This window comes from Pseudomonas sp. CJQ_9 (assembly GCF_043106615.1).
Taxonomy (GTDB): domain Bacteria; phylum Pseudomonadota; class Gammaproteobacteria; order Pseudomonadales; family Pseudomonadaceae; genus Aquipseudomonas; species Aquipseudomonas juntendi.
On the sequence record NZ_JBICMS010000057.1, the window covers coordinates 1 to 53,795 of the forward strand.

The window sequence follows — 53,795 nt, forward strand, 5'->3', positions numbered from 1 at the left end:
CTGCATCCACAGCAGGCGGTTAACGACCCCGGCATGCTCGTTCATCACGCCTTTCGGCAACCCGGTCGAACCGGAGGTGTAGATCACGTAGGCCAGGTGCCGGGCATTCAGCCCTGCCACCACAGGGTTCGTCGCCGGCAAAGAAGCCCAGCTCGGCTGGTCCAGATCAATGAGCAGACCCGCTTCCGGCACGTGCCGGGTAGCCGCATGCACCAGCACCGCCACCGGCGCGCTGTCGCTGAGCATGTGCCGCACGCGCTCGGCCGGGTAGTCCGGGTCCACCGGCACATAAGCGCCACCGGCCTTGAGAATGGCCAGCAGCCCCACCACCATCGACAGGCTTCGTTCGACGCAGATGGCCACGCGATCGTCCGGTTTTACCCCCAAATCGATCAAATGGTGCGCCAGGCGGTTGGCCTGCTGGTTGAGCTGGCCGTAGCTCAGCTCGCCCTCCTCGGCCCTGACCGCCACAGCTTCGGGGGTGCGCCGAACCTGCGCTTCGATCAGGCCGTGCAAGGTCTGCCCGAGGTCGTAGGCGACGGCCGTGTCGTTGAACCCGGCCAGCACCCGCTGGCGTTCCTCGGCCTGCAGCACCGGCAAGCGCTGCAACGCCAGCCCCGGTTCATGCTCCAGGGCCTGCACCATGGCCTGCAACACCTGCTCCATTTGCCCGCAGATACGCGCAGCGCCAACGCCGGCAGTGGTCATGGCCACCAGGCGGAAGCCTTCGCCCAGGTCATCCACGTTCAAGCTCAATGGGTAGTTGGTACGCTCCTGTCCCTGCAGCACCTCGATGCCGTCCCAGCCCTGGCGCTGCGCCGTGTCGGGCTCGGCGCCGTGGCGGTAGTTGAGCATGGCGCTGAACAGCGGCAGCGGCGCGGCGACGCCACTGCAACGTTGCGCCAGGGCCAGCGAGGCATGCTCGTGGGCAAGCAGGCCACTGAGCGACTGGTGGGTGGCATGGGCCGCCTCGCGCAGGCTGACGCCGGCGAGGTCGATGCGCAGTGGCAGGGTGTTGATGAACATCCCAAGCGCGCGCTCGGCACCCTCGCCGCCCTGTAGACGCCCCAGCAACACGGTACCGAACACCACGCTGGGCTTGCCACTGGCGGCGGCCAGCAAACGCGCCCAGGCCAGGTGGAACAGGCTGGCAACGCTGATGCCCAACTGCCGCGCCTGGTGGCGCAAGCGGCCGGCCAGGTCGGCAGAAAGGGGCAACTTGGCCTCGTGCATGTCGCGGCCATCGCCTTGCACGTCACTCAGGCCGAACGGCAGGGTTGGCTCGTCGATAGCCGCCAGTTGCCCGCGGAAGAACGCCTCGTGCCCGGCCTGGCTGATGCCCAGGCGCGCCTGGGCTACGTAGTTGCGGTACGGCACAGGGGCATGGGCCGGGGCCGCAGCGCCCAGCAGGTGGGCACTGAGCTCTTCGCCAACCACGTCGAGCGCCGTGTGGTCGAGCACGATGTGGTGGAACTGCAAGGTGGCCTCGACCGGGCCGTCGGCGTCGGTGTACAGCAGGCGCAGCAGCGGCGCCTGGCTCAGGTCGAATGCAGTGCTGGATGGGCTGTTGTCGCCGCCTGCCTGCGCAACCGGTGCAACGGCCCGCAAGACCACTTGCACCGGTTGCGGCAGGCCCTCCCAAAGAATGGCCGTGCGCAGCACATCGTGCCGGGCGATGACCGCGTCCAGTGCGCTGGCGAACGCCTGCAAGCGTTCGCGGCTGGCGAAGCGCAGCCTGGAGTACAGCACGTAGGGGTCGTGCTCGGCACTCAGGTGATGATAGAGAATCCCCTCCTGCAACGGCGCCAACGGGTAGATGTCCTGCACATTGGCGGCGCCGCCTGGCACCTTGGCGACGATAGCGTCGATGGCGGGCTGGTCAAGGTCGATCAGGCTGAGCAACTGCGGGGTGATCTGCGTGCAACCCGATGGAATTCGGTTTTCCGGCACTTCCACACCTTGCTCGGCCCCGAGCGTGGAGGCCAGTGCGGCAATGGTCGGCTGGCCGAACAAGGTCCGCACATCGACCTGCAAACCTTCCAGGCGCAAGCGCGCGGTCAGGCTGACGGCCAGCAGCGAGTGCCCACCCAGCTCGAAGAAGTTGTCGTGCCGCCCCACCTGCTCAACCCCCAGCAGTTCGCGCCACAACCGCGCCAGCAAGGCCTCGGTGGAGCCCACAGGGGCCTCGTAAGGTCGCCCGTGCAAGGCCGTATCCGCCGCTGGCAGTGCCTTGCGGTCAAGCTTGCCGTTGGGGGTCAGGGGTAGCTGTTCAAGGTGGATGTACTGGGCAGGCACCATGTACTCGGGCAGCCGGGCCAGCAATGCCTGGCGCAGGTCATCGGCCGGCTGTGCCCTACCTGTGTAGTAGGCGACCAGGCGCACGTCGTCCACCGCGAGCACAACCGCTTCGCGCACGTCGGCGAGCAGTGCAAGGCAGGCTTCGATCTCGCCCGGCTCGATGCGCAACCCACGCAGCTTGATCTGCTCGTCGCAACGGCCAAGGAATACCAGGTTGCCGTCCTGGTTCAGGCGCACCAGGTCACCACTGCGGTACAGGCGCTCATCTTCGACGAACGGGCTGGCGATGAAGCGCTGCGCCTGCTGCTCAGGCAGCCCCAGGTAACCCCGCGTTACCCCGGCGCCGCCAATGTGCAGCTGCCCGGCCACACCATACGGCACCAGTTGGTCGTCGCTGTCGAGCACGCAGAGCCAGGTATTGTCGATCGCCTGGCCGATGGGCAGGCTGCCTTGAGGGAGCGCGGCGTCTGGCTGCAAGGTCCAGGCGCTGCAGTCCACCGTGGTTTCGGTAGGGCCGTAGACGTTGTGCAGGCGCACCTGCGGCAAGCGCTGGCGCACCTGGGCCGCCAGCGCTGCGCTCAGCTCACCGCCGCCACACACGATGTCGGTCAGGCTGTTGCAATGGCGGCTCTCGGGCTGCTCGATGAACTGTTGCAGCAAGGCCGGCACGAACTGGACCACCGCCACCGCCTGCGCCTGCACCCACTGCACCAGGTAAGCCGGGTCGCGCTGGCCATCCGGGCGCGCCAGCACCAGGCGCAAACCGCTGCACAGCGGCCAGAACAGCTCCCAGACCGAAGCATCGAAGCTTACCGGGGTCTTGTGCAGCACACCGCCCTCGCCCACGTGTGGGCACAAACGGCGGCTCCAGTTCACCAGGTTGACCACGTTGCGGTGCTCGACCATCACCCCCTTGGGCACGCCAGTGGAGCCCGAGGTGTAGATCACATAGGCCAGGTGCCGGGCGCCCAGCCCGGGGATGCGCGGGTTGCTGATCGGTTGCTGCTGCCAGCACGGCTGGTCCAGGTCGACCCATGGCAGGTCCAGGGTGCCGGCGATGTCGCGCGTGGCACCGTGTACCAGCACGGCCAGCGGTGCGCTGTCGGCCAGCATATGGCGAATACGCTCGGCTGGGTAACCTGGGTCGACCGGCACATAGGCAGCGCCGGCTTTGAGAATGGCCAGCAGGCCAACCACCATGTTCAACCCACGCTCGACGCAGATCGCCACCCTGGCATCGGGTTGGGCCCCCAGCCCGATCAGGTGGTGGGCCAGGCGGTTGGCCTGTTCGTCGAGCTGGCGGTAACTGATTTGGCCTTCTTCGGCCACCAGCGCAACGGCATCGGGGGTGCGGCGGACCTGGGCTTCGAACAGGTGGTGCAGCGGCTGCTCAAGGTCATGCGGCCGTGGCGCAGGGCGTTGTAGCAGCTGTGCGCGCTCCGCCGGGCTGAGCACGCCGAGCTGTTGCACCGGCGTGCCCGGCGCGTGCTCCAGCGCGTCCAGCAGGCCGACCAGCACCTGTTGCATCTGTTCGCACAGGCGTTGCGCACCGACCTGCGCGGTGACCTGCGCACTGATGCGCAGGCCGTCACCCAGGTCATCGATGTTCATGCTGATCGGGTAGTTGCCATGACCGCGCGGGGGCAATACCTCCACGCCTTCCAGCGCTTGCTCATGTGCCTGCAGCTCGCTGGCCGTGGCGCCATGGCGGTAGTTGAGCATGGCGCTGAACAGCGGTGTGGGCGCGGCCACGCCGCTGCAACGCTGGGCCAACGCCAGCGCCGCGTGCTCATGCACCAGCAGTGCCGCCAGCCGTTGGTGGGCCTGGCGCACCCCTTCGCGCACATCCAGGCCCAGCAGGTCGAGGCGCAGGGGCAAGGTGTTGATGAACATGCCAAGGCCGCGATCGGCGCCGGCCCCACCTTGCAGGCGGCCGAGCAGGACGGTGCCGAACACCACGCTGGACTTGCCACTGGTGCCCGCCACCAGCCGTGCCCAGGCCAGGTGCAACAGGCTTGCAGCGCTGACACCCAGCTGGCGCGCCTGGCTGCGCAGGCGCTGGTACGCAGCCGGTTGCAGGGCCACGCTGGCCTGTTCGAACTGGCTGGCCTGGAGCTGCAAGTCGGTCAGCCCATAGGGCAAGGTAGGTTCGTCGATATCGGCCAGTTGCGCGCGGAAGAACGCCTCGTGGTCAGCCTCGCTGACGGCCAGGCGTGCCTGGGCCACGTAGTTGCGGTAAGGCACCGGGGCCTGCGTGGGTTGCAGGCCGTGCAGGTGGTCGCGAATTTCAGCCAGCACCGCTTTCATGGCGGTGTGGTCGAGGGCGATATGGTGGAACAGCAAGGTGGCTTCGATGGGGCCCTCTGCGCCGTGGTAGCGCAGGCGGATCAGCGGGGCCTGGCTCAGGTCAAAGGCCATGCGGGTGGCCGCGCCTGTGGCAACTGGGGCGACCGTGCGCAGCACGACCTGGACCGGCTGTGCCAGGCTGTCCCAGAGCACGGCGGTGCGCAGCACATCGTGCCGGGCGATGACTTTGTCCAGGGCGCCGGCAAAGGCTTGCAGGCGGGCCAGGCTGTCAAAGCGGATCGGCCATTGCAGCAGGTAGGGGTCTTCGCCGGTCGCACTCAGGTGGTGGTAGAGAATACCTTCCTGCAACGGCGCCAATGGGTAGATGTCCTGCACATTGGCGGCGCCGCCAGGTACCGCTGCCACAATGCGCTCCAGCGACGCCTGGTCCAGGGTCAACAACGGCAGCATGTCCGGGGTGAGCTGTGTGCAGCCAGGCGCAATACGGTTTTCCGGCACGATCACTTGCCGGTTCTGGCCTATGGCGGCTGCCAGCGAGGCGACCGTGGGCTGGCCAAACAGCACCCGCACATCGGTTGGCAGGCCCTGTTGGCGCAAGCGCTCGATCAGGCTGACCGCCAACAGCGAGTGGCCACCTAGCTCGAAGAAGTTATCGTGGCGCCCTACCCGGTCGACACCCAGCACATGCGCCCATATGGCCGCCATGGCGATTTCGGTCTCGCCCACAGGGGCTTCGTAGCCGTGCCCGACCAGGTCGGTAGTGTCCGGGTCGGGCAGCGCGCGGCGGTCGAGCTTGCCATGGGGGGTGAGCGGCAGTGTTTCCAGGCGCATCAGCGCCTGCGGCACCATGTACGCCGGCAGGCAGGCTTGCAAGGCCTGGCGCAGGTGGTCGACCGTCACAGCGGCGCTTGCGGTGAACCAGGCCAGCAGGCGTTCGTCGCGGACCAGCACCACCGCATCACGCACGCCCGGCTGGGCAGCCAGCGCGGCCTCGATCTCGCCCAGTTCCACGCGCACACCGCGGACCTTCACCTGGTCGTCATTGCGGCCCAGGTAGTCCAGCGTCCCGTCGGTATTCCACCGCACCAGGTCACCGCTTCGGTACATCCGCGCGCCCGGCAGGCGGCTGAACGGGTCGGCCAGGAAGCGCTGTTGGGTCAGCTCAGGGCGGTTGAAATAGCCCCGTGCAACCTGCGCGCCGCCGATGTACAGCTCGCCAACCACACCGGCAGGCACCGGCTGCCGGCGCTCATCCAGCACATACACCCGGGTATTGGCGATGGGGTAGCCGATGTGCAGCGCCGCACCGGGCTGCAAGGCCCCCGAAGTCGCGACCACGGTGGTTTCGGTGGGGCCGTAGTTGTTGACCACGGCAAAGCCTGGGTCGCGGTCGAACTGGCGCAGGCGGTCGCCACCCACCAGCAGGGTACGCAGGGTCGGGTGCTGTACCGGGCGACGCAATGCCTGCTCGGCCACAGGGGTGGGCAGGAAGCTCACCGCCAAGGGCTGTTGCTGCCACCAGTCCAGCAGTTCCTCCACGTGCTCATTGCCGACAGCTGCCGGCGGCAGGTGCAGGGTGGCCCCAGCGCACAAGGCCGGCCAGACCTCCCAGGCCATGGCGTCGAAACCGAAGCCAGCCACGCTCGAGGTACGGGTACCGGCCTGCACGGCAAATGCCTGGCAGTGCCAATGCACCAGGTTGAGCAGGGTGTGGTGCTCGACCATCACGCCTTTGGGTTGGCCGGTGGAGCCCGAGGTGTAGACCAGATAGGCCAGTTGCTGGGCACCCAGGCCAGGTACTTGTGGGTTGTCGCTGAGGCTGTGGTAAGCCGCTGGCGAATCCAGGTCGAGCCGAGCAATAGCGGTCGGCAGCCCGGTGGTTTGCGTGTCGGCCAGTACCAACCGTGGGGCACTGTCGGTCATCAGGTAGGCGATGCGCTCGGCCGGGTACCCCGGGTCTACCGGCACGTACGCCGCGCCGGCCTTGAGCACCGCCAACAGGCCGACAATGCGTTCGCAGTGGCGCCCAAGGCACAGTGCAACGCGGTCACCACACTGCACGCCCATGGCGATCAGCTGGTGCGCCAGCTGGTTGGCACGCCGGTTCAGCTCGCCGTAACTGAGCGTTTCCTCACCCTGGCTTACTGCGCTGGCGTCTGGCGTGCTGGCGGCCTGGGCCTCGATCAACCCATGCACCGTGGTCGCCGGGGGGAAGGCTTGCGCGGTGGCGTTGAAGCGGCCGAGCAACTGCTGACGGGCGTCTTCGTCGAGGATGGACAGGGCGTTCAGTGGGGTGCCCTGGCTGAGCGCCAGGGCCTGGACCAGTTCGGCGACGGCGTTGCACATCCAGGCCGCCACCCGCGCCGCGCCAATGCCAGGCACAGCCAGAACGCTGAACGTGAACCCTTGGCCCAGGTCGTTGACGCTGAGGGTCAAGGGGTAATTGCTGCGCTCTTCGCCACCCAGCAGCCGCACCCCCTCCCATATGCCCTCGCCTTCATGCGGCGCATCGTCGGCACTGTGCCGATAATTAAGCAAGGCGCTGAACAACGGCGCCGAAGCGGGCACGCCGCTGCAGCGCTGGGCCAGGGCCAGCGGTGCGTGCTCATGGGCCAGCAGCGCTGCCAGGCTGCGGTGGGCGGCGCGCACGGCGCTGGCGACTGGCTGCCGCGTGTCGACCCGCAGCGGCAAGGTATTGATGAACATGCCCAAGGCGCGGTCGGCGCCCTCGCCCCCTTGCAGGCGGCCCATCAGCACGGTGCCGAAGACCACGTCGTCGCGGTTGGCCAGCACGCCGAGCACACGGGCCCAGGCCAGGTGCATCAGGCTTGCGGCGCTGACCCCCAGCTGCCGGGCCTGGCTGCGCAGACGCCCGGCCAGCCCCGCGTCCAGGGCTTGCGTGGCACTCTGCACAGCACGGCCGTCGCCCTGCACGTCGGCATGGCCCAACGGCAAGGTCGGCTCCTCGACGTCGGCCAGCATGTCGCGGAAGAACGCTTCATGCCCGCCCTGGTCGCCCAGGCAGGCCTGGGCCACATAGTTACGGTACGGCACCGCCGGCGGCAGGCTGTGGCCCTGGCCGAACAGCAGCGCACGCATTTCACGGGCCACCACGTCCATGGCGGTATGGTCGAGGGTGAGGTGATGGAACAGCAGCACCGCCACCACTTGCTGGTTGGCCGGGTCGAGGCTGTAGTACAAGCGGGTCAGCGGGGCCTGGCCCAGGTCCATGCGGTGGTGGCGGGCGTCGAAGCGCGCGTGCAACTGGTCGATACGGGCCACGCCGGGCTGCTCGGGCAGGTCATCGACTTCATGAACACCCAGCAGTGCCTCCCGCCATACCACTTGCAGGGGCTGCGGCAGGGCCTGCCAGAGCACGGCCGTGCGCAGGATGTCGTGGCGGTCGATCACCTGTTGCAACGCCCCGGCCCAGGCCAGCAAGCGCTCCACGCTGTCGAATGCCAGGCGCGTCTGCAGCAGGTAGGGGTCGCCTTGCTCCGCGCTCAGGTGGTGGTACAGCACCCCCTGCTGCAGCGGTGCCAGGGGGTAGATTTCCTGCACGTTGGCGGCGCCGCCCGGCACACTGGCAACCACCTGGTCGATGACCGTCTGCTCCAGCTCGACCAGGCTGAGCATGCCCGGGGTGATGCGCTCGGCGCCCGGCGGGACGCGATTGGCGGGCACGGCGATTTCCGCACCGGCCCCCACTACAGCGGCCAACGCCAGCACGGTCGGTTGGGCAAACAGCACCCGTACATCAATGACCATACCTGCGCTACGCAACCGCTCGACCAGCGTAACGGCCAGCAGCGAATGGCCGCCAAGTTCGAAGAAGTTGTCCTGCCGCCCCACCCGTTCGACACCCAGCACCTCGGCCCAGACCTGCGCCATGGCCGTTTCGGTAGCGCCTTGCGGCGCCTCGTACTGCTGGCCGAACAGTTCGCCAGTGGCCGGTTCCGGGAGCGCGCGGCGGTCGAGCTTGCCGTGGCTGGTCAACGGCAGTTCGGCCAGGCGGGTGAACGCCACCGGCAACATGTGTGCAGGCAGGCAGGCGCGCAGCGCCTCGCGCAGGGTATGCGGGTTCAACGGGGTAGTTTCGGTGTACCAGGCCAGCAGCCGTTCGCCGCGGACCAACACCACGGCCGCGCCGACGCCCGGTTGCGCCGCGAGGGCGGCTTCGACTTCACCCAGTTCGACCCGCACGCCGCGGATCTTCACCTGGTCGTCGTTGCGCCCGAGGTAGTCAAGGGTGCCATCGCTGTTCCAGCGCACCAGGTCGCCGCTGCGGTACATGCGGGCATTGGCCTGGGAGCTGAACGGGTCGGCCAGGAAGCGCTCTTCGGTCAATGCTGGGCGGTTGAAGTAGCCACGCGCCACTTGCGCACCGCCGATGTACAGCTCGCCGGCAACGCCCACGGGTACAGGTTGCAGGCCCTGGTCGAGCACATAGAGCCGAGTGTTGGCAGTCGGTCGGCCGATGTGCAGTGCATTACCTGGGCTGAGCAGCCCCGAGGTGGCCACGACGGTAGTCTCGGTCGGGCCGTAGTTGTTGACCACGGCAAAGCCTGGGTCGCGGTCGAACTGGCGCAGGCGGTCACCACCGACCAGCAGGGTGCGCAAGGTCGGGTGCTGATGCTCACGGCGCAAGGCCTGCTCGGCCACCGGCGTAGGCAGGAAGCTGACCGTCAGCGGCTGCTGCAGCCACCAGTCGAGCAGTTCGTCGACATGCTCGTTGCCGATGTGTGCCGGTGGCAGGTGCAAGGTGGCCCCGGCGCTCAGGCTTGGCCACACTTCCCAGGCCATCGCATCGAAACCGAAACCGGCCAGGCTGGAAGCCTGGCTGGCGTTGTCCACGGCAAACGCCTGGCAATGCCAGTGCACCAGGTTGGCCAGGGCATGGTGCTCGACCATCACCCCTTTGGGTTGCCCGGTGGACCCGGAGGTGTACACCAGGTAGGCCAGCTGCTGGGCATCCAGCCCCGGCACCTGGGGGTTGCTGTTGTCGGTGGCATAGGCCTCGGCCTGGTCCAGGTCCAGCCGCGGCACAGCGCCGGGCAAGCCGTTGACGGTGGTTTGCGCCAGCAACAGCAGCGGCGCGCTGTCGTCGAGCAGGTAGGCAATGCGGGCGGCCGGGTAACCCGGGTCAATCGGAACGTAGGCCGCACCGGCCTTGAGCACGCCAAGCATGCCCACCAGCCGCCTGGCGTTGCGCGGCAGGCACAAGGCGACCCGGTCACCCAGTTGCACACCCCGCGCGCGCAACTGGTGGGCCAGCTGGTTGGCCTGGCGATTGAGTTCACCGTAGCTCAGCGCCTGGCCGGCCTGCAGCAGCGCCGGCGCGTCGGGTATATGGGCAGCCTGGGCCTCGACCAGCGCATGTACGGTGCTGCCCTGCGGGTAGTGCCGGGCGCTGTCGTTGAACCGTTGCAGCACCTGCTCGCGCTCCTCGGCCGGCAACACCGCCAGCGCTTGCAACGGCGTGCCCGGTGCCTGTTCCAAGGCCTCCACCAGGCTGGCCAGCACCTGTTCGAACTGCGCGCACAGGCGCGGCGCATGCCATTGGGGCAGGCTCTGCACCGTCAGGCGCAGGTCCTCACCCAGGTCATCGACACTGACGGTCAGCGGATAATCGGTACGTTCTTCGGCGCCGACAATATCGATGCCGGGGGCAACCGGTATGATCTCGGCCGCGTCGCCCGCGTCACTGTGGCGGTAATTGAGCATGCTGTTGAACAGCGGCGCCGGTGCGGCCACGCCGCTGCAACGCTGGGCCAGCGCCAACGATGCCTGCTCATGGCCGAGCAAGGCGCTGAGCCGGCGATGGGTGGCCAGCAGCCCGTCGCGCACGCTGTGCTGGCCCAGGTCGATGCGCAGCGGCAAGGTATTGATGAACATACCCAGCGCCTGCTCGCCGCCAACTCCGGTGGTCATGCGGCCCAGCAACACGCTGCCGAACACCACGGCCTGGCGTGCCGAGAGCTGGCCGATCAACCGGGCGAAACCCAGGTGCAGTACGCTGGCCGGGCTCACCCCCAACTGCCGGGCCTGGGCACGCAGGCGCTGGCTGAGCGCCGGCGCCAGGGTCAGGCGTGCCTGCTGCAGGGGCTGGTCGACCTTGTCCTGCTGGCCGAAGGCGAGCGTGGGCTCATCGATGTCACCCAGCATTTCACCGAAGAAACGTTCATGGGCCTGTTCGTCGAGGGCCTGGCGCGCTGCCGCCAGCACATTGCGAAACGGCATGGGTGGCGGTAGCTGCGCACAGGTGCCGGCAAGGTGGGCCTGCAGTTCGCGGCGCACGATGTCCAGCGCGGTGTGGTCCATGATCACGTGGTGGAACATCAGCAGCGCGACCCATTGCTCGCCCTCGCCCTGGGCATGCACCAGTTGCATCAACGGCGCCTGGCGCAGGTCGAGCCGGTAGTGACGCGGGTCGAAGCGCTGGCACAGGCTGGCCAGTGCGTGGCTGCCGGCCAGCGGCAAGGCCTCGCGGACCAGTGCAGCTTCACGCCAGACCACCTGTACCGGGTTGTCCAGGTACTCCCAGTGCACGGCGGTACGCAGAATGTCGTGCCGCTGGATGACCCATTGCAGCGCCTGGGCAAAGGCCCCCAGGTGCTCCTTGCTGGCAAAATGCAGTTGCACCTGCGACAGGTACGGGTCGCCCTCGCTGGCGGCCAGGTGGTGGTAAAGCATGCCCTGCTGCAACGGTGCCAGCGGGTAGATGTCCTGCACGTTGGCGGCACCGCCCGGCACCTGCTCGACAATGCGGTCGATGGCGGCCTGGTCCAGGGTTACCAGTGGCAGCATGTCGGGGGTGATGCGAAAGGCCGGGCTGAGCCAGTCGTCATCCTGTTCGGCAAGCATCTCCAGCAAGGCCGGCTTGTGCCGTGACAGCGCCTCCCACAAATGATCGTCCAGGGTTTCGTCGTCACCGAGGACGATCAGGTCCTGGTCTTCACGCTGGAGTCGAATTGCACGGGTGGAAAGAGCTGCCATCAGTTCGCTGAAGTGCATCGGTAAGCATCCTGCTTTGCCTGGAAATAAGGTTGGGGGACACGCTAATGGATCGTGACCGGGCGGTCTGACATGGAGAGTGGGGACAATTCGAGCCTGCGCGGTGCATGGCACCGCCCTGGGCTGATGGCAGGAAGGGTGAAGCAGCCCTGCGCGATGCAAGGCTGCGTTCATGGCAAGCGCCGGTCAGAGGCGCCGGCGCTTGCCCAGGCCAGGGATGGTGGTTTGTGGCACCACCACGGCAAGCTGCTCGCGCTGGGTGCTGGCCGCCAGCCCCGCCAATGTCGGCTGGCTGAACAAGGTTCTGGCGTCCACATGCAACCCGGCCTGGCGCATGCGCGCCACCAGGCTGACCGCCAGCAGCGAATGCCCGCCCAACTCGAAGAAGTTGTCGTCGCGGCCCACCTGTTCGATCTTCAGCACCTCGGTCCAGATCGCGGCCAGCGCTGTTTCCAGTTCGCCCTGCGGGGCCTGGTATGCACGGCTGATCACGGCCTCGGCATCCGGCGCCGGCAGCGCGCTGCGGTCAACCTTGCCATTGCGGCTCAGTGGCAACGCCGCCAGGCGCACGAAGGCCTGCGGCACCATGTATTCGGGCATGCGCGCCAGCAGGTGGCTGCGCAGCGCCTCCAGCGCCGGCGCCGGCTGGCCATCGTCGCAGGTGAAGTACGCCACCAGGCGCTCTTCTCGCATCAGGACCACCGCCTGCCCCACCGCCGGGTAGGCGGCCAGCAACGCTTCGATTTCCCCCAGTTCAACGCGCAGACCCCGCAACTTGACCTGGAAGTCGTTGCGCCCCACGAAGTCCAGTTCGCCGTCGGCGCGGTAGCGCACCAGGTCACCAGTACGGTACAGGCGGTCGCCTTCGACGAACGGGCTGGCAATGAAACGCTCGGCCTGCAAGTGCGGCAAACCCAGGTAACCGCGCGCTACGCCGACACCGCCGATGTGCAACTGGCCCACCGCCCCCAGGGGCACCGGCCGGTCGTGCGCGTCCAGCACATACAGCCGGGTGTTGCTGATCGGCCGACCAATCGGTGGTGCCTGCGTGGGTAAGGGTTGCTGCGCTTGCAAGGTCCACGCGGTGCTGTCCACCGTCGCCTCGGTGGGGCCGTAGACATTGTGCAGGCGCACGCCGGGCAAGCGTTGCCGCACGCTGTGCACCAGCGCCAGGGTCAGCTCGCCGCCGCCGCAGAAAATATCGGTCAGGCTGGTGCAGCGCTCCACGCCCGGCTGCTCGAGGAACTGATGCAGCAGGGCCGGTACGAACTTCACGACGCTGACCTGCCGGGCCTGAATCAGCTGCACCATGTACGCCGGGTCACGGTGGCCGTCCGGCCGCGCCAGGACCAGGCGCAGGCCGGCAGTCAAGGGCCAGAACAGCTCCCACACCGAGCCATCGAATGTGAACGGCGCACGTTGCAGCAACGCATCCCCAGGGCGCGGCGGGCAGATTTGCGACCCCCAGTGCATCAGGTTGCACAGCCCACGGTGCTCCACCATGACCCCCTTGGGCGTGCCCGTGGACCCCGAGGTGTACATCACATAGGCCAGTTGTGACGGCCCCAGCCCCTCGACCTGCGGGTTATCGGCCGGGTTGGCCTGCCAGCTGTGCGCGTCCAGGTCGAGCCAGCGACAGGCCAGGCCAGCGAACAGGCCCTGGGTAGCGCCGTGCACCAGCACCAGCGTTGGCGTGCAGTCCTGCAACATGAAGCGCAGGCGTTCCTGCGGGTAGCCGGGGTCCAGCGGCACATAGGCACCGCCGGCCTTGAGCACGCCAAGCAAAGCCACCATTAGCGAAATGCCGCGCTCCACGCACACAGCCACCCGGCTGTCCGGGCCGACCCCTTGGGCAATCAACTGGTGCGCCAGGCGGTTGGCCTGGGCATTCAGCGTTTGGTAGTCCAGGCTCTCGTCGCCCGCCTGCAGGGCGATGGCCTGTGGCGTGCGCCGAACCTGGGCCTCGAGTAACGCAGGCAGGGTCTGCCAGGTTGGGCTGTGCGGGTCTTCGGTGCGGTTCAAGCCCTGCAACAAACGCTGCAACTCGGTGTGTGGCACTGCACACAGGGCCTGCAGGCCTTCACTGCTGCCGCGGGCAAGCGCATCGGCCAATTGCTGCAGGGCGTTGAGCACGAAGTCCATGACCCGTTGCGCCCCGATCGCAAGCGGCGCACGCACGGCCAGTTGCAGCGTATCTGCCTGCTCATCCACGGTCAGCACCAGCCCGTGGCTCTCGACCTCGCTGGCCTCGACCAGCGCTACACCGGGCAGCACCTGGCCGAACGGGAGGCTGCCCTGGCGGTAATTCACCAGACTGTCGAACAGTGCGCTGCCTGCGGGCAGGCCGCTGCAACGCTGGGCCAGGATCAGCGGCGCATCTTCATGCGCCAGCAAGGCGGCCAGCCCGGCATGGGTTTCACGCAGCGCCTGGCCGGGTGCACGTTGGGCCAGCGGGACACGCAACGGCAGGCTGTTGATGAACATGCCCATCGCGCTGCCGGCACCGGGGCCGGCCATGCTGCGCCCCAGCAGTACGGTGCCCAGCACCACCTCGTCACGCCCGCCGAGGTGGCCCAGCACCTGTGCCCACGCCAGGTGCAGCAGGCTGGCCAGGCTGGCGCCCTGGTGCCGTGCCTGCTGGCGTAACGCGGCAACCTGTTCGCCGGCCAGGCGATGGTCGCAGCGCTCCAACTGCTGCTCATCGACTGGCGCCCCGCCATAACCGGGGATCGGTGCTTGCGGCTCGATACCGGCCAGTTGCGCGCTGAAGAAGGCGGCGTGACCGGCCTGGCGCTCGGCCTGGTTGCTGGCGGCGACATAGTCGCGGTAAGCCACTGGCGTGGCCAAGCCCTCGCCCTGCCCGGCCATGCAGGCTGCCAGCTCACCCAGCAGCACCTGCAGCGATACCGCATCGTTGACCAGGTGATGGAAGCGCAACAGGCCCAGCCAACGGCCCTGGTCGGTATCCTCGCTGCACACCAGCGCCATCATCGGCGCCCGGCGCAGGTCCAGGGGCTGGCGTTGCGGGTCGAAGTGGCTGCGCAACTGCGCAGCGGGGCCGTGCCACTGCTCGACCGGCAGGCGCGCCTGGCGCCAGACCACCTGCTGCGGGTGCTCCAGGCCTTCCCAGCACAGGCTGGTGCGCAGAATATCGTGGCGCTCGATCACCTGCTGCAAGGCAACGGCAAAGGCTTGCAGTTGTGCATGGCTGGCGAAGGCGAACAACGCTTGCTGCTGGTAGGGGTCGCGGGCGTCGGCAACATGGTGGTAAAGCAGCCCCTGCTGCAGAGGGGCCAGTGGGTAGATTTCCTGCACATTGGCGGCCCCACCTGGCACCGTGGCCACGATGCGATCGATGGCAGCCTGGTCCAGTTCGGTGAGTGCCAGCATGCCCGGGGTAATGCGCTGGCAACCCGGGGGTACCTGGTTGCCCGGCAGTACTGGCTGTTCGACCCGAGTCACGCTGGCAGCCAGGCTGGCCAGGGTCGATTGCCCGAACAGCACCTGTACGTCCGCCTGCCAGCCTTGCTGGCGCATGCGTTCGATCAATTGCACGGCCAGCAGTGAATGGCCACCGAGTTCGAAGAAGTGGTCCTGGCGCCCTACCCGTTCAACCTGCAGCAACTCGCCCCACAGCTGCGCCAGCTGCTGTTCGACTGCGCCTTGCGGCGCTTCGTGCTCACGGCGCACCTGGCTGTTTTCGTCGGCGTGCGGCAACGCCCGGCGGTCGAGCTTGCCATTGGCGGTCAGCGGCCAGCGCTCAAGGCGCACGAAGGCCCCCGGCAACAAGGCGACCGACAGCCGTTCACGCAGGTGCTCATGCAACGCCCGCGGCGTCACCGGCAGGTCGGCGATGAACCAGGCTTGCAGCTGGCCATCGCGCAACATGACCACGCTTTCGCGCACAGCCGCATGGCGGGTGAGCGCGGCCTCGATCTCGGCCAACTCAACCCGCACGCCACGGACCTTGACCTGATCGTCGTTACGCCCAAGGTACTCCAGCGTACCGTCGGCTAGCCAACGCACCAGGTCCCCGGTGCGGTACAGGCGGGCGCCCGGCTCGCGGCTGAAAGGGTCGGCAATGAAGCGTTCGGCTGTCATCTGCGGGCGGTTCAGGTAGCCACGGGCTACCCCCTGGCCGCCCACATACAGCTCGCCCGCCACACCGGGCGGCAGCAACTGGCGCTGAGCATCGAGCACATAGAGCCGGGTATTGGCCACCGGCCCGCCGATATGCAGCGGCCTGCCCGGCAGTACTTCGCCCGAGGTGGCCACCACCGTGGTTTCCGTGGGGCCGTAGTTGTTGACCACGCGGTAGCGCTGCTCGCGGGCCAGGCGGCGCAGGCGGTCGCCGCCGACCAGCAGGGTGTGCAAGGTGGGGTGCAGCTCGCCCTGGGCGAAGGCGTGCTCGGCCACGGGGGTGGGCAGAAAGCTGACGTCCAGCGGCTGCGCGCGCCACCAGGCGAGCAAGGCGTCGATGTCTTCAGCCCCGTCGCGCACCGGTGCCAGGTGCAAGGTCGCGCCGCTGCACAGCGCCGGCCAGATCTCCCAGGCCATGGCATCGAAGCCGAAACCTGCCAGGCTCGATTGCTGCCGCCCAGGGCCGAGGCCGAAGTTGCTGCAGTGCCAGTCGACCAGGTTGGCCAGCATGCGCTGCTCGACCATCACCCCTTTGGGCAAGCCGGTAGAGCCGGAGGTATAGATGACGTAGGCAAGGTCTGTGGGCGCTTGCGCGGCGAACTCGAACGCCCTGGCGGGCGCTGCGGCCCAGTCGAAGCGGTCCAGTTCGATCTGCGCCAGGGTGTGGGCCGGCAGCCGATCCACCAGCCGGGACAGGGTCAGCAGCACCTCCGGGGCGCTGTCCTGAAGCAGATAGGCAAGCCGCTCACGGGGGTGCGCAGGGTCTATGGGCACATAGGCAGCGCCGGCCTTGAGCACGGCCAGCAACCCTACCAAAGTATCCAGCCCGCGCTGGGCGATCAGCGCTACCCGGCGTTCGGGCCCAACGCCCAGGCCCGCCAAGTGCTGCGCCAGCAGCTCCGCGCGCCGCTCAAGTTCGCCATAGGTCAGCGCCTGGTCATGGAAGCGCGCCGCCACTGCGGCCGGCCGGGCCTTGGCCTGGGCCTGGATGCGCTGTTGAATCAGGCCCGCAGCCGCCACCGGCATTTGCGTGGCATTCCACCGTTCGAGCGCAGCGTGCTCAGGCGCGGTGAGCAGGTCGAAGTCGCCGGCTGTCGCCTGCGGCTGTTGCAGCCCTTGCTCCAGCACGTGCAGCAGGCGCTGCGCCAGGGCCTGGGCTTCATCGTCGGTAAACCAGGCGCGGTCATGCACCACGTGCAGCATGGCGGCGTCGCTGTAGCTGTTGCAGCGCAGGTGGACACTCAGTGGCGTGGGTTCGTGGCCGTTGCAGATCATCACCGTATGGCCAGGCGCGTCGGTGATGTGCAGTGCGTTGCTGTCGTCCTCGAACGAGACCATCAACTCGAACAGCTGCGGCCGTTCTTCGCGCAGTGCGCCAAGGCTGCGGTTGAGCTCACTGAGGGCGAAACGCTGATGGCGAAAATCCTGCTTGAGCGCATCGCGGATGCCCTGCACCAGCGTGGCGAACGAGCACTCGCGGGCAAAACCCAGGCGCAGCGCGCTGACTTGGGTGAACAACCCCAGGGTCGCCTTGAAGCGCGCGTTGCTGCGGTTGCGGACCGGCACTCCGACCACCCACTCATCGCGCTGCCAGGTACGTGTCACGCAGACGTGCAAGGCGGCCAGCAGCACGTGCAGCGGCGAGGCTTGCAGGTCGGCAGCGAAGCCGCGCAGGCGGGCCAGCAGTGGGCGGTCGAACGGCTGGCGCTGCGCGCCACTGGGCGTGGCGGTTGCCGCGCTCGCGCGTTCGCGCGGGGCCAGCAGGGCATCGGGCAACTGCTGGTACTTGGCCAGCCAGTAGTCGCGATCGCGGGTTTGGCGCACGGATGCCTGGTACTGGGCGTCGTCCTCGATAAAGGCTGTGTAGGACGCTGCCCCGTGCGGCAGGGGCAGGCCTTGCAGCAACAGGCGGTAATGGTCTGCAAGCTGCTTGAACCACTGATCCACACCCCAGCCATCGAGGATCAGATGGTGGGCTTGCAGCGCCAGCAGGTAACGCTGTTCGCCAATGCGGATCAAGGTGGCCGCCCATAGCGGGCTGGCGGCATCCAGCTGATAAGGGGTGCGCATTTGCGCCTCTAGCAAGCCTGATGCAGCTGCGAAAGGCTCGCTGGCCTGGCGCAAGTCATGCCGGGCCAGCGTTACCGCCATCTGCGTGGCGAAGTACTGGCGGGCAAGCCCGCCCTGCGTGACCAGCACCGTTCGCAGCCCATCATGCTCAGCCACCAGGTGCTGCAGCGCTTGCTGCAACAGCCCGGCGTCCACGTTGCCTTGCAACTCCACGTACGCCCCGATGTTGTACAGGGGTGAGTCGCCATGGCTGATTTGGTCCAGCCAGATGTCACGCTGGGCAACGGTCAGGGCGAAAGTGTCTGGGGCAGGCATGATTCGGCAGGTCCTTCTGGTTGATCATCCGCGCATTCAAGCACCGCTGCCGGCAGCTGTATGGCCTGCCAAACCCGGACAACCGCAGCGCGCGGGCGGCCCGCTGAAAAACATGTAGGAGATTTGCCATAGCTGACCACCCCCGATGACCTACGGCACCTTCCACGCGCTGCGATCAGGCCGCATTCGCCGTGCTTATGGCGTCAAATACCCGGCAACGCAGCAGTTGCCACGCGCGCCGCGTGCCGGGGCCGCCACCCAAAGCAGCCGATCGATGGCATTTTCTGTCCCGGTTTTCCATTACAGACGCCTGCCCGCCAGCGGGCTTGAATACGCCTACCCCAACTCCCTTCCACGCTGGAGCACTGGCCCGCCAAACCCCCTGCTGCAATACCCTGAACCAAGGACGACAAGGAAATGATGCTGACCGACAGCCGCGACTACCGCCCCGACCCACAGCTTTACCTGCAATTGGGGGAGCTGATCGCCAGCACCGGCGCCGCAGGCTTCGCTGACCAGATGTTGGGCCTGGTGGCAGCCCAGGTGCCTGTTCACCGGCTCGAACTCAGCGAATGGACGCTTGACCCGCAGCGGACGAATGTCAGCCATATCAAGGTGCTCGGCAGTGCTGGGCTGCAACCCGCCGCCGCTGGCGAAAACCAGCACCAACCGCTGCTGCAGCGCATCATGCAGATGAAGGACCCGCTGCTGATCGAGTTCAAGGCCCCGCCTGGCGCTTTGCAGGCGCGCCAGAGTGCCCATCAGTGCCATCTGGTGTCGTGCAATGGCCGCAAGCGGTGGGTGATCAGCTTTCATCGCCTGCCGTGCCAGCGCGCCTTCGCGCTGAGTGAATTGTCCCAGCTCAAGTGTTTGTCCGACACCCTGCTGCCCTTGGTCGAGCACCACGGGCAACTGCTTGAGCAGGGCACCACGCACCCTGCAGGGGCGGCCCAGGGCGAGCTTGAAGCGGGTTCGCTGCGCCAGGCATTCGGTGAACGGCTGGCGCACGAGGCTGTGCGCCTGTCGACCCGAGAACAGGAGGTATGCCTGGGGCTGCTTACCGGCGGTACCGTGCCAGAGATGGCCCAGCGGTTGAATGTAAAGAACAGCTCGGTGGAAACCTACCTCAAGCGTGCCACGGCCAAACTAGGGGTCAGCGGCCGCCACGGCCTGGCGAAATGGATGGCCGGTGCCTGACTGCGAGAACCTGCAATGCCCCGACATGTGTTGACCTTGTTTGCCGTGCTGTTGTGCGGCTGTTCACTCGCCCCTGCTTACCAACGCCCCGCCCATGCGATACCCGCGCAGTTTCCGCAAGGGCCCGCCTATACCGCCGATACGCCGTCGCCACCACCGGTCGAAGACGGGCAGCAGGTATTCCGCGACCCGGTGCTGCGCCAGTTGATCGAGGCCGCCCTGGCCAACAACCGCGACCTGCGCACCGCCGCACTCAACGTCGCGGCCGCGCAGGCACAATACCGCGTGCAGCGCGCCGAACGGCTACCCAAGGTGGCGGCTGATGGCCACGGCCAGCGTCAGTACCTGCCCAGGGGCATGACCGGTACCGGCAAAGGCATGATCAGTTCCAGCTACGCGGCCACGCTGGGGCTGAGCGCCTACGAAATCGACCTGTTCGGCCGGGTGCGCAGCCTCAGCGACCAGGCATTGCTGAACTACCTGGCCAGTGAACAGGCACGGCGCAGTAGCCGCCTGAGCCTGGTGGCGAGCGTTGCCAGTGTGTACCTGACCTGGCAGGCCGACCAGGCGCTGCTGACCCTGGCCAACGAAACCCTGGCCACTGACCTGCGCAGCCTGCGCCTGGCCCGTAACCAGCGCCGGGCGGGCACGCTGTCGGCACTGGATGAGGTCCAGGCGCGCACCCGCGTGGACAGCACCCGGGCGGCAGTGGCGCGTTACCAGCGGCTGGTCGCGCAAGACCTGAACCAGCTGACGCTGCTGGTGGGTGCCCCCGTTGCTGCGAAGGGGGTCGCACAGCCCCTGGCGGCCGAGCAGATTGCCAGGCTGCCGGCAGGTTTACCGTCTGACTTGCTGCAGCGGCGCCCCGACATACGCCAGGCCGAGTACCAGTTGCGCGCCGCCAACGCCAATATCGGTGCTGCGCGGGCGGCGTTCTTTCCCAGCATCAGCCTCACCGCCAATGCCGGCAGCACCAGCCCCCAGCTCAGTGGCCTGTTCGATGCAGGTTCGGGGACCTGGCTCTTCCAACCGCAGATCAACCTGCCAATCTTCACCGCGGGCAGCCTGCGCGCCAGCCTGGATTATGCGCGCCTGCAGAAGGATATCCAGGTGGCGCAGTACCAACGAGCCGTCCAGCGCGCATTTCAGGAAGTTGCAGATGGCCTGGCCGCACGGGCGACCTACCAGCGCCAACTGCAGGCACAACACGACCTGGTCGCAGCCAGCCGACGCTATTACGACCTGGCCGAGCACCGTTACCGCATTGGCGTGGACAGCAGCCTCACCTTCCTGGACGCGCAGCGCGCGTTGTTCAGTGCCCAGCAAGGGCTGATCAACGACCGCCTGGCGCAGTTGCTGGCAGAGGTGAACCTGTTTGCAGCACTGGGTGGCGGGTGGAACGACCAGGATTGAACGCGGGCCCAGGCGTGCAGCGCATCTGGCACATGCGTGCGATTTAAAATTAATGCATTTGATAATGATTCGTAGTAATTTCGTGGCGCAAATTTCTCTCAGCGCCCTACTTCAGGATCGTCCAGTCGATGCGTCGCACGTTCGTTTCGCTTTGTGTGCTTCATGCTGTCTCCCCATTGGCCCTTGCCGAGCCCGAACCGCTCAGTGACCCGGCCCACATCGAACTCCAGGCCCTGAGCATCACTGGCACAGCCGACAGCGAACGGGCTGATGGCCCGGTGCTCGGCTACAAGGCCAACCGTTCCGCCAGTGCCACCCGCACCGACACCGCGCTGCACGAAACACCGCAGTCGGTCAGCGTGGTGCCCAAGGCGGTGCTGCAAGACACCGGTGCCACGCGCCTGCAAGACGGCCTGGACTATGCCGGTGGCGTCGGCCGGGCCAACAACTTCGGTGGCCAGGGCCTTACCACCTTCACCGTGCGCGGCTTTACCACCGGCGAGTTCTACCGTAACGGTTTCCCGATCAACCGTGGTTACCCCAACGCACCGGACGCCAATACCGTCGAGCGGCTGGAGGTGATCCGCGGCCCGGCCAGCAGCCTGTACGGCCGTGGCGACCCCGGCGGCACCTTCAACGTGGTCAGCAAGCAGCCGCTTTCAGAACCCAAGGTCACCCTGGGCAGCCAGTTCGACGACCAGGGCATGCACCGCGCCACCCTCGACGCCGCCGGCCCGCTGAACCAGGACGGCTCGCTGGCCTACCGCCTGAACCTGCTTGGCGAGGGCGGCGACAGTTTCCGTGATGATGTGCAAAGCGAGCGTTATGACGTGGCGCCCGTGCTCAGCTGGCAGGTCAACGACACCACCAAGGTCGTGTTCGAAGGCGACTTCATGCGCAACAACCACCCGCTGGACCGCGGCCTGACCCGCTACGCCACCCAGCGTGGCAGCGCCTCGCGTGACACCTATATCTGGGAAAAAGGCAGCGACAACCTGCTGCACAATGACAACAACATGGCGCAGGTGCGTTTCGAGCACCTGCTCAATGACAACTGGACGCTGGCGGGCGGGTTCCAGTTCCTCGATGGCTCACTCAAGGGCAATGCGGTCGAAGCCAACGGCGCGCCGCTGGATGGGCGAACGCTGGAGCGTAACTTCAACTATCGCAAGCTGGAGTGGACCGATCGCGACTGGCAGCTGAACCTGACGGGTTACTTCGACACTGGCGGTTTCAGCCACACCCTGCTGACGGGTGTGGAGTACGAGAACTACGACTACAACTCGATCATCCAGCGGTCCTCTGCGGTGGCGGGCACGTACCCCATCGACATCTACGACCCGGTGCTTGGCCAGCCACGGCCGGCGCTGACCCGCACCACGACCTGGGACAAGGAGAACCTGCAGACCTGGGCCTTCTTCATCCAGGACCAGGTGGCCCTGACCGAGCGTTTGAAGGCTCTGGCAGGCGTACGCTTCGAGCGCTTCGAGCATGACTACGACAACAAGCTGGACAATGCTGGTGATTTCAGCAAAGGCGAAAACGGTGCTACGCCCCGTATCGGCCTGGTCTATGACCTGACCGACACGGTCGCCGTCTACGCCAACACAGCGCGCTCTTTCAAACCCAATACGGGAACCCCGGCCAGCGGCGGGGGCTTCGACCCGGAAAAGGGCAAATCCTACGAACTGGGCGTGAAATGGGAAGCGCTCGACCGCCAGCTGAGTGTCGACGCAGCGGTCTACCACATCGTCAAGGAAAACGTGTTGACCCGCGACCCGGTGGACCCGAACTACAGCGTGGCGGCCGGCGAAGTGCGCAGCCGGGGCCTGGATATCAACGTTGCTGGCAATGTCACCCCCGAGTGGCGCGTCATTGGCGGCTACGCCTATGTGGATGCCGAAGTGACCAAGGACAACCGCCTGCCAACCGGCACGCGACTGGCCAATATCCCGCGCAACAGTTTCAGCCTGCTCAACACCTATGAGTTCCAGGACGGTGTCGCCAAGGGGCTTGGCTTGGGGCTTGGGGTGAAATACGTGGATGACCGCAACGGCCAGACCGAGGCCACCACGTACACCATGGAGCAATACACGGTGGTTGATCTGCTGACCTTCTACCAGGTCAACGACCATATACGCCTGAACCTGGATGTGAAGAACCTGTTCAACAAGGCGTATGACGAAGGCGCATTCAACCTGTATGCCTACCCGGGTGCGCCGCGTACGGTACAGGCTGGCGTCGCGTACACCTTCTGAACGGCTGGGGCTGCATAAGCAGCCCTACCTGTCAGAAACCTTTGCTGTAGAACAGCGAATACGACTCGATGCCGTCGTTGGGCTGCTTGATCCCGGCGTTGGAGTAATGGATCGCACGCAGCCCGACCTTCTGCTCCCCTGGCAGTTTCAGGCCAAGGCCGATACGGTCCTCGAAGTTGAACGACGAACCCAGGCGCTGGTCGCCCACATCGGTCTTGGAGAACGCGGCCAGGCCGATACCCGCTTCGATGTACGGGGTGTAGGTGAAACCGCTGAATTCATAGGTGAACACCGGGCTGAACGACAGCGAATGGGCGCCACTGGCGTCGCCGCCCTCCCAGTAGGTGTAGCCGGCGTCCCAGTAACCGCTGACATAGCCGATGTCGCTTTGCAGCCACTTCTTGTCCCAGTCGAACGACATGCCAATGCGGTAGGTCATGTCGCCCTGGCTGGTTACGCCCACGGCGCCGGACACCTGCGCGGCCTGGGCCGTGCCAGCGCCGGCAAGTGCCAGCACGGCAACGGCCAGCGATGCTGCAAGACGGGTTTTCATCTACGACTCTCCTGATGGTCTACACGACAAGCGGGGGCTGTAGCCCCTCGATTAAGCGGTGACCGGTTCATCCCGACCGGTCACACGAGGTAATACTTTTCTGATTATTGTCCAGATAATCAGAAAGTTGGAAGTAAATTGCCATTATTGCTCATACACCGTTGCGGTGTGAGGCGCTACCACACCGCGAGCGCCATACAGACGTGCGGACTAGACGTAGATTAGTAGTTGTAAATCAATGGTTTGTGTTCTTTTCTTCAAGCAGTTTCACGAACATGCTCAAGCTGCGTGATACCGTGCCACGTCGCCACACCAGCCAGGTTTTCAGGTAGCGGAAGTCTTCCGACATGGGCCAGGCGCTGACCGTGCTGCAGCCCGGCATGTTGTCGAGCATGCTGCGCGGCAGCATGGCCAGGCCGGCCCCGGCGCTGACGCAGGCGAGCATGCCGTGGTACGACTCCATTTCATGGATCTTGCCGGGAACCGCCTGGTCCTGGACGAACCAGTTTTCGAAGTGATGCCGGTACGAACAGTTGGCCCGGAACGCGTAGATGTTTTCGCCGTTGACGTCCTGGGCGCGGGTCACCGGGGCATGATTGAGCGGTGCGATGACCATCATCTCTTCCTCGAACACCGGTATGCCCTCCAACGTGGGGTGCAACACCGGGCCATCGACGAACGCAGCCACCAGCCGGCCAGACAACACCCCCTCGAGCATGGTCCCTGAAGGGCCGGTGGACAGGTCCAGGTCCACCTTGGGGTAGCGCTGGTTGTAGGCCGCCAGCAAGGCCGGAATACGCACGGCTGCGGTGCTTTCCAGCGAGCCCAGGGCGAAGGTGCCCTGCGGGTCTTCACCGGCCACGGTCAGGCGGGCCTCGTGCACCAGGTCGAGAATGCGCCGGGTGTATTCCAGGAAGTTCCAACCCGCGGGTGACAGGCGCAAACGGCTTTTCTCGCGGATGAACAGTTCCACACCCAAGTCTTCTTCCAGCTGCTTGATGCGCGTGGTCAGGTTGGAAGGCACCCGGTGGATATGCTGCGCAGCAGCGCTGATGCTGCCCTGCTCTGCCACGGCCTTGAAGATCTCCAATTGCACCAGGTCCACAGCCTTTCTCCAAACGTGAATGTTTCGCTCATTATTATTCAGTTTTCATTAAAGCCATAGCCCACTAGTCTGGCTCCACCGTTCAATAACGACGAGAGTGCCCTACCATGAGTGCGATCAGCAGCCTGACCCACGCCATCTCCCTCGACCCGTACACCGGCGAGCAGATCGGCGCCTACCCGTTCGACACCGACGCCGCACTGGAAGCGGCGCTGCAGCGTGCCAAGGCCGGCTACCGCCAGTGGCGCCAAGTGTCGCTGGGTCAGCGCAGCGAGTACCTGCTCGCCTTGGCCAGCACCCTTGAAGCCAAGGCCGAGGCCTTTGCGCAGATGATCAGCCGTGAAATCGGCAAGCCCATCGCCCAGGCCCGCGGCGAAGTCGCCAAGTGCGTTGGCTTGTGCCGCTGGTATGCCGAGCACGGCCCCGCGATGCTGGCCGCCGAGCCTACCCAGGTCGAAAAGGCCCGCATCGAATACCGCCCGCTGGGCCCTATCCTGGCGGTGATGCCTTGGAACTTCCCGGTCTGGCAGGTACTGCGCGGCGCCGTGCCGGCGATCCTGGCCGGCAATACCTACGTGCTCAAGCACGCGCCGAACGTAATGGGCAGCGCCTACCTGCTGGGCGAACTGTTCAAGGATGCCGGCCTGCCGCAAGGCATTTTCGAAGTGCTGAACGTGACCCCGGAGGGTGTCACCCGCGCCATCAATGACCCGCGCATTGCCGCGGTGACCCTGACCGGTAGCGTGCGTGCCGGCATGGCGATCGGTGCCCAGGCCGGTGCCGCACTGAAAAAATGCGTGCTCGAACTCGGCGGTTCCGACCCGTTCATCGTACTGGCTGACGCCGACCTGGACGCCGCCGTCCAGGCTGCCGTCATCGGTCGCTACCAGAACACCGGCCAGGTCTGCGCAGCGGCCAAGCGCATGATCGTGGAAGCAAGCATTGCCGACGCGTTCACCCGCAAGTTCGTCGAGGCAACCCGGCAGCTGAACATGGGCAACCCGCTGCAGGACGACACCTACATCGGCCCCATGGCCCGCTACGACCTGCGCGACGAGCTGGATGGCCAGGTACAGGCGACGCTGGCCGAGGGTGCCACCCTGCTGCTGGGCGGCCACAAGGTTGAAGGCGTTGCCAACTTCTATGCCCCGACCGTGTTCGCCAATGTGACCCCGGACATGACAGCATTCAAGCAAGAGCTGTTCGGCCCGGTGGCGGCGATCATCACGGCCCGTGACGCCGAGCATGCCGTGGAGCTGGCCAACGACAGCGAATTCGGCCTGGCGGCGACCATCTACACCGCCGATTATGCGCTGGCCGAGCGCATGACTGCCGCGTTGGATACCGGTGGCGTGTTCATCAATGGTTACTGCGCATCCGACCCCCGCGTGGCGTTCGGCGGCGTGAAGAAAAGCGGCTTCGGGCGCGAGCTGTCGCACTTTGGTGTGCGGGAGTTCACCAATGCCCAGACCGTGTGGCTGGACCGTAACTGAGTCCAGTGAAGCAGGGGCTGCATTGCAGCCTCTGCCAACCTCAATCGCGCACCTGGTCCTTGACCCAGTCCAGCATCCCCCCCGGCACGATCAGCTCATGCCGCGCCCGTGAACAGGCGGTGTACAAACCTGCCAGCAGGCGCGCCCGTTCATTGCGGTTACCGGCCACCTGCGGCGTGACCATCAGCTCGGGCGACACCATCACCCGGGCAAACTCCATGTTCTTCACATCCCTTACCCGCCCGAGGAACAGCTTTGGCGCCTTGGTCCAGCGGTAACGGCTCTTGGCCTGGGCAAAGTGCTGCGGGGTGTAGCCCTTGCGCAGCAGGTTGGCCACCGCGACGAATGCCTTGTCCTCACCCTTGTCCTGCTCCAGCGCCTGCCAGCTGGCATAGCGGAACAGCATCGGGTGACGAGGCCGGGTGCCATGGCGGTACAGCTCGATGCAATCCTCCACGAACAGTTCGAAGTCCTTGCGCGCGCTTTGCAGCAGCACGAACGGCACGCCCTGGTGCGTCAGGCGCTGGAACCAGCCAAACAGCCCCCACTCGTCATCGACGATCAACGCGGTGGGCTGTTCCGGCACCGTGACCGCATCGAAGAAGCTGACCCGGGTGTAGTGCTCGGCGCTCCCACTGAAGGCCGCCTGGATCGATGCCGGGTGCGCCTGTATCAGCGGGTTGAGCACGTTGTCCATCGCCGGCCCTGCGCGCAGCGAGTGGTCGATGCAGCGCTGGCGGATGAAGCTGCCATGGTGCGCACTGAGGCCGTTCAGGTTCTGCAGTTCGTCACCGAGGGCGATGACCGCTTGCGGGCTGCGGTCAAGTACGGCAAGCATCGGTGCCGACAACTCGTGCGCCTCGTCGACGATGACGTGGGTGTAGCCGCTGTCAATCACCAGGCCGGTCAGCGCCAGCAGCTTGACCCGGTGGTAGTCACGTACCGGCAACTGGATTTCCCGCGCTGACGGGCGAATCAGCTCCTGCCAGTACAGCCGTGCCTTTTCCAGCAACACTTCTTGGTCCAGTGGCGATGTGCCCGGCCCGGCCCAGGGCACATGGTGCAACTGCACCTGCGCGTCGGCACTGTGGCAAAACGCCCGCACCGCGCGGATGCACAAGGCGACCACATCGCGCGCGGCAAGCGGGCCAATGTCGGGTATGGCCAGCCAGCGCACCACCTGCGCCTCTTGCGGGCGCCACGAGCGCTTGGTGCGGTAAGGGTCGCGCAGGCGCCAGCCGTTGCTGGTGAGGTCGCGGTTCAACAGCTCGTCGGCCAACTGGCCGAAGGTCAGCGCGGTGTAGGCAGCGGCATCCTTGACCCGGGCCTGCAGCGCGCGCAACTGGCCTTCGGTCAAGGCCAGCAACAAGGTGCGCTGCGGCTCCAGCAACCGGGCGAACTGGTGGATCAGAAAGGTCTTGCCGGTACCGGCAAAGCCCTGCACGGCGACCGATTCGTCGATACCCCCCAGAAATTCACGCAACAGCCGGTTCTGCTGGTCGCTGAGCATCAGGTCGTTGGCCAGCGCCGGCAGGTGCACGGGGTGCAGCGGCGTGGCGCGCTGGCGATAGCGGTCGGCGAACTGGAAATTCCACTGCCCCTCGTCGTCCTGCAGTTCATCCGCGCTGTACGCCACTTCGCCACTGAGTAGCGCAATGCCGTTTTCGCCCAGCATGCCCAGGCCCATGGCGAAGGCTTCACGGTCGAAGTGCTGCGCCACCTGCCCCTGGAACCGCCCAGGCGCGGCACGTTCAACGTCGTTGGCGATCCGCACGATCTCGGCAAAGCGGCGTTCCTGAGCATCGGCCGAGGCAGTCGCCGGCTGGCGAGGCAGGTTTTGCACGAACAACACCGCAGCGGCCTGGAGCAGGCTGGCGCTGCTGAAGAAGTCGGTAAGGGGAACACTGGCGAGGCTGTCAGCCTGGTCACTGGGCAAAGGCAGGTAGAACATCGGCACCTCGGGTGGAAACAGGCTGGCACGATAGCAATTTTCGGCGCCGGCTGCTGCACTTGCGGGCCGGCGGTTCAGCGCTTGACGCGCTTGAGTGTCTCGCTCGGAAATTCCTTGAACAATTGCCGGTAACTCTCTGAAAACCTTCCCAAATGCCAGAACGACCAACGCATCGCCACTTCCGCCACGGTCACGCCACCGCCCCGCAACAGATCGCGCCGCGCCCCATTGAGCCGGCGCAACCGCAACCAGTGCGCGGGCGGCATGCCGGTGTAGGCCTTGAAGGCCTGCTGCAACTGGCGCAGCGACACGCCCGCCACCGCCGCCAGTTCCACCAGGTTCAAGGTTTCTTCCGGGCAGTCAGCCGCCCACTCGCTGACCCGGTGCATGATCGCCCGCTCCTCGTCCCGCCGGCCCATGGCCATGCCCTGCAAGCGCTGGCAGGCATTGTCGAGGATGAACAAGCAGTCCTCCAGCAACTGCTCCGCCAACGCCTGCCCCTGCAACGGGCACCCAGCCTCGCCCAGGCGGGTCAGGGTGGCACTGAGCCAATTGCCGAACAACGCATTCTGGCCACTGCCCAGCGGCACCATGAACAAACCGTCGAGCCTGCCGGGGTCCAGGCCGTGGCTGGCGAGAAACGCCTGGTCGAACACGACGGCCACTTCCTGGTAATTCTCTGGCGTGATCCAGATGTTGCGGCTCTGCTCGTTGAGCAGGTAAAGGCTGTTTTCGCTCTGGTCGAAGCAGAACGCCAGCGACCCGCTCGGCGCCCGGAAGAATTGCTCGACCCGGGTGTTGAGGCGTTCTTCGTAGACCTGCACGCCGTCAAGCCCCAGGCAGCGCAACTGGCCGCTGAAATGGCCCGGCGACATCTGCCGGTACTGCTGCTGCCAACCGGGGGTGATGCGAACCTGCTCGGACACATCCGAAGTGTGGAAAGCTTGGACCTGCAAGGCGTTGGGCGTTGTCACGCTTTGTCCTGAATGCACTCTTTTGGTGCATTGAATGCCGAAGAAAGTGGATAGATGGCGGTGTGGTGCCGAGCTCAAGATAGCCTCCAGCGTGTCACCTGGGAAGCGCGACGCTCTTGAAGCCGTGCAACGGCTTTGGCGGGTGCAGCGGCTCCCACATAAAAAAACCAACCAAGAGGTCTGTATGAACGCCCCCTTCGATCAGCTCTCCACCTGGCTGAAAGAACACCGGATCACCGAAGTAGAATGCGTGATCAGCGACCTGACCGGCATCGCCCGCGGCAAGATCGCACCGACTGCCAAGTTTCTTCACGAACGTGGCATGCGCTTGCCCGAGAGCGTGCTGCTGCAAACGGTCACCGGCGACTACGTTGACGACGATATCTATTACAACCTGCTCGATGCGGCTGACATCGACATGGTCTGCCGCCCCGACCCGAGCGCTGTGTACCAGATCCCGTGGGCCATCGAACCTACCGCGATCGTGATCCACGATACCTTCGACAAGCAAGGCAACCCCATCGAGCTGTCGCCGCGCAACGTGTTGAAGAAAGTGCTGAAGCTTTACGCTGACAAGGGCTGGCAACCCATTGTCGCGCCAGAGATGGAGTTCTACCTGACCAAGCGCTGCGAAGACCCGGACCTGCCGCTGCAAGTGCCGCTGGGGCGTTCCGGCCGGGCCGAAAGCGGCCGGCAGTCGTTCTCGATCGATGCCGCCAACGAATTCGACCCGCTGTTCGAGGACGTTTATGACTGGTGTGAAATCCAGGGCCTGGACCTGGACACGCTGATCCACGAAGACGGCCCGGCGCAGATGGAGATCAACTTCCGCCACGGCGACGCGCTGGACCTGGCCGACCAGATCACCGTGTTCAAGCGCACCATGCGTGAGGCTGCGCTCAAGCACAACGTGGCTGCGACGTTCATGGCCAAGCCGATCACCGACGAGCCGGGCAGTGCCATGCACCTGCACCAGAGCGTGATCGACATCGCCACCGGCAAGCCGATCTTCGCCAACGACGACGGCAGCATGAGCCTGTTGTTCCTGCACCACATCGGTGGGTTGCAAAAGTACATCCCCAAGCTGCTGCCGATGTTCGCCCCCAACGTCAATTCATTCCGCCGCTTCCTGCCGGACACCTCGGCCCCGGTCAACGTCGAGTGGGGTGAAGAAAACCGCACCGCCGGCCTGCGCGTCCCCACCTCCAGCCCGGAAGCGATGCGCGTGGAAAACCGCCTGCCCGGCGCGGATGCCAACCCTTACCTGGCGATCGCTGCCAGCCTGCTGTGCGGCTACCTGGGCATGGTCGAGCAGATCGACCCCAGTGCCCCGGTGCAAGGCCGCGCCTACGAGCGGCGCAACCTGCGCCTGCCCATCACCATCGAAGATGCGCTGCAGCACATGGAAGACTGCGAGACCGTGCAGCAGTACCTGGGCAAGCAATTCGTGCAGGGTTACGTGGCGGTCAAAAGGGCCGAGCACGAGAATTACAAGCGCGTGATCAGCTCGTGGGAGCGCGAGTTCCTGATGCTGAGCGTCTGAGCCGCCCAGGGGGCTGTGCAGCCCCCACCACACCTGAACCCGTAGAACAAAACCAACGAGGTGTTCCCATGCGTCATCTGCAAGCCCTGATCCCCGCGGCATTCACCCTGCTGTTCGCCACCACCAGCCACGCGACGCCCACTGTGAGCGTGTACAACTGGACCGACTACATCGGTGACACCACCCTGGCCGACTTCCAGGCCAGCAGCGGCATCAAGGTGGTTTATGACGTGTTCGACTCCAACGAAACCCTCGAAGGCAAGCTGCTGGCGGGGCGCACCGGCTACGACGTGGTAGTGCCCTCCAACCATTTTCTGGCCCGCCAGGCCCAGGCCGGTGCGTTCTTGCCGCTGGACCGCAGCAAACTGCCGAACTGGAAGCACCTGGACCCCAAGCTGCTCAAGCAGCTTGAGCAGAACGACCCCGGCAACCAGTATGCGGTGCCCTACCTGTGGGGCACCAATGGCATCGGCTACAACGTGGAAAAGGTCAAGGCGGCACTGGGCGTGGATCGCATCGATTCCTGGGCGGTGCTGTTCGAGCCCGAGAACCTGAAAAAGCTCAAGCAGTGCGGCGTGGCCTTCATGGACTCGCCCGATGAACTGTTCCCCGCCGTGCTCAACTACCTGGGCATGGACCCGCGCAGCGAAAAGCCGGCCGACTACGCCAAAGCCGAGGCGCGCATGCTTGAGCTGCGCCCGTACATCACCTATTTCCACTCCTCCAAGTATGTTTCCGACCTTGCCAACGGGAATATCTGCGTGGCGTTCGGTTATTCCGGTGACGTGTTCCAGGCGGCCAACCGCGCCGTGGAAGCGAAGAACGGCGTGAAGGTCGCCTACAGCATTCCCAAGGAAGGCAGCAACCTGTGGTTCGACCTGCTGGCCATTCCGAAGGATGCGAACAACCCGGAGCAGGCGCTGGCCTTCATCAACTACCTGCTCGACCCCAAGGTGATCGCCAAGGTCAGCGCCACGGTCGGCTATGCCAACGCCAACCCGGACGCCAAGGCCTACATGGATGCCGCGCTGGTGGACAACCCCGAGATCTACCCCCCGCAGGAGGTACTGGACAAGCTGTACATTTCCAGTACCCCCAGTCCGAAGATCATGCGCGTCATGACCCGCTCCTGGAGCAAGATCAAGTCCAACCGCTGAGCCGAGACCCTCTATGTCATTCAATACCCAACACAGCGCTTCGTACTATGCAGCCACTGCGCGCGATGCGGCCCCCTACCCCAGCCTCGACGCTGACCTGAGCGCTGATGTGTGTGTGGTCGGGGGTGGGCTGACCGGGGTCAATACGGCGCTGGAGCTGGCCGAGCGTGGTCTGTCGGTGGTGCTGCTGGAGGGGCGGTGCATCGGCTGGGGTGCCAGTGGCCGCAACGGCGGCCAGCTGATTCGCGGCATCGGCCATGATGTCAGCGGTTTTGCCCGACATGTCGGCCAGGATGGCGTGCGCTACCTCCAGCAGGCCGGCATCGACTCGGTGGCGCTGGTCGCCGCGCGCATCGCCCGCTACAACATTGCCTGTGACCTGCGCTGGGGCTTTTGCGAACTGGCCAACACGCCCGCGCAGTTCGACGCCTTCAAGGATGAACTGCAAGACCTGGCAGCGCTAGGTTACCGCCACGAAACACGGCTGGTCGCAAGCGGGCAGTTGCATGAGATCGTCGCCAGCGACCGGTACGCCGGCGGCCTGGTGGACATGGGTTCAGGGCACCTGCACCCGCTCGACCTGGTTCAGGGCGAGGCCCGCGCCGCCCATGCCCTGGGCGTGCGCATTTTCGAGCAAAGCCCGGTGCTGCGTATCGAGCATGGGCCCAGCGTTACCGTGCATACGGCCCACGGCAGCGTGCGCGCGGGCCGCCTGGTGCTGGGCTGCAACGCCCACCTGGACGACCTGGAACCGCGGCTGAGTGGCAAGGTGCTGCCGGCCGGCAGTTACGTGGTGGCCACCGAACCGCTGCCCGAAACACTGGCGAGCCGCTTGATCCCGCAGAACATGGCACTGTGCGACCAGAAAGTCGGCCTGGATTACTACCGCCTCACCGCTGATCGCCGCCTGCTGTTCGGCGGCGCCTGCCACTATTCGGGCCGCGACCCCAAGGACATCGCCGGCTATATGCGGCCGAAGGTGCTGAAGGTATTCCCGCAACTGGCCGATGTGCGCATCGACTACCAGTGGGGTGGCATGATCGGCATCACCGCCAACCGCTTCCCCCAGGTCGGGCGCTTGAGCCAACACCCCAACGTGTATTACGCCCAAGGCTATTCCGGGCACGGGCTGAACGTGACTCACTGGACAGCCAAGCTGCTGGCAGAAAGCATCGCCCTGGGCCACAGCCACGGCCTGGATGTGTTCAGTGCAGTGCCGCATCTGACGTTCCCCGGTGGCAAGGCACTGCGCTCGCCACTGCTGGCGCTGGGGATGTTGTGGTACCGGTTACGTGAGGTGTTGGGCTAGCAACGTGTGGGTGTTATTTGCCAAAAGATATGCATCGCCTGTGAGATCGAGCGCCGCCCGCGCGGCGCTTCGCGGGTAAACCCGCTCCTACGTTTGTTTCGGGCCAGTATTGCCTGTGACAGGCGCGCGCGATCGCCTTGTTCGTACGACGCGATATCGTGGTGGGCGCCAAGGCGTTCGCGCGCAAATCCCACAGGCATAATTGGCCCGAAACAAACGTAGGAGCGAGCGCAGCTCGCGATGCGCCGCGCGGGCGGCGCTCGATCTCCCAGGCGCTGCACATCTTGTGTCAAACACGCGTCAGCCCTCATACGATCCCTACGGGAGCTGGGCTTGAACGGCGATGAACTGCAAAGCAGCCCCCTACCCCCCCGCAGTAGCTCAACATTCGACGAATGCAACCGCCAGGCCGCCGCGCGAGGTTTCCTTGTAGTTGGCATGCATGTCGGCACCGGTATCACGCAAGGTGCGGATTACCCGGTCGAGCGAAATGAAATGCTCGCCATCGCCCCGCAGTGCCATTTGCACCGCATTGATCGCTTTCACGGCAGCGATGGCATTGCGTTCGATGCACGGCACCTGCACCAGGCCACCGACCGGGTCGCAGGTCAGCCCAAGGTTGTGTTCCAGGGCAATTTCGGCAGCATTTTCCAATTGCGCCGGTGTCGCGCCCAGCACCTGGGCCAGGCCGGCGGCCGCCATCGAGCAGGCAGACCCGACCTCCCCCTGGCAGCCGACCTCGGCGCCGGAAATGGAGGCGTTCTTTTTGCACAGGATGCCAACTGCAGCCGCGGCAAGCAGGAAGTCCACGACATCCGCGTCGCAGGCGCCAGGGTTGAACTTCATGTAGTAGTGCAGCACTGCCGGGATGATACCGGCTGCACCGTTGGTAGGCGCGGTGACCATGCGCCCGCCAGCGGCGTTCTCTTCGTTCACCGCCAGGGCGTACAGGTTGACCCACTCCATGGCGCCGAGCGTCGACCCGATCACATTAGGCTTGCCCAGTTCCTGCAAGCTACGGTGCAGCCGCGCCGCACGGCGTTTGACGTGCAAACCACCGGGCAGAATGCCCTCGTTGCGCAGGCCGTTGTCCACGCACTCGCGCATCGCAGCCCAAATGCGCAGCAGGCCGTCGCGCACCTCGGCTTCCGGGCGCCAGGCGCATTCGTTGGCCATCATCAGTTGCGCCACACTCAGGCCGTGGGCCTGGCACAGCTTCAGCAACTGGGCACCGCTGCCGAACTCGTAGGGCAGCACGGCGGCGTTCTCTGCAGCCTTAGGCGCATCGACTTCGGCCTGTTCAACAATGAACCCGCCGCCGACGGAATAATAGGTCTGGCACAACAGGCTGTCCTGCCCGTGCATGGCTTCCACGCGCATGGCGTTGGGGTGATACGGCAGGTTTTCGTCGAGCAGCAGCATGTCTTGCGCATACTCGAACGCCACGGGGTGGCTGCCGTCCAGCATCAGGCAGTGTTCCTGCAGCACCTGACCGATGCGCGATTCGATGGTGGCCGGGTCGATACGGTCTGGCCACTGCCCCATCAAGCCCAGCAGGCAGGCACGGTCGGTGGCATGACCAACGCCGGTCGCCGACAACGAGCCATACAGGCGTACTTCAACGCGCGTCACCCGCCCCAGCAAGCCCTGCTCGCGCAGGGCCTGGGCAAAGGTCGCAGCCGCGCGCATCGGGCCGACGGTGTGGGAGCTGGACGGGCCGATGCCGATTTTGAAAAGGTCGAAAACACTGATAGCCATACTAATGCCTGACCATGCGCTGAAAGGTAGCCAGTGCACGGTTATCTGGAGAAAATGGGCGCTGCTGCGATTTTGCGCGATACTGACGCTGCGCGGTTAAAATGACCAACGAAACTTTCTAAGCAAGGCTTTAGCAGGACTAAACGATGCGACGCCAACTCAACGGCCAGATGTTTGTTTGGCTGCACGTCTTTGCCTGCGCCGCCAGGCACCTGTCCTTTACCCGCTGTGCAGAGGAACTGCACATCACCCCCGGGGCGGTCAGCCAACAGATGCGCCAGCTGGAAGAGCGCCTGGGTTACCGCCTGTTTCTGCGCCGGGCACGGGGCGTGGAACTGAGCGCCGAAGGCCAGCGCCTGGCGCAGACCGTGACCGACGCCTACGGCAGCATCGAGGCAGAGCTGCTACGCCTGGACGCCGGCGAGATCCGTGGCACATTGCGGGTGCGCTCCATCCCCTCGTTCCTGGCCAAGTGGCTAACGCCGCGCTTGCCACGTTTCCAGCAGCGCTACCCGGACATCGAACTGCGCCTGGTGGCCGAAGACAGTGCCCAGGCCTTGACCCCGGGCGACTTCGACCTGGCCATCGACCTCAACGACGGCAGCTACCCGGGCATGCTCTCCACGCCGCTGCTGGACGAGCAGATCTTTCCCGTATGCGCGCCCTCACTGCTGCGTGGGCGCCCCCCGCTGCACGGGCCGGCCGACCTGGTGCACTACCCGCTGCTGCACGACATCACCGCCTGGCGTGGCAGTTCGGAATATGCCGAATGGGAGTTCTACCTGGACGGGATCGGCGCCACTGGGTTGGACGTACGCCGTGGGCATACCTTCAACCGTAACCACCTGACCATCGAAGCAGCGATTGCCGGTATCGGTGTGGCCATTGCCCGGCGCACGCTACTCAACGATGAACTGGAGCGCGGCGCGCTGATCGTGCCGTTTGGCGTACCCATCGCCAACCACAAACGCTATGTGGTGCATTACCCGCCCGGCGGGTTGACCCAGCCGGGCGCGCGGGCGGTACATGACTGGCTGGTGGAAGAAGCACGAGGGTTCCGCGAACTGCACCCGTTGAACACAGCATGAGGCCTGTTCTGCACCTGTGGCATGACAATCAATAGGCCTGTTTACCGGTGAACGCATTCAACGTGCGTACCAGAATCACGAAATCCAGCCACAACGACCAGTTGTTGATGTACTCGATGTCGGAGTCCACCCGCTGGATCATCTGTTCGATGTCCTTGGTCTCGCCGCGGAACCCGCGTACCTGGGCCAGGCCGGTCATGCCCGGCTTGATGTTGTGGCGAGCGAAGTAATCCACGATGTCCTGGGAATACAAGGTGTCGTGCTGCAAGGCATGCGGCCGTGGCCCGACCAGCGACATTTCGCCGGTCAGCACATTGAACAGCTGCGGCAGCTCATCGAGGCTGGTACGGCGGATGAAGGCCCCTACCCGCGTCAACCGCGGGTCGTTCTTCTGGGCTTGCTGCACCACACCGCCTTCGGGCTGGTGCACATGCATGCTTCTGAATTTCCAGATACGAAACGCCTCACCCGTCCAGCCGGTTCGTTCCTGGCGGAAGAACACCGGGCCGCGGCTGTCGAGCTTGATGGCCAGGGCAACGGCCAGCAACACCGGCGACGCACACAGCAGGATCAGCGCGGCCAGTACTCGGTCCTCGAGGTTTTTCAGGAACAGGCTCATGCCTGTGAGCGGGGTTTCCGACAAGGTCAGCACCGGGATGCCGGCAATTTCCCGCACGCTGTGGTTGATCAGGCGCAACGAGAAGATATCCGGTACCCAGTTCACCGCGATGCACTTGTCGAGCAGCTTGAAGTACACGTCGTTGATCACTTCCGAGCCGCCCAGCGGGGTCACCAGGTAGACCGTACGGATGCCGTGGCGGGCGACCAATTCGTCAAGCTCGGCAATATGCCCGAGCACCGGCAGGCGCTGCTTGCCCTCGGCGCCCTCGCCTGCGTGCGGTTCAACCTTGTCGACCAGTACACACCCCAGCACCCGCTCGCCAAACCATGGGTTGCTGCTGATTTTCTGGTAAAGAAAGTTGGCCAGGTCACCATTGCCAATGATCAGGGCATTGTCCAGGCGTGCATGTGCGGTGAAGCGTTTTTGCAGCTCACGCACGGCGAAGTGCAGGAACAATTGGGCGAAGTAACCGATGACGAACAGTTGGCCAACCAGCAGCCGGGAGTAGGTTTCGCTCTGTTTGGTCAGGAACGCCATGACCACCAGAAAGCAGAACGTGGCCGACCAGGCCTTGAACAGGCGGAAGGCCTTGATCGAAAGCCCGACGTTGGTGCGGTAGATCGCGTAATGATCATAAATGACCGCCAGTGCGCCGATCAGCAACAGCAGCATGATCACGTAATCGGAGGTGATGTAGCCGAACTGGTCATAGATCAGGTACCAGGCGATACCCGTCACGGCAATGCCGTCGAGGCCGGCCTGGATGGCGTTGCTAACACTGCTTCGGCGCTGGAGTAAGGAGCGACTGCTTCTGGGTTCGAAAACCATTTCAGACCTCATCAATTGGAGCGTGGCAAGTGCCTTACAGCCAACAACCAGTCTTGAATCACAGCCTTGCAGCGCCGCACGCGGCAAAGCGCGCAGCGTCCAAACCATTGATATCAATGTAGCAGCCAGCTGCCACAGGCGGGCCCGGAATACCTGCTGCCACAGCTTTTGGCCGATTCACAGCGAGCGCCTGGCAGCAGCGCTCGCCCGCCGATACAGCAACGTGCGCAGCAGAAACAGCGGGTTGCCCACCACGTAGCGCATGAACAGGCGCCTGGGCTCACGGCACAGCCGATACAGCCACTCGCCGCCAACCGCCCGCAGCCAGCCGGGGGCGCGGCTGACCTTGCCGCCGAGAAAGTCCAGGATCGCCCCACCACAGACGATCAGGCAGGGGCCGCTGATGCCGGCCAACTGTGCCGCGACCGCTTCCTGCTTGGGCATGCCCATGCCCAGCACGATCAGTTCCGGTTGATGCTCGTGCGCCAGTTGCAAGTAGGTATCGACAGTGGCAAAGCCATCGTGAACCGACACCGGCGCCACGCCGAAGGTGGCTGCGCAGTGCTGCACTGCTTGGTGCAGGTAGGGTTGCCGCGTACCCCAGAAGGCCACCTTACGCCCCCGGTAGGCCGCCAGCAGCCTGGGAATGAAATCGGTACCGTTCATGTTCAGGCCAGGCTCCAGGCCCAGGCGGCGGTAAAGGATCGCCATGCCGGAGCCATCGCGCAGCAGCACATCGGCCGCCGACAGCGCTTGGCAATAAGCCCCGTCGCGCACCACCAGGTTCATTGCGTGGGCGTTGACGAACCCCAACACCGTCGCTTTGTCCGGGGTGGTAAGGTGCTCGAGCAGGCGCTGCACGGCGTTTTCGTCGGCGACCACATGCAGCTGCCCGACCAGGCGCGCCCAGCGTTGCTGCCATTGCCGCTGGCTCATCAGTCGTCATCCCGTTTCGAGCGCACCCATTCAACCTGGCGCTTGATCAGAAAACCCAGGTACAGGGGGATTTTCCGGGCTGCGTAGAACGGTGCGTACAGCAACACCGAGAACGGGATCAGCTCCCGACAGAAGCGTGCCCAGGCCACCACCACCGCCGCGCCGAGCAACCCAAGCCCCAGCAGGGCGAACACTGCAGGTGCCGCCAGCCCGGTTACCAGGTAAACCAGCCAGGTCAGCAGGTTGAACCCCAGCAGTGCCAACACCAGCAAGGCCAAGGGTGATACCACCAGGTCCAGGGTCATCGCCGCGAGGGCACCATTGCGCTGGGTGATGGCAGCCAGCGCCCGCTTGGGCCCATCGGCCAGCATCAACCCCAGGTGGCCGTGCTCCCAACGCGTACGCTGGCTGTTGAGGCCTTGCGGGCTGAGCGGGAACTGGCTGGTTACCAAGGCTTCGGGGCAGAACAGCGGCGGCTTGCCTTGCTGGCAAAGATCGAGCCCGAGTTTCACATCCTCGACCAGATGGCCGTTGGCCAGGTTGACCTGGCGCAGGTCGTGCCAGCCGAAGGCCATGCCGGCGCCCATCAGCTGGCAAGGCAAGCCCAACCGCGCCCAGCCACGCGGGCGAACCAGGTTTTTCACCCGCCAGGCAAATTCGGCGACCTGCACTTTCAGCCCGGCGCCTGCGGGTGCCCGCATCAGGTACAGCGCCTGCACCGGGCGCGCCGTTTCACGGCATCGCCGAGCCAGGATATCGATGGCGCCCTCGCCGACCTGGCAATCGGCATCCACCACGATCACCACCTCAGGGGGCTGGCGCGCCAGATGGCGCACGCCGAAGTCCAGGGCATAGCCTTTGCCGCGCAACTGGGCGTCATACCGCTCCACCACTTCGGCCCCCGCTTCGCGGGCCAGCTGCGCCGTGGCGTCGGAACAGTTGTCGGCCACTACCAGCAAGCGGTCACCCTCGAGCAGTTGCGGCACGATGCTCGCCAGGCTGGCCTGAATGATCGAGGCCTCGTTGTGCGCCGGCACCAACACCGCAAGCGCTGGCCGGGCAGTGTTGCACGGTGCCGGCCTGCGTGCGGGCAGGCAAGCCAGCAATACCTGCAGCGAAAACACCAACACCGGCACCAGGACGATGACCGTTAGCAGGCCCAGCAACCACCCTAATACACTTATCATGCGAATGCCTTGAAGTAGCCGGCCAGCCTGGCCGCCTCGGTGTCGATGTCGTGCCGTTGCAATACCCGCTCGTAGGCCGCCTGGCCCATGCGCTGCAACACCTCGGCAGGTTGCGCCAGGCACTCGGCCATGGCCGCTGCCAGCTCGTCCACTGCGCCCGCGGGGAACAGCCAGCCATTCTCGCCGGGCCGCACCAGCTCAGGGATCCCGGCAACAAACGTGGTCAGCACCGGGCGGCGCAAGGCCATGGCCTCCATGATCACCACCGGCAGGCCCTCGGCGAAGCTGGGCAATACCAGAGCGCGGGCAGCGAGGATTTCCTCGCGCACCTGTGCACTGCTGATCCAGCCAGTAATGCGTACGTGCTGCTGCAGGCCGTGGCGGGCAATCAAGGCCTCGATCTGCTCGCGCATTTCACCGTCACCGGCCAGCACCAGCTCAAAGGCCTGCGACTGGTCCGCCAGCTGGCGCGCGGCCTCCAGCAGCAACAACTGGCCTTTCTGCTCACACAGCCGCCCAACGCACACCAGGCGTGGCGCCGCGGGCGCCTCTACCGCAGGCACCGCATGGAACGCGCGCTCCAGCCCGCAATGCACCACCTTGACCTTGGCCCAGTGCTCGTGCGCCACCCAGCGCAACAGTTGGCTGCGCCCATACGAGCTGACCGCCGCGACAAAAGCGGCGCGCCGAACCTTTTCCCCCAGGTGCAGGAACTGTGGCTTGTCGAACTCTTCGGGGCCGTGCACGGTGAAACTGTAGGCCGGCCCGCCCAATATGTTGGCCAGCATGACCACTTCGGTAGAGTTGGTGCCAAAGTGCGCATGCACATGCTGCGCCTGCCCGGCCTGTAGCCACTGCAGCACCTGGCAGGCTTCGGCCAGATACACCAGGTGGTAGGGCCAGGCCCGGTCCGCTCGGCGGCCAAGCCGCAGTGCCAGCCACAGCGCCCGGCCAAAGCGCCGCGGCTGCGCGCGCAACACCTGCCACATGGGCCGCAACAGCTGCTTCAGCCCGCCTTGCAGCACGTAGCGGGTCTTGCCCCGCTCGGCCACGTCCTCGGCATCCTGCACCTCGGCGTCCCAGCCACGCAGTGCCAGGCGCTGCACCTCTATCCCCTGGCGCTCCAATGCCAGGATCTCGCGGCGGATAAAACTATGGCTGACCTTCGGGTACTGATTGATGAAATAAGCAATACGCATATGAACCCAGATCCAAACCCGCTTGATGACCAACCGCCCCAAGCAACCTTTACTTCAGGCTGTCAACTACCGGCGGCCTGCCTACTGCCGATGCACTCACAGCAAATGCATCCCCCTGTGTTCCTTGTAGTCCAAGGTTGGCACCATTGCTTGGCAAAGCTGCTTGCAAACAGTTGAATACATCGTCGAGCAATGCTTGGCGACGGCGATACATCGCCCGTTTCTTTGCCGGAATGTCGGCCTCGGCACGCTGCGCCGGCGCCAATGGCAGGCTGTAGAAATCGGCATGCTCTGAGGCGCTGGCACCATGCTCCTGCCAGATAGCATCGTAGTTGGCCGCCAGTTCCTGGCCCTTGTCACGGCCAAAATAAGCGTGGCGGTGATGCCGGCTGGCATCGTTCACGGCGTACAACCGGGCGACCCCCAAAGTTCTGGCCAGACACTTCAACGCTTCCAGCAGCAAGCTGCGCGGGCGCAACCCCTCGAAGTCCTTGGTCAGGTCGCGGTAGATGGCCAGCGAGGTGTCGCTGTCGATGCCTTTATGGATGCCTTGCACTGCGCCGATGTACAAACCGATGCCGGCCGGCCCCTGGCACAGGGTGAACGCCAGGGACGCCACACGCAACTCACCCTGGAACAGGTTGAGCACCAGCTCGCCTTCGCGCTTGAACCAGATCGGCCTGTCGAGCACCAGGCAGCAGCCCGGCGAATAGCTTCCCAGGTCACACAGGGTAAGGCTGTCGTCCCGGCCCAACAGCAACAGCCCAGGAAAATGCCGGGCCACCAGCTCGAAGTGCGAGGCGACTGCATCAAGGCGTTGCGGCGCTTGCCAGTGCTGGCTGATATAGGGCCATTGCACGACACCGATGCAGTCAACGCCCAACTGCTGCACCCCCGGCTGGCCCAGTGCCGCGGTCAGGCGCTGCAGGAAGGTGTTCAGTTGCGGCCAATGCCTGGCCATCTGCAGGCTCAACTTGTACTTGTTGTGCAATGCCCGCAACGAGTAACCGGGTTGCAGGGTAAACACGCTTTTCACGAGGGTGCCGAGCATCATGGGCCTCTCTCACTTGTACTCGATCAAAGCCGCTTTGCCAGCCGCCAGGCGGTGGCGCAGAAACTTCAGCTGGCCGAGCATTTCGGGGAACTTGCCCAGTACCAGAAACACGGCCTGCAGCCAGTTTTCGCGCGGCGACCTGTTGCCCCGCTGCGCCAGGCGCATGGCCTGCAACGGGTAGATCAACAACAACCCCAAGCCCCAGCCGCCCACCAGCAGGCAGGCCAGCACGATCGACACGGGAATGCCCAGGCCCCACACCCAGGCCCGGCGCGACTCGCGCAACCAGTGCCGCTCGGGCGGCTGACCGTGCAGATAGGCGCCCTCGGCGTAGGCGTGCCCGGCACGCAGGCTGCGCCGCCACCATTGGCTGAACCGGGTCATGTTGGCGTCGTGCAAGGTCATCTCGGCATCCAGGCGCCAGATTTTCCAGCCCTTGGCGCGCAAGCGCACGCACAGCTCCGGTTCTTCCCCAGCGATCAGGTCAGGCCGAAAACCGCTCACAGCGGTGAAAGCGTCTACCCGCATCAACGCGTCACCGCCGCAGGCCTTGGCCTCGCCGATCGGGGTGTCCCATTCCAGGTCGCACAACAGGTTGTACACCGAGCGCTGCGCGAAGCGTTCGCGGCGCCGGCCACACACCACCGCCACCGCGGGGTGCGCGGCCAGAAACGTCTGGGCGGTGGCCAGCCAGCGGGCATCCACTTCGCAGTCGCCATCGACGAACTGCACCCACTGCATGGCTGGCAGCAACCGCTGCAACACGGCAAAGCCTTCGTTACGCGCCCTTGCCGCGGTGAACGGGGTGCTCATGTCCAACGCCAGCACCTCGACGCCCAAGGCGGCGGCCAGCTGTTGCGAACCGTCGCTGGAGCCCGAGTCTACATACACGACCTTGTCAGCCCCATGGGCCAGCGAGCGCAGGCAGCGCGCCAAACGCTGGCCCTCGTTGCGGCCAATGACCACCACGCCGATCTGCATCGCCAAGGGCCTCACTCGACCGCCGCCGAGGCGGCCAAGTGCCGGGCCTTGATGACTGCCGGTACACCGACAGCCAGGGAGTTGTCTGGCACATCCACCAGCACCACGGCATTGGCACCAATAATCACGTTGTTGCCGATGCGAATGCTGCCCAGTATTTTGGCGCCCGTACCAATGTCGACGTTGTTGCCGAACACCGGGGCAATGGGCTCGTCGACATTTTTCAGGCCCACCACCACGCCATTGCGGATGCGGCAGTCGTCGCCAAACCGGGCGTAGCCGCTGACCACGATGCCACCGAAATGGTCGATGACGAAATTGCGGCCGATCACCGCCTCGCAGGGCAGTTCCACCCCGGTGATGATCTGCACGAACTTGAACAGCACCTTGTACACCAGAGAGCACAGCTTGCGCAGCAGCGCCGGGCGCACACCGTAGCGCCAGCGGCCGAAGCGGTACACCAGCAATACCCAGAAGCCCTGGGCGCCCCAGTCGCCACCATGGGCCCGCAGGTCGGCGCGTATATTCTCGAACATGGCGGTAGCTACCTTGTGGGTTGGCTGGCGTAACGGGTCTGCAACAGCAGTGACCAGGTCGCCCGGCAATGACGCCAGCAGGCCTGTATCGCGCCTCGGCCGCGTCGTTTCAACAGCGCTTTGAGTGCCAGCACCAAGTCGCCCACGGTCACCAGCAGCATATGCAACGCCAGCCCGGCCAAGCCATGGTGCTTGCGGAAATACAGCAGCTCGCTCTCGATCTGGTAAGCGGAAATCTGCCGGCTGGCAGCTTCCAATTCGGTGACTGACTTGGAGCTTTCACCCCCGATGTGGACCACCGTGGTATGTGGGTAGAACACCACTTTCCAGCCGGCCTGCTTGACCCGCTTGCAGTGGTCGACTTCCTCGTAATAAAGAAAGTAGCGCGGATCGAACAGGCCTACCTGGTCCAGCACTTCGCGGCGCACAAGGTAGAAGCAACCGGGCAACCAGTCGCATTCGCGGACCGAAGCGTGGTCCCAGTCCATGTCGTCGACCATTTTCAGCCCGGGGAAAAAGCGCCCCAGGCCAGTACGCCCGACGAAGACGTTCAGCGGCGTGGGAAAATAGCGGCAGCTGGGTTGCAGGTCCCCCTCTCGGCCCTCGAGGCGTACCCCCAGCACGCCGCAGTCCGGGTGGGCATCCATGTAGTCGAGGGTTTTTTGCAGGGAATCGGCGGCCACGAACGCATCGGTGTTGAGCAACAATGCATACTTGCCTTGCAGGTGGGCCAGCAACTGGTTGTTGGCACGGCCAAAACCTACGTTGTGCTTGTTGCTGAGCAACACTGCCTCTGGGCAAACCTCAGCCATACGCTGCAGCGAGTCGTCGACGGAGGCATTGTCCACCACCAGGTAACTGGCCAAGTGTTCGCTGCCTGCGCGGCGCAGCGCATCGAACATTGGCTGCAGCAACCCGGCGGTGTTGAAATTGACCACCATCACGTCCACCGGTTTGCTACCCATTATTGCCATCCCCGAAGAAGTACTGGCGCCTCTGCGCCATCAGTTGCGGCTCAACCGTGGGGTCGTAGGCACCGTCGCGCTGTTTGATCAGGTCGATCCACGGGTAGGCTTCGCAACGTGCCTCGACCCGTTTGACCAGCGCCTCGGTGGTGCAGATGAACACGGCCGGGTTGCCGCCGTAGACGGTGCCCGGTGGCACGTCCTTGGTGACCACCGCCCCTGCCGCGACGATGGACTCGGGACCGATGGTCACCCGCGGCATGATGATCGCACCGTGGCCGATGAAGCAGTTGTCCTTGATGTCGATGAAACCGACCGAATCAAGGTGTTTGCCAAACCGGTGTTCGATCAGCAAGACCACCCCGTCGTGGCCGATCAACGTGCAGTCCGACAACCCCACGCTGTTGCCGATACGCACCAGTGACGGGTCGAGGAACTTGCAGCCGGCATTAACGAAGAAGTTGTCGCCCACCGAATGAAAGTTGCCCCAGCGTTTGAGGTAGGCCCCCCACTCCAGCCCCGACGGCCTGCAGAACCGGCGGTAGAACGTGCCTCCGCGCCCGGTTGCATGTGCGTAATGTGCCACTGCCTTGCGTATCCATCCCATCATCCTTCCTGGCCTCGCGATCAATACGGCTGGAATGCCCTGAGGCGATGCGGTCTCGTTCTTCTAGATGCTGACCACTACGCACTCAACCTGTGTGCAACATGGTTCACGCGGCGGCGCCGCTCTGCGCCCTCATCTTCGCGTCAAGGTGGTCGGCCAGCCGCACGGCGAACTGCAACAGCGGCATGGTCGGATTGGAGGCGCCGCCCTTGGCAAAAATACTGCTGCCGGCGACATACAGGTTTTGCGTGCCGAATACCCTGCAGTTGCCGTCCACGACGCCCGTTTGCGCAGACGCGGCCATGCGCGTGGTGCCCATGTGGTGGGCATGGGGCGCCATTTTCAGCGGTATCGAGGTGTCATAGACAAACTCGTTGAGTTTGACGAAGCCCAGGCCCGTGTCGGCGAACTGCTTGGCCAGCTCCGTACCGATGCACTTGATGGTGTGCCGGTCATCAGCACTGAGCACCCAGTTCACGCTGACCTTCGGCACCCCCAGCGCGTCGTGCTCGTCGAGCAGTGAAATGCGGCTGTGCAAGTTGGGAAACTGCTCGATCATGGTACTGATCACGCCGTCACCGGGGCAGCTGAACTTGGCCACGAACTCGATCTTGCTGGAAATTCCCATGTCGCAGGCCAGGTTCTCGAGAAAATGCTTGACCTCGGCAGTGCGGCCATAGGTTTGCACATCGGCCAACAAGGCTGTGGTGACGTTGCCTTTGCCGGCCTGGTATTCAGCGAGGAAGGCATCGGTGGTGTAGTACTGGCGCGGCTCCGGGTCTTGCCCGGACTTGAGGATGAAGGTGCCCATCTCGATGTTCAGGTGCTCCATGAAGCACGCGCCAACCAGGCCTTCCTTGTTGACCACCCCCGCAGCCACCAGGGACTGGCTGTTGAGCAGCTGTCGGGCATTCTCGATGGCCCCCGTGGCCAGAATGAAGTTGCGGGCCACCAACCGCTGGCGATTGCGCTGGTAGTCCGACAGCACCACCGCCGCCAGGTGGCCGGATGCCTGATCGAACTCCAGGTCCACGCAGTTGCAATTGATGAACAGGTCCAGGCCCGGGGTCTGCTCCAGCGCCGTAGCGTATTTCTGGGCGAAGCGGGTCGGGGTGCTGAGCAGAAAACGGTCAGCTTCGAAGTCGCCACCCTCAAGCCCGGTGTTCAGTGCCCGAAAATCTGCCCCGGCGGGCAGGTCGACGATGTCCATGGCCACCGGCAGGTAAGGCTCGATCTCCGCATAGGCAATGGGCCAACCCGGCAACTCACCCGGTGGGGCCACGGCGAAGTCGGAAGCCGTGAAGGGCCGACACCGGCCGGCCCAATGGTTGGACGTGCCGCCCAGGTAACGCAGGCGGGTTTCCTCGGCATACAGCTCGAGGCCGGTCGAGGGGCAGGCGTACAGGGCTTGCGAATGCGGTGCGTACTCACGCCCCCCACCTTCGGCCAGCAACACGTTCCAGCCGGCTGCCGCCAGGCGCAGGCCAAGGGTGATCCCCGCAGGGCCGGCCCCGATGATGCAGAAATCGTAGTTGTCGCGCAGCGTTTTCTGCTGCTCATAGTCCTGGATCATGCTGGCTGGTTCCGGAAATAGCGGGACGGCAGTACCCAGCCGTTGATCACCACGAACCCTGGTTTTTCAACCGGTTTGCCAGCAAACACCGCCGTGGCGCCGAACGCCGCGCTGCCCACGCCCAGCAGCACGCAACTCTGGAGAAAGCCTCTACGACCCAACTGCGCAGTACAAAAAGTGAGCTTCCCCATGATCCTGTGACCTTTCCCCATGAAAGTTACACCCAGCACGCAGCCCTACAGCCAGTTGAAGAAGGCCGTCAGCAACGCCCCGCACAGCGCTCCCACTAGCAGCATCGGTAGCACCACCAGCTCACGTTTGAGGCTGAAGATGCCCAGCTTGCGATTGACATGAACAACCAGTACCAGCGTCGGCACCGTGTGCAGGGCCACCCCCCAGATCGCCCATTGCACCCCCCCCAGCGCCAGCAACAGCGGCAGTAGCCCCCACAGCGAAACCAGGCGGATGATGTTGTCCATGGCCTGGTACTTGGTGAGGCCCAACGCAATCCATACCTGATGAGCCAAGGTATAGCGCAATACGATGAAGGACAGCGAAAGAATTGCCAGCATTTGGCCAGCTTCCTGGTAGCGATCATCGTACATCCAGCCAATCAGCAGCGGGCTGGCAGTCAGGAAGCCCCCGCAAATGAACAGCACCAGCAGGTCGACCAGCAAACGGAAGCGGTAATACAGGGTCTTCAGCCGCGCTTTGTCGTCGGCCCTGGCCGCCTCGCTGAACGCTGGCAGCGCCACGGCGCCGACGATCTTCATCAGCGCCGTCTGAACCGCGCCAAGGATGAGCACGGCAATGGAGTACACCCCCAATTGCGCCGCCGACATGCTGGCGCCAAACCAGATACGGTCACCGTACATGGCCAGTACGCCGACCATCGACGACAACAGGATCCAGCGGCCGAAGACGATCAGTTCGGTGAGTGCCGTACGGTCCCAGCGCAAGTGGTTGCGTGGCCCTTCCAATGCGGTGTGGCCCAGCACAGTCCAGGCCACCGCCGAGACCAAGCCCGCGATGACCAGGGCCCAGATCGAGTGGGTCAGCACGCCCAGTATCAGCATCACCACCAGCCCGGCCAGTTGCGAGGCCAGGTCGACCAGCACCACGCGCTTCTGCTGGAAGGTCCGCACCGCGACATCGATCTTGGTGGATTGGAAGCCCCATATCAGTGCCGACAGGCCGGTAACCGCCAACACCATCGGCAGCACAGGGGCGGCATAGGTGGAGTCTGCCGGCCACACCTCCTGGTACTGCGCCACCCAGGCCGCCAGGGCCAGCAGCAGCGTCAGGGCGAACAGCACGAAGCCGCGGATGATCTGCACGGTCCACGCCGTATTGAGAAAGTCCGGGTCGTCGCCACGGTGGCTCTGGATGATGTTCTGGCGCAGGCCAACATCGGAGAGCAGATGCAGGAGGACCGAAACGGTGGTGGCGATGACCATCACGCCGAACATTTCCGGCAGCAACAGCCGCGCCATGATCAGGTTGCCGCCGAGGCGCATGACCTGTGAAGCCACCTGCGAGACCAGGTTCCACGACCCGGCCCGCATGGCCCGCTTGCGCAGGCTCGCGGAGGCTGACACATCAATCGACGGCATGAATTCATTCTCTGACTGATTGGCTAAAAGTCACTATAGTTTCAATTAGCCACGATGCTAGTGCCCTGGCCCGGAACTCAGCGCTTCGCTGCCTGGCGGCGTCTTGGGAACCCGGCCGGCGTTGCCACTCGCCCGAAGAGAACGTAGTTCCGCGACAGGGCAGCCGCCGTTTGCCCACCGAAGGAAAGGTGCACATAGCCGATGCCTGAACATTTTCGTGCGTTGATCGTCATTCTGTTTCTGGCGAGCGTGGTCTTCGTGTTGGCGCGGCGGCCGGCCACCGACCTGATTCCGCTCGGTGATTACAAGCGCAGGCGCAATTTGTGGTTCCTGCTTACCGTGCTGGCGTTCGTCTCGCACAGCTTCTGGCTGTACCTGGCCGCAGGTGCGGCCATCCTGTTGCTGGCACGGCGCCGCGAGCACAACCCCATGGCGCTGTTCTACATGCTGTTGTTCCTGATCCCGCCGGCCTCGGTGCAAGTGCCAGGGTTCGGCGTGGTCAATTACCTGGTCGACCTGAACCACATTCGGCTGCTGACCCTGTGCGTGCTGCTGCCGGCTGCGCTGGAGCTGCGCCGGCAACCCGACACTGTGCGCTTTGGGCGCACCTGGGCCGACCGGCTGCTGGCCGCCGGGCTGGTGCTGATGAGCGTGCTGTACCTGCGCGAGACCACCCTGACCGATACCTTGCGCCAGGCCCTGTACCTGTATGTCGACGTATTCCTGCCGTACTACGTGGCCAGCCGTGGCCTGCGCCAGCTCAGCGACTTCAAGGACGCGATGTTGGCGTTCGTGCTCACCTCGTTCGTCATGGCCCTGATCGCGGTTGCCGAATACGTGCGCCACTGGTTGCTGTACAGCGCCTTGGTCGACGCCATGGGCGTGCCTTGGAGCATGTCCGGCTACCTGAGCCGTGGCGGCGCCCTGCGCGCCAGTGTCACCACCGGCCAGGCGATTGCCCTGGGCTATGTGATGAGCGTGGCGATCGGCCTGTTCCTGTTCGTGCAGGGTTACGTGCAGCGGCCCTTGCACAGGGCCATGGGCGCCCTGCTGCTGGCGGCCGGCCTGTTCGCGCCGTTGTCCCGTGGGCCGTGGATAGGCGCAGTGGTCATCGTGGTGGTGTTCATCGCGCTGGGCAAAGGTGCGGTCAGGCGCCTGGCGCTGCTAGGGGCGGCCGGCATGCTCGCGTTGCCGTTGCTGACGGTGGTGCCGGGCGGTGACAAGGTGCTGGACCTGCTGCCCTACATCGGCAATATCGAAAAGGAAAACATCACCTACCGCGAGCGGCTGATGGACAACTCGTGGATCGTCATCCAGCGCAATCCGCTGTTCGGCTCGTTCGACTTCCGCAACACCCCGGAAATGCAGGCGATGATCCAGGGTGAAGGCATCATCGACATCGTCAACACCTACATCAACCTGGCGCTGCGCGTGGGGCTGGTCGGGCTTGGCCTGTTCGTGGCGTTCTTTGCCGTGGTGCTGCACGGTATCCGCAAGGCGATGCGCAGTTTCCCGGACAAGGACGACGAACGACGACAGCTTGGCCGCGTGTTACTGGCAACGCTGATCGGCATCCTGGTGATCATCTTCACCGTCAGCAGTATCACCTTCATCCCCGTGGTGTACTGGTCGATCGCCGGTCTGGGCGTGGCCTACACCCAGATGGTGCGGCGGCTGCATGCCAGCCCCGCGGTGGCACTGGCCGAACCCGACCTCCAACCCAGGTAATGTTCATGAATGCGCTCGCCCTGCGTGGTTTCATCCGCCTTTCGGCCTTCGCCAGCCTGATCTTGCTGCCATTGCCGGGCTGGGCGTCTGCCTGGCAGGTCAGTGTCGACGAGCACACTGGCCTGCCCACCGTGAGCCGTGGTGGCGGCCCGGTGATGAAAGCCAAGTTCGATTTCTGGGCCGCCAACTGGAGCTGGACCGGCTTCTACACCGACCTCAAGGTCAATGGGCCGTACCACTACACCCTGCTGGGCAAGAACAAGGAACTGGACTTCGACCTGGCCGCGGATATCCGCAAGGAGCAGGCGCAAACCCTGAGCTGGACCTTCGACCTCGATGCACACAGCCGCAAGGCCGGGGTGATGGGGGGCGGCATGGTGTTCCAGTTCGATCCTGCGCAAATCACCGGCGCCATGGGCGCCCCGCAATTGCTGCCAGGCAACCGCGGCTGGTGGTGGGGCAACGCCGAGCAGGGCCGGCGCATCGAAATGCGCTTCGAGCCGCCCTTGGCCAAGGTGTATTTCGAGCGTGGCAACCCGTCTGAGCTGCGCGCGTTTCTGTACCAGGACCCGATCACTGCCGGCAAGCAACAGCTCAAGGCCGTGCTCAACCTGACCGGGGACATCGAGCTCGCACCCACTGCCACCGAACGCTTCGGCCTGGCCGACCCGGCCAGCTGGCCAGACGACCAGTTGGACTGGCGCAGCGCGCCGGTAGACTTGTCGTTCCTCAACGCAGCAGAAAAACCCGCTGGTAAGCGTGGCTTCGTCAAGGCGGTCGGCGAGCAACTGGTGTTTGCCGACAACACCACCGTGCGGTTCTGGGGCACCAACCTGTCGGCCTATGCGTTGTTCAAAAGCCCCGACGAGGAGATCCGCCAGCAGGCCAAACGCTTGTCGGCCCTGGGTTTCAACCTGGTCCGCGTGCATCATCACGATTCACCCTGGGTCAGCCCCAATGTGTTCGGCGACGGTACCCTGGTGCGCGACACTCAGCAGCTCAGCGCCGAATCGCTGCGCAAGCTGGACCTGTGGATCAAAGCACTCAAGGACGAGGGTATCTACATCTGGCTGGACATGCATGTGCAGCGGGCGCTCACTGCCAACGACAATATCGAAGACTTCGACGAACTGGCCAAAGGCGAAGCGCGCATCGACCTGAAGGGCTACGCCTACGTCAACCGCAGTATCCAGCAGGCAATGAAGCGCTTCGCCGAGCAGTACCTGACCCACGTCAACCCATACACGGGGCTGGCCTACAAAGATGACCCGGCCATTGCCGCCGTGCTGATCACCAACGAGAACGACCTGACTCAGCACTACGGCAATGCCCTGATGCCGAACAAGGATGTGCCGCGCCACAGCGAACGCTACATGGCGGCCGCCAAGGCCTTCGCCAAACAGTACGACCTGCCCGCCGACCTGACTTGGCGTGCCTGGGAGCATGGGCCATCGAAGCTGTTCCTCAACGAGCTGGAACAGCGCTTCAATGCCGACATGATCACCCACCTGCGCAGCGTGGGCGTAAAAGTGCCGATCGCCACCACCAGCACCTGGGGCGGCAACGGCCTGAGTGCGCTGCCGGCACTGAGCGTTGGCGATGTGATCGACGCCCATAGCTATGGTGACATGGGGCAACTGGAGAAAAACCCGCTGACCAGCGACGGCATGATCGACTGGATCGGCGCCGCCCAGGTGGTCGGCAAGCCATTGACCGTCACCGAGTGGAACGCCGAGCCGTTCCCGCTGCCAGACCGTCACTCGCTGCCACTGTACGTGGCCGCTACCGCCAGCCACCAAGGCTGGGACGCCCTGATGCAATATGCCTACAGCCAACAGGCGTTCAACCCGGGTTGGCGCACGGCAGACAACTGGCACGCCTACAACGACCCTGGCATGCTCGCCACCCTGCCCGCTGCCGCCCTGCTCTATCGCCGAGGCGACGTGAAGCCGGCCACCACCGACTATGTATTCGCCCCGACGGCCGCCACCCTGTACAACCAGGAAATCACCCCGCGCAATTCGCCACTGCTGCGTACTGCCATGGAAAAGGGCCGCTTGCAGATCGCCCTGCCGCAAACGCCGCAACTGCCCTGGCTGAAACCTGCTGCCATTCCAAGCGGCGCGCACGTGCTGCAAGACCCCGGTGAATCGCTGCTGCCGGCGGATGCCAGCGAATCGACCACCGACACGGGCGAGCTCAGGCGTAACTGGCAACAAGGCCTTTACACCATCGACACGCCGCTCACCCAGGCCGCCACCGGCTGGCTAGGGGGGCGTTCGATCAGCCTGGGCGCTGTGCAGGTGCAGGCGACTACGCCCTATGCCAGTGTCGTGGTGCAGAGCCTGGACGACAAGCCGCTGGGGCAGTCGCGGGACCTGCTGGTGTCGCTGGGCACCCGGGCCATGCCCAAGCCCGATGACAAGACACCGTTCAATGTCGAGCCGCTGGAAGGCCGCCTGACCATCCAGGCCCCTGCCGGCCTGAAGCTGTACGCCCGCGATGCACAGGCGCAGTTGAAGGCTCTGCCTGTGGCCTACGACAACGGGCACTACACCCTGACCTTCGACGGCAGCTACATGTCCAACTGGCTGTTCTTGAAATAGGGCACATGGCCATCTACGCTCGATTCACTGCGTCGCTAAAACAGCAGGTCACAGGGGGTGCGCATGAAATGCCTGGTTGTCGGTGGCGCCGGCTACATTGGCTCACACATGGTCAAGCACCTGCAGGGCGCTGGCCATGAGGTGGTGGTGGCGGACCTGATATCACCTGGCCCCGGGGTTCAATGGGCCAAGCTGGACATTGCCGACGAAGCCGCACTGGATGTGTTGTTCGGTGTTGTGCGGTTCGACGCGGTGTTTCACTTTGCCTCGTTCATTCAGGTGGGTGAGTCGGTCAGCGCGCCAGGTAAGTATTACCAGAACAATGTGGCTGCCACCCTTGCGCTGCTGCAGGCCATGGTCAACGCCGGCATCAAGTACCTGGTGTTTTCGTCGAGCGCTGCGGTGTACGGCAACCCGCTGTATGTGCCCATTGACGAAGCGCATGGCAAGCAGCCAATCAACCCCTATGGCTTGAGCAAATGGATGGTCGAGCAGATTCTCGAGGACTTCGACCGTGCCTACGGTTTGAAGTCGGTCTGCCTGCGCTATTTCAACGCTGCCGGCGCCGACCCGGAGGGCCAGTTGGGTGAGCGGCATGAACCGGAAACCCACCTGATCCCCTTGATCCTGCAGGCGGCATCGGGGCGGCGTGAAGCGGTCACGGTATTTGGCCGCGACTACGACACCCCGGACGGCACCTGTATCCGCGATTATGTGCATGTGTCGGACCTGGCCACGGCGCATGCGTTGGCGGTGGACTACCTGCTGGCGGGTGGGGAGCGTACTGCGTTCAATCTGGGCAACGGCCTGGGGTTTTCGGTGCAGCAGGTGATCGATACGGCGCGTGGGGTAACCGGGCGACAGATCGACACGCTGGACGCCCCCCGCCGCGCCGGCGACCCGCCGCGGTTGGTGGCCGATGCCAGCAGAGCGTTGCAAGTGCTGGGCTGGCGGCCGGAGTTCGCCGCGTTGGAGCAGATCGTCCGGCATGCGTGGCAGTGGGAGTTGCAGTACCCCTGGGCCATACGCCAGGGGCGGCAGCCGTGAACAGCACGGGCCGCGTTCGTCGTTAGCCACAGCGACACCGCCCGTCGTAGGAGCGGGTTCACCCGCGAAGAGGCCGGACCTGCCGGCATGATTTCCTGGCCATACACCATTGCAGCCGCCACCGCATTCGCGGGTAAACCCGCTCCTACACTGGTCGGTGATGGCTGCCTAACCCGGATCGGCACGGCCCGTTGTGGGCGCGGGTTCACCCGCGAAGAGGCCGGACCTGCCGGCAAGATTTCCTGGCCATTCACCATCGCAGCCGCCACCGCATTCGTGGGTAAACCCGCTCCTACACTGGTCGGTGATGGCTACCTAACCCGGATCGGCACGGCCCGTTGTGGGCGCGGGTTCACGCGCGAAGAGGCCG

30 protein-coding genes and 1 pseudogene are annotated in these 53,795 nt (G+C 64.9%); 12 read left to right on the forward strand and 19 right to left on the reverse strand.

Annotated features, from left to right (window positions below; all coding sequences use genetic code 11):
* The coding region (locus ACF8SD_RS11040) for an amino acid adenylation domain-containing protein (protein ID WP_392484336.1) at positions 1-11,619 on the reverse strand (11,619 nt) is incomplete at its 3' end.
* 186 nt (positions 11,620-11,805) lie between these two features.
* Positions 11,806-18,144, reverse strand: a complete 6,339-nt coding sequence (locus ACF8SD_RS11045; protein ID WP_392484337.1) for an amino acid adenylation domain-containing protein — start codon at positions 18,142-18,144, stop codon at positions 11,806-11,808.
* Between the two features lie 417 nt (positions 18,145-18,561).
* On the opposite strand from ACF8SD_RS11045, the gene ACF8SD_RS11050 reads away from it, so the two are divergent.
* From ACF8SD_RS11050 to ACF8SD_RS11060, 3 genes are all read left to right on the forward strand, one after another.
* The gene (locus ACF8SD_RS11050) at positions 18,562-19,341 is read left to right on the forward strand and encodes a helix-turn-helix transcriptional regulator (protein WP_392484338.1); all 780 of its coding nucleotides are present in this window, start codon (positions 18,562-18,564) and stop codon (positions 19,339-19,341) included.
* Positions 19,342-19,356: 15 nt separating this feature from the next.
* The gene (locus tag ACF8SD_RS11055) at positions 19,357-20,754 is read left to right on the forward strand and encodes an efflux transporter outer membrane subunit (protein WP_392484339.1); all 1,398 of its coding nucleotides are present in this window, start codon (positions 19,357-19,359) and stop codon (positions 20,752-20,754) included.
* Between the two features lie 128 nt (positions 20,755-20,882).
* The gene (locus tag ACF8SD_RS11060) at positions 20,883-23,012 is read left to right on the forward strand and encodes a TonB-dependent siderophore receptor (RefSeq protein WP_392484340.1); all 2,130 of its coding nucleotides are present in this window, start codon (positions 20,883-20,885) and stop codon (positions 23,010-23,012) included.
* A 31-nt stretch (positions 23,013-23,043) separates the two neighbouring features.
* Here ACF8SD_RS11060 and ACF8SD_RS11065 read toward each other — a convergent pair whose 3' ends face one another.
* A complete protein-coding gene (locus ACF8SD_RS11065; RefSeq protein ID WP_054912899.1) occupies positions 23,044-23,565 on the reverse strand; it encodes an acyloxyacyl hydrolase in 522 nt (173 codons plus the stop codon).
* A gap of 235 nt (positions 23,566-23,800) precedes the next feature.
* Positions 23,801-24,670: a LysR family transcriptional regulator gene (locus tag ACF8SD_RS11070; RefSeq protein ID WP_173889078.1), complete on the reverse strand. Its 870-nt coding sequence runs from the start codon at positions 24,668-24,670 to the stop codon at positions 23,801-23,803.
* A 107-nt stretch (positions 24,671-24,777) separates the two neighbouring features.
* On the opposite strand from ACF8SD_RS11070, the gene ACF8SD_RS11075 reads away from it, so the two are divergent.
* On the forward strand, positions 24,778-26,163 hold the full coding sequence (locus ACF8SD_RS11075) for an aldehyde dehydrogenase family protein (RefSeq protein WP_173889075.1): 1,386 nt from the start codon (positions 24,778-24,780) through the stop codon (positions 26,161-26,163).
* Positions 26,164-26,203: 40 nt separating this feature from the next.
* Here the strand turns inward: ACF8SD_RS11075 and ACF8SD_RS11080 are convergent, their stop codons facing one another.
* Positions 26,204-28,114, reverse strand: a complete 1,911-nt coding sequence (locus tag ACF8SD_RS11080; protein WP_392484341.1) for a hypothetical protein — start codon at positions 28,112-28,114, stop codon at positions 26,204-26,206.
* A 74-nt stretch (positions 28,115-28,188) separates the two neighbouring features.
* Entirely contained in the window at positions 28,189-29,088 is a 900-nt protein-coding gene (locus tag ACF8SD_RS11085) for a helix-turn-helix domain-containing protein (RefSeq protein WP_392484342.1), read from the reverse strand.
* A gap of 184 nt (positions 29,089-29,272) precedes the next feature.
* Here ACF8SD_RS11085 and ACF8SD_RS11090 point away from each other — a divergent pair, with 184 nt between their 5' ends.
* From ACF8SD_RS11090 to ACF8SD_RS11100, 3 genes are all read left to right on the forward strand, one after another.
* Positions 29,273-30,631 carry a glutamine synthetase family protein gene (locus ACF8SD_RS11090; RefSeq protein ID WP_173889071.1) on the forward strand — a complete coding sequence of 453 codons (1,359 nt, stop codon included), beginning with the start codon at positions 29,273-29,275 and terminating at the stop codon, positions 30,629-30,631.
* Between the two features lie 68 nt (positions 30,632-30,699).
* Positions 30,700-31,788, forward strand: a complete 1,089-nt coding sequence (locus ACF8SD_RS11095; RefSeq protein WP_173889069.1) for a polyamine ABC transporter substrate-binding protein — start codon at positions 30,700-30,702, stop codon at positions 31,786-31,788.
* 13 nt (positions 31,789-31,801) lie between these two features.
* Positions 31,802-33,097 (forward strand): FAD-binding oxidoreductase, encoded by a 1,296-nt coding sequence (locus tag ACF8SD_RS11100; protein WP_173889067.1) that lies wholly within the window; start codon positions 31,802-31,804, stop codon positions 33,095-33,097.
* Between the two features lie 381 nt (positions 33,098-33,478).
* Here ACF8SD_RS11100 and ACF8SD_RS11105 read toward each other — a convergent pair whose 3' ends face one another.
* The gene (locus tag ACF8SD_RS11105; RefSeq protein ID WP_392484343.1) at positions 33,479-34,855 is read right to left on the reverse strand and encodes an L-serine ammonia-lyase; all 1,377 of its coding nucleotides are present in this window, start codon (positions 34,853-34,855) and stop codon (positions 33,479-33,481) included.
* Between the two features lie 146 nt (positions 34,856-35,001).
* Between ACF8SD_RS11105 and ACF8SD_RS11110 the strand changes: the two genes are divergently transcribed.
* The gene (locus ACF8SD_RS11110; protein ID WP_009682752.1) at positions 35,002-35,943 is read left to right on the forward strand and encodes a LysR substrate-binding domain-containing protein; all 942 of its coding nucleotides are present in this window, start codon (positions 35,002-35,004) and stop codon (positions 35,941-35,943) included.
* A 28-nt stretch (positions 35,944-35,971) separates the two neighbouring features.
* Here the strand turns inward: ACF8SD_RS11110 and ACF8SD_RS11115 are convergent, their stop codons facing one another.
* The 12 genes from ACF8SD_RS11115 to ACF8SD_RS11170 form a co-directional block, all read right to left on the reverse strand.
* A complete protein-coding gene (locus ACF8SD_RS11115; protein ID WP_392484344.1) occupies positions 35,972-37,393 on the reverse strand; it encodes an undecaprenyl-phosphate glucose phosphotransferase in 1,422 nt (473 codons plus the stop codon).
* A gap of 177 nt (positions 37,394-37,570) precedes the next feature.
* Complete coding sequence (locus tag ACF8SD_RS11120) at positions 37,571-38,329, reverse strand: WecB/TagA/CpsF family glycosyltransferase (protein ID WP_392484345.1); 759 nt, start codon at positions 38,327-38,329, stop codon at positions 37,571-37,573.
* Complete coding sequence (locus tag ACF8SD_RS11125; protein ID WP_392484346.1) at positions 38,329-39,516, reverse strand: glycosyltransferase family 2 protein; 1,188 nt, start codon at positions 39,514-39,516, stop codon at positions 38,329-38,331. Before ACF8SD_RS11125 ends, ACF8SD_RS11120 begins: the two co-directional genes overlap by 1 nt.
* A complete protein-coding gene (locus ACF8SD_RS11130; RefSeq protein ID WP_392484347.1) occupies positions 39,513-40,715 on the reverse strand; it encodes a glycosyltransferase in 1,203 nt (400 codons plus the stop codon). The genes ACF8SD_RS11125 and ACF8SD_RS11130 overlap by 4 nt, the downstream gene beginning before the upstream one ends.
* 49 nt (positions 40,716-40,764) lie before the next feature.
* A complete protein-coding gene (locus ACF8SD_RS11135) occupies positions 40,765-41,769 on the reverse strand; it encodes a VirK/YbjX family protein (RefSeq protein ID WP_173889056.1) in 1,005 nt (334 codons plus the stop codon).
* 9 nt (positions 41,770-41,778) lie between these two features.
* Complete coding sequence (locus tag ACF8SD_RS11140; protein WP_173889054.1) at positions 41,779-42,756, reverse strand: glycosyltransferase family 2 protein; 978 nt, start codon at positions 42,754-42,756, stop codon at positions 41,779-41,781.
* Between the two features lie 5 nt (positions 42,757-42,761).
* Entirely contained in the window at positions 42,762-43,286 is a 525-nt protein-coding gene (locus ACF8SD_RS11145) for a serine O-acetyltransferase (RefSeq protein ID WP_173889052.1), read from the reverse strand.
* A gap of 8 nt (positions 43,287-43,294) precedes the next feature.
* Positions 43,295-44,251, reverse strand: coding sequence for a glycosyltransferase family 2 protein (locus tag ACF8SD_RS11150; RefSeq protein WP_173889051.1), 957 nt, complete (start codon positions 44,249-44,251; stop codon positions 43,295-43,297).
* Positions 44,244-44,861 (reverse strand): acyltransferase, encoded by a 618-nt coding sequence (locus ACF8SD_RS11155; RefSeq protein ID WP_009682743.1) that lies wholly within the window; start codon positions 44,859-44,861, stop codon positions 44,244-44,246. The genes ACF8SD_RS11150 and ACF8SD_RS11155 overlap by 8 nt, the downstream gene beginning before the upstream one ends.
* A gap of 103 nt (positions 44,862-44,964) precedes the next feature.
* Positions 44,965-46,431, reverse strand: a complete 1,467-nt coding sequence (locus tag ACF8SD_RS11160; protein WP_392484348.1) for a GMC oxidoreductase — start codon at positions 46,429-46,431, stop codon at positions 44,965-44,967.
* Complete coding sequence (locus ACF8SD_RS11165) at positions 46,428-46,622, reverse strand: hypothetical protein (RefSeq protein ID WP_054913125.1); 195 nt, start codon at positions 46,620-46,622, stop codon at positions 46,428-46,430. The genes ACF8SD_RS11160 and ACF8SD_RS11165 overlap by 4 nt, the downstream gene beginning before the upstream one ends.
* 45 nt (positions 46,623-46,667) lie before the next feature.
* Positions 46,668-48,044: an oligosaccharide flippase family protein gene (locus ACF8SD_RS11170; protein ID WP_173889047.1), complete on the reverse strand. Its 1,377-nt coding sequence runs from the start codon at positions 48,042-48,044 to the stop codon at positions 46,668-46,670.
* Positions 48,045-48,245: 201 nt separating this feature from the next.
* On the opposite strand from ACF8SD_RS11170, the gene ACF8SD_RS11175 reads away from it, so the two are divergent.
* The 4 genes and pseudogenes from ACF8SD_RS11175 to ACF8SD_RS11190 all read left to right on the forward strand — a co-directional run.
* A complete protein-coding gene (locus tag ACF8SD_RS11175) occupies positions 48,246-49,772 on the forward strand; it encodes an O-antigen ligase (RefSeq protein WP_173889045.1) in 1,527 nt (508 codons plus the stop codon).
* Between the two features lie 5 nt (positions 49,773-49,777).
* Entirely contained in the window at positions 49,778-52,378 is a 2,601-nt protein-coding gene (locus ACF8SD_RS11180) for a glycosyl hydrolase family 5 (RefSeq protein WP_392484349.1), read from the forward strand.
* A gap of 63 nt (positions 52,379-52,441) precedes the next feature.
* Complete coding sequence (gene galE / locus ACF8SD_RS11185; protein ID WP_392484350.1) at positions 52,442-53,425, forward strand: UDP-glucose 4-epimerase GalE; 984 nt, start codon at positions 52,442-52,444, stop codon at positions 53,423-53,425.
* 87 nt (positions 53,426-53,512) lie between these two features.
* A pseudogene (locus ACF8SD_RS11190) lies at positions 53,513-53,795 on the forward strand (hypothetical protein); the annotation flags it as partial.

Coding starts and splice junctions, on each gene's coding strand:
- ACF8SD_RS11155 (WP_009682743.1), bottom strand. CDS start 44,861: ATGATGGGATGGATACGCAAGGCAGTGGCACATTACGCACATGCAACC.
- ACF8SD_RS11120 (WP_392484345.1), bottom strand. CDS start 38,329: ATGAGCCAGCGGCAATGGCAGCAACGCTGGGCGCGCCTGGTCGGGCAG.
- ACF8SD_RS11170 (WP_173889047.1), bottom strand. CDS start 48,044: ATGCCGTCGATTGATGTGTCAGCCTCCGCGAGCCTGCGCAAGCGGGCC.
- ACF8SD_RS11110 (WP_009682752.1), top strand. CDS start 35,002: ATGCGACGCCAACTCAACGGCCAGATGTTTGTTTGGCTGCACGTCTTT.
- ACF8SD_RS11095 (WP_173889069.1), top strand. CDS start 30,700: ATGCGTCATCTGCAAGCCCTGATCCCCGCGGCATTCACCCTGCTGTTC.
- ACF8SD_RS11050 (WP_392484338.1), top strand. CDS start 18,562: ATGATGCTGACCGACAGCCGCGACTACCGCCCCGACCCACAGCTTTAC.
- ACF8SD_RS11060 (WP_392484340.1), top strand. CDS start 20,883: ATGCGTCGCACGTTCGTTTCGCTTTGTGTGCTTCATGCTGTCTCCCCA.
- ACF8SD_RS11075 (WP_173889075.1), top strand. CDS start 24,778: ATGAGTGCGATCAGCAGCCTGACCCACGCCATCTCCCTCGACCCGTAC.
- ACF8SD_RS11160 (WP_392484348.1), bottom strand. CDS start 46,431: ATGATCCAGGACTATGAGCAGCAGAAAACGCTGCGCGACAACTACGAT.
- ACF8SD_RS11100 (WP_173889067.1), top strand. CDS start 31,802: ATGTCATTCAATACCCAACACAGCGCTTCGTACTATGCAGCCACTGCG.
- ACF8SD_RS11175 (WP_173889045.1), top strand. CDS start 48,246: ATGCCTGAACATTTTCGTGCGTTGATCGTCATTCTGTTTCTGGCGAGC.
- ACF8SD_RS11105 (WP_392484343.1), bottom strand. CDS start 34,855: ATGGCTATCAGTGTTTTCGACCTTTTCAAAATCGGCATCGGCCCGTCC.
- ACF8SD_RS11145 (WP_173889052.1), bottom strand. CDS start 43,286: ATGTTCGAGAATATACGCGCCGACCTGCGGGCCCATGGTGGCGACTGG.
- ACF8SD_RS11045 (WP_392484337.1), bottom strand. CDS start 18,144: ATGCCTGCCCCAGACACTTTCGCCCTGACCGTTGCCCAGCGTGACATC.
- ACF8SD_RS11125 (WP_392484346.1), bottom strand. CDS start 39,516: ATGATAAGTGTATTAGGGTGGTTGCTGGGCCTGCTAACGGTCATCGTC.
- ACF8SD_RS11180 (WP_392484349.1), top strand. CDS start 49,778: ATGAATGCGCTCGCCCTGCGTGGTTTCATCCGCCTTTCGGCCTTCGCC.
- ACF8SD_RS11090 (WP_173889071.1), top strand. CDS start 29,273: ATGAACGCCCCCTTCGATCAGCTCTCCACCTGGCTGAAAGAACACCGG.
- ACF8SD_RS11115 (WP_392484344.1), bottom strand. CDS start 37,393: ATGGTTTTCGAACCCAGAAGCAGTCGCTCCTTACTCCAGCGCCGAAGC.
- galE (WP_392484350.1), top strand. CDS start 52,442: ATGAAATGCCTGGTTGTCGGTGGCGCCGGCTACATTGGCTCACACATG.
- ACF8SD_RS11055 (WP_392484339.1), top strand. CDS start 19,357: ATGCCCCGACATGTGTTGACCTTGTTTGCCGTGCTGTTGTGCGGCTGT.
- ACF8SD_RS11080 (WP_392484341.1), bottom strand. CDS start 28,114: ATGTTCTACCTGCCTTTGCCCAGTGACCAGGCTGACAGCCTCGCCAGT.
- ACF8SD_RS11130 (WP_392484347.1), bottom strand. CDS start 40,715: ATGCGTATTGCTTATTTCATCAATCAGTACCCGAAGGTCAGCCATAGT.
- ACF8SD_RS11135 (WP_173889056.1), bottom strand. CDS start 41,769: ATGATGCTCGGCACCCTCGTGAAAAGCGTGTTTACCCTGCAACCCGGT.
- ACF8SD_RS11165 (WP_054913125.1), bottom strand. CDS start 46,622: ATGGGGAAGCTCACTTTTTGTACTGCGCAGTTGGGTCGTAGAGGCTTT.
- ACF8SD_RS11065 (WP_054912899.1), bottom strand. CDS start 23,565: ATGAAAACCCGTCTTGCAGCATCGCTGGCCGTTGCCGTGCTGGCACTT.
- ACF8SD_RS11150 (WP_173889051.1), bottom strand. CDS start 44,251: ATGGGTAGCAAACCGGTGGACGTGATGGTGGTCAATTTCAACACCGCC.